General features: G+C 71.8%; 49 protein-coding genes, 4 tRNA genes and 1 pseudogene (2 of these 54 running past the window's edge). 24 read left to right on the top strand and 30 right to left on the bottom strand.

The features are described from left to right. From IPK37_18640 to IPK37_18625, 4 genes are all read right to left on the bottom strand, one after another. Nucleotides 1-2,028, bottom strand: the 5' portion of a protein-coding gene (locus IPK37_18640; protein ID QQS00770.1) for an enoyl-CoA hydratase/isomerase family protein. Its footprint begins 102 nt before the window's first position; the window shows 2,028 of its 2,130 coding nt (coding positions 1-2,028); it begins with the start codon at nt 2,026-2,028; its stop codon lies beyond the left edge, outside the window. Further along, the gene (locus tag IPK37_18635) at nt 2,025-3,320 is read right to left on the bottom strand and encodes an acetyl-CoA C-acyltransferase (protein QQS00769.1); all 1,296 of its coding nucleotides are present in this window, start codon (nt 3,318-3,320) and stop codon (nt 2,025-2,027) included. The genes IPK37_18640 and IPK37_18635 overlap by 4 nt, the downstream gene beginning before the upstream one ends. Nucleotides 3,321-3,459: 139 nt before the next feature. Beyond that, a complete protein-coding gene (locus IPK37_18630; GenBank protein ID QQS00768.1) occupies nt 3,460-4,884 on the bottom strand; it encodes a ribonuclease D in 1,425 nt (474 codons plus the stop codon). 27 nt (nt 4,885-4,911) lie between these two features. Further along, nucleotides 4,912-5,493, bottom strand: a complete 582-nt coding sequence (locus IPK37_18625) for a DUF3000 domain-containing protein (GenBank protein ID QQS00767.1) — start codon at nt 5,491-5,493, stop codon at nt 4,912-4,914. A 99-nt stretch (nt 5,494-5,592) separates the two neighbouring features. On the opposite strand from IPK37_18625, the gene hemE reads away from it, so the two are divergent. The 3 genes from hemE to IPK37_18610 all read left to right on the top strand — a co-directional run bounded on the left by hemE (nt 5,593) and on the right by IPK37_18610 (nt 8,840). Continuing rightward, a complete protein-coding gene (gene hemE / locus IPK37_18620; protein QQS00766.1) occupies nt 5,593-6,720 on the top strand; it encodes a uroporphyrinogen decarboxylase in 1,128 nt (375 codons plus the stop codon). 31 nt (nt 6,721-6,751) lie between these two features. Next, on the top strand, nt 6,752-8,062 hold the full coding sequence (locus IPK37_18615) for a cation:proton antiporter (protein ID QQS00765.1): 1,311 nt from the start codon (nt 6,752-6,754) through the stop codon (nt 8,060-8,062). 73 nt (nt 8,063-8,135) lie between these two features. Continuing rightward, the gene (locus IPK37_18610) at nt 8,136-8,840 is read left to right on the top strand and encodes a chlorite dismutase family protein (GenBank protein ID QQS00764.1); all 705 of its coding nucleotides are present in this window, start codon (nt 8,136-8,138) and stop codon (nt 8,838-8,840) included. Nucleotides 8,841-8,849: 9 nt separating this feature from the next. On the opposite strand, the gene IPK37_18605 is transcribed toward IPK37_18610, so the two are convergent. Further along, entirely contained in the window at nt 8,850-9,131 is a 282-nt protein-coding gene (locus IPK37_18605; GenBank protein ID QQS00763.1) for a hypothetical protein, read from the bottom strand. 171 nt (nt 9,132-9,302) lie between these two features. Continuing rightward, entirely contained in the window at nt 9,303-9,719 is a 417-nt protein-coding gene (gene msrB / locus IPK37_18600) for a peptide-methionine (R)-S-oxide reductase MsrB (GenBank protein QQS00762.1), read from the bottom strand. 23 nt (nt 9,720-9,742) lie between these two features. Here msrB and IPK37_18595 point away from each other — a divergent pair, with 23 nt between their 5' ends. Beyond that, entirely contained in the window at nt 9,743-10,798 is a 1,056-nt protein-coding gene (locus tag IPK37_18595) for an ATP-dependent DNA ligase (GenBank protein ID QQS00761.1), read from the top strand. Here the strand turns inward: IPK37_18595 and IPK37_18590 are convergent. Further along, nucleotides 10,785-11,849, bottom strand: a complete 1,065-nt coding sequence (locus tag IPK37_18590; GenBank protein ID QQS00760.1) for an ATP-dependent DNA ligase — start codon at nt 11,847-11,849, stop codon at nt 10,785-10,787. The genes IPK37_18595 and IPK37_18590 overlap by 14 nt on opposite strands. A 117-nt stretch (nt 11,850-11,966) precedes the next feature. On the opposite strand from IPK37_18590, the gene IPK37_18585 reads away from it, so the two are divergent. Both IPK37_18585 and IPK37_18580 read left to right on the top strand, forming a co-directional pair. Further along, the gene (locus tag IPK37_18585; GenBank protein QQS03007.1) at nt 11,967-13,127 is read left to right on the top strand and encodes an alpha/beta fold hydrolase; all 1,161 of its coding nucleotides are present in this window, start codon (nt 11,967-11,969) and stop codon (nt 13,125-13,127) included. A 134-nt stretch (nt 13,128-13,261) separates the two neighbouring features. Further along, the gene (locus IPK37_18580; GenBank protein ID QQS00759.1) at nt 13,262-14,197 is read left to right on the top strand and encodes a polyphosphate kinase 2 family protein; all 936 of its coding nucleotides are present in this window, start codon (nt 13,262-13,264) and stop codon (nt 14,195-14,197) included. 10 nt (nt 14,198-14,207) lie between these two features. Here IPK37_18580 and glgX read toward each other — a convergent pair whose 3' ends face one another. Next, entirely contained in the window at nt 14,208-16,562 is a 2,355-nt protein-coding gene (glgX, locus tag IPK37_18575) for a glycogen debranching protein GlgX (GenBank protein QQS00758.1), read from the bottom strand. A 411-nt stretch (nt 16,563-16,973) separates the two neighbouring features. Here glgX and IPK37_18570 point away from each other — a divergent pair. The 4 genes from IPK37_18570 to IPK37_18555 all read left to right on the top strand — a co-directional run bounded on the left by IPK37_18570 (nt 16,974) and on the right by IPK37_18555 (nt 17,873). Further along, nucleotides 16,974-17,046, top strand: a tRNA-Gly gene (locus tag IPK37_18570). Nucleotides 17,047-17,083: 37 nt separating this feature from the next. Next, a tRNA-Cys gene (locus tag IPK37_18565) sits at nt 17,084-17,157 on the top strand. A gap of 7 nt (nt 17,158-17,164) precedes the next feature. Then, nucleotides 17,165-17,241 (top strand) — tRNA-Val (locus IPK37_18560). Nucleotides 17,242-17,654: 413 nt separating this feature from the next. Next, the gene (locus tag IPK37_18555; GenBank protein ID QQS03006.1) at nt 17,655-17,873 is read left to right on the top strand and encodes a ribbon-helix-helix protein, CopG family; all 219 of its coding nucleotides are present in this window, start codon (nt 17,655-17,657) and stop codon (nt 17,871-17,873) included. A gap of 230 nt (nt 17,874-18,103) precedes the next feature. On the opposite strand, the pseudogene IPK37_18550 reads toward IPK37_18555, so the two are convergent. After that, nucleotides 18,104-18,373, bottom strand: a pseudogene (locus IPK37_18550) (polysaccharide deacetylase family protein). After that, on the bottom strand, nt 18,366-19,136 hold the full coding sequence (locus IPK37_18545) for a hypothetical protein (protein QQS00757.1): 771 nt from the start codon (nt 19,134-19,136) through the stop codon (nt 18,366-18,368). Before IPK37_18545 ends, IPK37_18550 begins: the two are co-directional and overlap by 8 nt. A 109-nt stretch (nt 19,137-19,245) precedes the next feature. Here IPK37_18545 and IPK37_18540 point away from each other — a divergent pair, with 109 nt between their 5' ends. Together IPK37_18540 and IPK37_18535 are read left to right on the top strand one after the other, a co-directional pair. After that, nucleotides 19,246-19,695, top strand: a complete 450-nt coding sequence (locus IPK37_18540; protein ID QQS00756.1) for a TIGR02611 family protein — start codon at nt 19,246-19,248, stop codon at nt 19,693-19,695. Nucleotides 19,696-19,752: 57 nt separating this feature from the next. Beyond that, nucleotides 19,753-19,829, top strand: a tRNA-Val gene (locus IPK37_18535). A 52-nt stretch (nt 19,830-19,881) separates the two neighbouring features. On the opposite strand, the gene IPK37_18530 is transcribed toward IPK37_18535, so the two are convergent. The 3 genes from IPK37_18530 to IPK37_18520 form a co-directional block, all read right to left on the bottom strand. Then, a complete protein-coding gene (locus tag IPK37_18530; protein QQS00755.1) occupies nt 19,882-20,796 on the bottom strand; it encodes a mechanosensitive ion channel family protein in 915 nt (304 codons plus the stop codon). Then, on the bottom strand, nt 20,793-22,052 hold the full coding sequence (locus IPK37_18525) for a DUF2254 domain-containing protein (GenBank protein ID QQS00754.1): 1,260 nt from the start codon (nt 22,050-22,052) through the stop codon (nt 20,793-20,795). The genes IPK37_18530 and IPK37_18525 overlap by 4 nt, the downstream gene beginning before the upstream one ends. Nucleotides 22,053-22,113: 61 nt before the next feature. Further along, entirely contained in the window at nt 22,114-22,278 is a 165-nt protein-coding gene (locus IPK37_18520; protein ID QQS00753.1) for a hypothetical protein, read from the bottom strand. Nucleotides 22,279-22,501: 223 nt separating this feature from the next. Between IPK37_18520 and IPK37_18515 the strand changes: the two genes are divergently transcribed. Both IPK37_18515 and IPK37_18510 read left to right on the top strand, forming a co-directional pair. Then, complete coding sequence (locus IPK37_18515; GenBank protein ID QQS00752.1) at nt 22,502-22,945, top strand: DUF2087 domain-containing protein; 444 nt, start codon at nt 22,502-22,504, stop codon at nt 22,943-22,945. A gap of 10 nt (nt 22,946-22,955) precedes the next feature. Next, the gene (locus IPK37_18510) at nt 22,956-23,489 is read left to right on the top strand and encodes an NAD(P)H-dependent oxidoreductase (GenBank protein QQS00751.1); all 534 of its coding nucleotides are present in this window, start codon (nt 22,956-22,958) and stop codon (nt 23,487-23,489) included. 29 nt (nt 23,490-23,518) lie between these two features. Here IPK37_18510 and IPK37_18505 read toward each other — a convergent pair whose 3' ends face one another. The 3 genes from IPK37_18505 to IPK37_18495 form a co-directional block, all read right to left on the bottom strand. Then, on the bottom strand, nt 23,519-24,148 hold the full coding sequence (locus tag IPK37_18505; GenBank protein QQS00750.1) for a hypothetical protein: 630 nt from the start codon (nt 24,146-24,148) through the stop codon (nt 23,519-23,521). Nucleotides 24,149-24,445: 297 nt separating this feature from the next. Then, complete coding sequence (locus IPK37_18500; GenBank protein QQS00749.1) at nt 24,446-25,057, bottom strand: hypothetical protein; 612 nt, start codon at nt 25,055-25,057, stop codon at nt 24,446-24,448. A 138-nt stretch (nt 25,058-25,195) separates the two neighbouring features. After that, nucleotides 25,196-26,653 (bottom strand): GuaB1 family IMP dehydrogenase-related protein, encoded by a 1,458-nt coding sequence (locus IPK37_18495; protein ID QQS00748.1) that lies wholly within the window; start codon nt 26,651-26,653, stop codon nt 25,196-25,198. Nucleotides 26,654-26,835: 182 nt separating this feature from the next. Here IPK37_18495 and IPK37_18490 point away from each other — a divergent pair, with 182 nt between their 5' ends. Continuing rightward, the gene (locus IPK37_18490; GenBank protein ID QQS00747.1) at nt 26,836-27,489 is read left to right on the top strand and encodes an MBL fold metallo-hydrolase; all 654 of its coding nucleotides are present in this window, start codon (nt 26,836-26,838) and stop codon (nt 27,487-27,489) included. A gap of 87 nt (nt 27,490-27,576) precedes the next feature. Here the strand turns inward: IPK37_18490 and IPK37_18485 are convergent, their stop codons facing one another. Both IPK37_18485 and map read right to left on the bottom strand, forming a co-directional pair. Next, on the bottom strand, nt 27,577-28,566 hold the full coding sequence (locus IPK37_18485) for an ROK family protein (GenBank protein ID QQS00746.1): 990 nt from the start codon (nt 28,564-28,566) through the stop codon (nt 27,577-27,579). A 22-nt stretch (nt 28,567-28,588) separates the two neighbouring features. Then, a complete protein-coding gene (gene map / locus IPK37_18480) occupies nt 28,589-29,491 on the bottom strand; it encodes a type I methionyl aminopeptidase (protein ID QQS00745.1) in 903 nt (300 codons plus the stop codon). Between the two features lie 260 nt (nt 29,492-29,751). Between map and IPK37_18475 the strand changes: the two genes are divergently transcribed. Next, nucleotides 29,752-29,940 carry a hypothetical protein gene (locus tag IPK37_18475; GenBank protein QQS00744.1) on the top strand — a complete coding sequence of 63 codons (189 nt, stop codon included), beginning with the start codon at nt 29,752-29,754 and terminating at the stop codon, nt 29,938-29,940. Between the two features lie 99 nt (nt 29,941-30,039). Here the strand turns inward: IPK37_18475 and IPK37_18470 are convergent, their stop codons facing one another. Continuing rightward, the gene (locus tag IPK37_18470) at nt 30,040-30,447 is read right to left on the bottom strand and encodes an SRPBCC domain-containing protein (GenBank protein QQS00743.1); all 408 of its coding nucleotides are present in this window, start codon (nt 30,445-30,447) and stop codon (nt 30,040-30,042) included. Nucleotides 30,448-30,644: 197 nt separating this feature from the next. Here IPK37_18470 and IPK37_18465 point away from each other — a divergent pair, with 197 nt between their 5' ends. The 5 genes from IPK37_18465 to IPK37_18445 all read left to right on the top strand — a co-directional run bounded on the left by IPK37_18465 (nt 30,645) and on the right by IPK37_18445 (nt 38,202). Continuing rightward, a complete protein-coding gene (locus tag IPK37_18465) occupies nt 30,645-31,982 on the top strand; it encodes a glutamine synthetase (protein ID QQS00742.1) in 1,338 nt (445 codons plus the stop codon). 18 nt (nt 31,983-32,000) lie between these two features. Beyond that, complete coding sequence (locus IPK37_18460) at nt 32,001-35,066, top strand: bifunctional [glutamine synthetase] adenylyltransferase/[glutamine synthetase]-adenylyl-L-tyrosine phosphorylase (GenBank protein QQS00741.1); 3,066 nt, start codon at nt 32,001-32,003, stop codon at nt 35,064-35,066. 116 nt (nt 35,067-35,182) lie between these two features. Then, complete coding sequence (locus IPK37_18455; GenBank protein ID QQS00740.1) at nt 35,183-35,833, top strand: response regulator transcription factor; 651 nt, start codon at nt 35,183-35,185, stop codon at nt 35,831-35,833. A 111-nt stretch (nt 35,834-35,944) separates the two neighbouring features. Beyond that, complete coding sequence (locus tag IPK37_18450) at nt 35,945-36,397, top strand: universal stress protein (protein QQS00739.1); 453 nt, start codon at nt 35,945-35,947, stop codon at nt 36,395-36,397. Between the two features lie 62 nt (nt 36,398-36,459). After that, nucleotides 36,460-38,202 (top strand): GAF domain-containing protein, encoded by a 1,743-nt coding sequence (locus IPK37_18445; GenBank protein QQS03005.1) that lies wholly within the window; start codon nt 36,460-36,462, stop codon nt 38,200-38,202. A gap of 47 nt (nt 38,203-38,249) precedes the next feature. Here the strand turns inward: IPK37_18445 and IPK37_18440 are convergent, their stop codons facing one another. After that, entirely contained in the window at nt 38,250-39,227 is a 978-nt protein-coding gene (locus tag IPK37_18440; GenBank protein ID QQS00738.1) for a beta-ketoacyl-ACP synthase 3, read from the bottom strand. A 226-nt stretch (nt 39,228-39,453) separates the two neighbouring features. Here IPK37_18440 and IPK37_18435 point away from each other — a divergent pair, with 226 nt between their 5' ends. Then, on the top strand, nt 39,454-40,752 hold the full coding sequence (locus IPK37_18435) for a hypothetical protein (GenBank protein ID QQS00737.1): 1,299 nt from the start codon (nt 39,454-39,456) through the stop codon (nt 40,750-40,752). Nucleotides 40,753-41,091: 339 nt separating this feature from the next. Here IPK37_18435 and glnA read toward each other — a convergent pair whose 3' ends face one another. Further along, nucleotides 41,092-42,516, bottom strand: a complete 1,425-nt coding sequence (gene glnA / locus IPK37_18430; GenBank protein ID QQS00736.1) for a type I glutamate--ammonia ligase — start codon at nt 42,514-42,516, stop codon at nt 41,092-41,094. A 169-nt stretch (nt 42,517-42,685) separates the two neighbouring features. Here glnA and IPK37_18425 point away from each other — a divergent pair, with 169 nt between their 5' ends. Beyond that, on the top strand, nt 42,686-43,150 hold the full coding sequence (locus IPK37_18425) for an RDD family protein (protein QQS00735.1): 465 nt from the start codon (nt 42,686-42,688) through the stop codon (nt 43,148-43,150). On the opposite strand, the gene IPK37_18420 is transcribed toward IPK37_18425, so the two are convergent. The 5 genes from IPK37_18420 to lipB all read right to left on the bottom strand — a co-directional run bounded on the left by IPK37_18420 (nt 43,151) and on the right by lipB (nt 47,968). Then, a complete protein-coding gene (locus IPK37_18420; GenBank protein QQS00734.1) occupies nt 43,151-43,882 on the bottom strand; it encodes a DUF4191 domain-containing protein in 732 nt (243 codons plus the stop codon). Nucleotides 43,883-43,990: 108 nt separating this feature from the next. Next, a complete protein-coding gene (locus IPK37_18415) occupies nt 43,991-45,019 on the bottom strand; it encodes a lipoyl synthase (GenBank protein ID QQS00733.1) in 1,029 nt (342 codons plus the stop codon). A 168-nt stretch (nt 45,020-45,187) separates the two neighbouring features. Next, the gene (locus tag IPK37_18410; GenBank protein ID QQS00732.1) at nt 45,188-46,171 is read right to left on the bottom strand and encodes an ABC transporter permease subunit; all 984 of its coding nucleotides are present in this window, start codon (nt 46,169-46,171) and stop codon (nt 45,188-45,190) included. Beyond that, a complete protein-coding gene (locus IPK37_18405; GenBank protein ID QQS00731.1) occupies nt 46,168-47,133 on the bottom strand; it encodes an ABC transporter ATP-binding protein in 966 nt (321 codons plus the stop codon). Before IPK37_18405 ends, IPK37_18410 begins: the two co-directional genes overlap by 4 nt. A gap of 184 nt (nt 47,134-47,317) precedes the next feature. Next, nucleotides 47,318-47,968 carry a lipoyl(octanoyl) transferase LipB gene (lipB, locus tag IPK37_18400; GenBank protein ID QQS00730.1) on the bottom strand — a complete coding sequence of 217 codons (651 nt, stop codon included), beginning with the start codon at nt 47,966-47,968 and terminating at the stop codon, nt 47,318-47,320. Between the two features lie 186 nt (nt 47,969-48,154). Here lipB and IPK37_18395 point away from each other — a divergent pair, with 186 nt between their 5' ends. Further along, complete coding sequence (locus tag IPK37_18395) at nt 48,155-50,029, top strand: protein kinase (protein QQS00729.1); 1,875 nt, start codon at nt 48,155-48,157, stop codon at nt 50,027-50,029. 143 nt (nt 50,030-50,172) lie between these two features. Here IPK37_18395 and sucB read toward each other — a convergent pair whose 3' ends face one another. From sucB to IPK37_18375, 4 genes are all read right to left on the bottom strand, one after another. Beyond that, nucleotides 50,173-52,047, bottom strand: a complete 1,875-nt coding sequence (sucB, locus tag IPK37_18390; protein ID QQS00728.1) for a 2-oxoglutarate dehydrogenase, E2 component, dihydrolipoamide succinyltransferase — start codon at nt 52,045-52,047, stop codon at nt 50,173-50,175. A gap of 60 nt (nt 52,048-52,107) precedes the next feature. Further along, nucleotides 52,108-53,499 carry a dihydrolipoyl dehydrogenase gene (gene lpdA / locus IPK37_18385; protein ID QQS00727.1) on the bottom strand — a complete coding sequence of 464 codons (1,392 nt, stop codon included), beginning with the start codon at nt 53,497-53,499 and terminating at the stop codon, nt 52,108-52,110. Between the two features lie 137 nt (nt 53,500-53,636). Beyond that, entirely contained in the window at nt 53,637-55,721 is a 2,085-nt protein-coding gene (locus IPK37_18380; protein ID QQS03004.1) for an acyltransferase, read from the bottom strand. Nucleotides 55,722-55,783: 62 nt separating this feature from the next. Then, nucleotides 55,784-56,719, bottom strand: the 3' portion of a protein-coding gene (locus tag IPK37_18375; protein ID QQS00726.1) for a leucyl aminopeptidase. 576 nt of this gene lie beyond the right edge of the window; the window shows 936 of its 1,512 coding nt (coding positions 577-1,512); its start codon lies off the right edge, out of view — the gene reads right to left on this strand; its stop codon occupies nt 55,784-55,786.

The raw sequence follows: 56,719 nt of genomic DNA, 5'->3' as shown, positions 1-56,719 counted from the left end.
GAACTGGAATCCGGCGCCGGTGATCATGGCCAGGTCGAGATCCTCGGGGGCGATGACCACGCCCTCGTCGAGCATGATCCGGGCCTCCTGCGCCAGGCCGGCGAGCACCTTCTCGCGCACCTGCTCGGTCGTGAGCGCCACGGGGTTCGCGGGCAGCTCCATCAGCTTGACGACGTCCGGGTTGGGCACCATGGCACCGCTCGCGTCCATCGTGTAGTAGCCCGGCATCTTGTGCTCGATGGCGATGCGCCGGAAGTTCTCGCTGATGTAGAACCGGTCCGGGAACGCCTTGCCCAGGGTCTCGCCGTTGTGGAACGCGACGGCCGGGCCCACCATGCCGAGCAGCACGAACGGCGGCATGGGAGCCACCCCCGCGAAGCCCTTGTCGGCCACGTCGACCGGCGTGCCCTCGTCGACGATCTTGACCATGTCCGACATGAACCGGCCCAGCAGGCGGTTCACGATGAACGACGGGCTGTCGTTGACCAGGATCGTGGTCTTGCCCAGGCCCTTGCCGGCCGCGAAGGCGGTGGCCAGCGCGGCGTCGTCGGTCTTGGCGCCCTTGATGATCTCCAACAGGGGCATGACCGCGACCGGGTTGAAGAAGTGGAACCCGACGACCCGCTCGGGGTGCTGCAGGTCGGCCGCCATCTCGGTGATCGAGAGCGAGGAGGTGTTGGTCGCGAGGATGCACTCCGGGCTGACGACCTCCTCGACCTCCTTCCAGACCTGCTTCTTGACGCCCATCTCCTCGAAGACGGCCTCGATGACGAAGTCCGCGTCGGCGAAGCCGGACTTCTCGGTGGAGCCGGTGACGAGGGCCTTGAAGCGGTTGGCCTTGTCGCTGCTCAGCCGGCCCTTCTTGACCAGCTTGTCCAGCTCGCCGTGCACATAGGCGACGCCCTTGTCGACGCGGTCCTGGTCGAGGTCGGTCATGACGACCGGCACCTTGAGGCGGCGCACGAACAGCAGCACCAGCTGGCTGGCCATCAGACCCGCGCCCACGATGCCGACCTTGGTGATCTTGCGGGCCAGCGACTTGTCCGGCGCGCCGGCGGGGCGCTTGGCGCGCTTCTGCACGAGATCGAACGCGTAGAGCCCGGAGCGGAGCTCCTCACTCATCATGAGGTCTTCGAGGGCCTTGGTCTCGCCCTCGAAGCCCTCCTCGCGGGAGCAGGTGCGTGCCTTCCCCATGAGCTCGATGGCGCGGTACGGCGCGGGGGCGTAGCCGCCCGTCTTGAGGTCCGCGAAGTCGCGGGCCTTCTTGATCGCGGCGGCCCAGCTGGCCTCGTCGCGGTCGATCTCCTTGCGCTCCACCGTGATCTCGCCGGTCAGCACCTTGGCCGCCCAGCCGATCGACTGCGCGAGGAAGTCGGCCGGCTCGAAGAGCGCGTCGGCCAGGCCCATCTGGTAGACCTCGGCGCCCTTGAGCATCTTGTTCATCGACAGCGGGTTCTCGATGACGAGCTTGACCGCGCCCTCGATGCCGATGAGGTTGGGCACCAGCCAGGTGCCGCCCCAGCCGGGGATCAGCCCGAGGAAGCACTCGGGCAGCGCGAACGCGGGAATGCCCGCCGAGGCCGTGCGGTAGGTGCAGTAGAGGTTGACCTCGACGCCGCCGCCGAGGGCCAGCCCGTTGATGAACGAGAACGTCGGCACGCCCATGTCGGTGAGCTTGCTGAACGCGTCGTGGCCGAGGTCGGCGATGGCGCGGGCTTGCGCCTTGTCGGTCACCTTCGCGACGCCGGACAGGTCGGCGCCGGCGGCGAGGATGAACGGCTTACCGGTGATGGCCACCGTCGCCAGCTCGCCGCGGTCCACGCGGGCCTTGACGCCGTCGAGCACCTCGGAGAGGTGGATGAGGGTCTGCGGCCCGAAGGTGTTCGGGCGAGTGTGGTCCTTGCCGTTGTCCAGGGTGATGAGCGCCATGACGCCGGCGCCGCCGGGCAGCTCGATGTCGCGGACCTTGGCGTCGGTGACGACCTCGTCGGGGAAGATGGTCTGGAAGTCGATCGTGGGCGCGCTCATCGGGCCGCCGCCTCCTTGGTCTCGGTGCTTGCGCCGCTGACGTAGTCGGCGTGGTGGGCGTTCTCCCAGATCACCGTGGCGCCCATGCCCATGCCGATGCACATGCTGGTGATGCCGTAGCGGACCGAGGGGTTCTCCTCGAACTGCCGGGCCAGCTGGATCATCAGCCGCACGCCGGAGCTGGCGAGGGGGTGGCCGCACGCGATCGCCCCGCCGTACTGGTTCACCCGCGGATCGTCGTCGGCGATCCCGTAGTGCTCCAGGAAGCTCAGCACCTGCACGGCGAACGCCTCGTTGAGCTCGAACAGGCCGATGTCGTCGATCGACAGGCCGGCGTTGGCCAGCGCTTTCTCGGTCGCGGGCACCGGGCCGTAACCCATGACCTCGGGCTCGAGGCCGGCGTACGCGAACGAGACCAGCCGCATCTTCGGCGCCATGCCCAGCTCGGCGGCGGCCTCCTCGGAGGCGAGGATGCACGCGGTCGCGCCGTCGTTGAGGCCCGCCGCGTTGCCCGCCGTCACCCGACCGTGCGGGCGGAACGGCGTCTTGAGGCCCTGCAGGGCCTCCATCGTCACGCCGGGGCGCGGCGGCTCGTCCTTGGTGGCCAGGCCCCAGCCCAGCTCGGCGTGCCGGGTCGCCACGGGCACGAGGTCCGGCTGGATCTTGTTGGCGCCGTAGGCCTTCTCCATCTTGTTCTGGGAGGCGACGGCGTACCGGTCCGAGCGCTCCTTGGTGAGCTGGGGGAACCGGTCGTGCAGGTTCTCCGCCGTGTTGCCCATGTTGAGCGCCTCGACGTCGACGAGCTTCTCCGCGACGAACCGCGGGTTGGGGTCGACGCCCTGGCCCATCGGGTGGCGGCCCATGTGCTCGACACCGCCGGCGACGGCGACGTCGTACGCGCCGAAGGCGATGCTCGCGGCGGCGGTCGTGGTGGCGGTCATGGCGCCGGCGCACATGCGGTCGATCGCGTAGCCCGGGACCGTGTTGGGCAGGCCGGCCAGCAGCGCGGCCGTGCGGCCGATCGTCAGGCCCTGGTCGCCCATCTGGGTGGTCGCCGCGATGGCGACGTCGCCGACCCGCTCGGGGGGCAGCTCGGGGTGGCGGCGCAGCAGCTCGCGGATGCAGGCGACGACCAGGTCGTCGGCGCGGGTCTGGGCATAGATGCCCTTGTCGCCGGCCTTGCCGAAGGGCGTACGAACGCCGTCGACGAAGACGACCTCGTGACGTGGTGTGGACACAAACTCTCCCTGGGTCGAGAGGACATGGGGATCACGACAAGCGTGGAAACGCATCGCTTCCCGCTATTCTTACCAGTCGGTAACGGATGTGCCATGGCTAGCGGGGTGGCGTTCGTCTCAGCCCCGCGCTGGGGCCATGACCTCGGACGTCGTACGTCGTACGTCGTGGGCCGTGCGTCGTCGTAGGTCGTGGTCAGCTGTGCTCGGCCAGGGCGGCCACGATCGCGGGGGCCGCCACGTCGATCTGCCACGGCCGGGCCCCCCGCTCGGCCAGCGCGGCCCGCACGGCGTCCTCGGTGCCGGGCGGCGGCGTCCACAGGACGCGCCGCAGGGTGTCCGGGGACAGGACGTTCTCGACGGGCACCCGGTGCTCTGCGGAGAAGGCCTGCAGGTGGGCCCGCACGGCGGTCAGGCGGGCGGCGGCCACGGGATCGCGATCCGCCCAGGCCCGCTGGGGTGGCGGCGCGTCGGAGGGCAGGCTCGCCGGCGGAAGCTGGTCGTCGGGTAACCCCAGCGCCGTGGTCACGGCGGCCAGCCAGGCCGAGGCGTAGCGCCGCGCGGCCCGGTTGGGGGTCGCGGTGCCGACGGCGCCCAGCGAGTTCGGTGCGGCCTGCGCGATCTCCAGGAGCGCGGCGTCGGGGATGACCCGACCCGGGGAGACATCGCGGGTCCTGGCGACGTCGTCGCGGGCGTACCAGAGCTCTCGCGCCACGGCCAGCACGCGCCGGCCCCGCAGCCGGTGCAGACCCGAGAGGCGCCGCCACGGGTCGATCCGCGGTGGCGGACCGGTGAACGAGGTCAGGGCCGCGAACTCCTGCCGGGCCCACTCCAGCTTGCCCTGCTGCTCCAGGTCGGCCTCGATGGCGTCGCGCAGCTCGATGAGCACCTCGACGTCGAGCGCGGCGTAGCGCAGCCACGGCTCGGGCAGCGGGCGGGTCGACCAGTCGACGGCGGAGTGCTCCTTGGCGAGCGTGACCCCGAGGTAGTGCTCGAGCACCGCCGCAAGGCCCACCCGCGGCTGGCCGGCCAACCGGGCCCCCAGCTCGGTGTCGAAGAGCGCGGTGGGGGACAGGCCCACTTCGGCCAGGCACGGCAGGTCCTGGGAGGCGGCGTGCACGACCCACTCCACGTCGGTGATCGCCCGCGCCACCGGGGCGAGGTCGGGGCAGGCCACGGGGTCGATGAGCACGGTCGAGGCACCCTCGCGACGAAGCTGCACAAGATAGGCGCGTTGCCCGTAGCGGTAGCCCGAGGCGCGCTCGGCGTCGACCGCGACGGGTCCGGTGCCGGCGGCCAGGGCGGCCGCCGCCTCCGCCAGCGGCCCCTCGTCCTCGATGACGTCGGGGATCCCGTCCGCGGGGAACTCGATCAGCCGCGGCATCCCCAGATCCTCGGGGGTGGCATCGACCGGGATGGGGTCGGACGCCGGCTCGGGAGCGTCCTGCGGCGGTGGCGTGTCGCGCTCGGCGCGGCGCCGGGCCAGTTCCTCGCGCACCCCAGCCCGGCTCGCTCGGGTGCGCCGACGCGACGACGTACCCGCCTGCCGCGGCGCCCGGCCGTCGGCGAGCTGCGCATCGGCCTCGCTCGGCGACGGGGCCGGATCGTCAAGGTGGCTCATACCGCCTACCAGGATGTCATGCGCCGCTCACCGGCGGATACCCGGCAGCGGCACGACGCCCTCCGGCAGGGGCGGCAGCCCCGCGATCGTGCACAACAGCTCGGTCCACAGCTCCAGGTGCGCGCGCAGATCCGTGCCCTCCACCGTCCAGGAGGCCCGCACCTCGAGCTCCGCGCTGCCCTCGCGCTCGGCGAGGCTGCCGAAGCTCTCCGAGACCACGCGGGTGACGGTGCCGCCCAGCGAGCGGTAGGGCGCCTCGGCCTCGTCCAACGCGTCCCGCAGCCAGGACCAGCCGACCTCCGAGAGCAGCGGGTCGGCGCCCATCTCCGGGTCCAGTTGGCACGTGGCGTAGGTGACCAGGCGCCACGCGCCGTCCCAGGCCTCGGGCTCGTCCGGGTCGTGGAGAACGATGAATCGCCCGGTGGCGATGGGGTCGTCGTCGCCTGGCAGCGTCACGTCGGCGGACAGGGCCGTGCTGTACGGCGCGATGCGCTGCGGCGCGGGGATCTCCAGGAGGGCGACCTCGGGCCGGGCACGCACCCCCGCCAGCGCCTCGACGCAGCGGTCGAACCGCTCGGGGACCCCACGGCGGGCCTGACGACTGGTCACGTGGAGCACCTTACGGCCGGGCACCGACGACGCCGAGGCACCACGCCGACGGGCCGCCCCCGCGGGCCCGCGGGGTGTTCGACCCTCCCGCGTGGGACGATGCGCTGCGTGACCGATTCGTCCCTTCCCTCGACCGTCGCGGGGCAGCCCACTCAGCCCACCCAGTCACCCCAGGCCGGCCACTCGCCGGCGGCCAACAGTCTCCTCCTGGCCGCTGCCCGGCGGCGCCCCGGCGCCCGACCGCCGGTCTGGTTCATGCGTCAGGCCGGTCGTTCGTTGCCGGAGTATCGCGCGATCCGCGAGGGGATCGCCATGTTGGAGTCCTGTCGGCGGCCCGAACTGGTCACCGAGATCACGCTGCAGCCGGTGCGGCGGCACGGCGTCGACGCGGCGATCTTCTTCAGCGACATCGTCGTTCCGCTGGCCGCGATCGGCGTCGACCTCGACATCGTGCCGGGCACCGGTCCGGTCGTGGCCGAGCCGGTGCGGTCCCGCCGAGACCTCGACCGGCTGGTGCCGTTGGAGCCTGGTCACGTCCCCGACATCACCGAGTCGGTGCGCCTCCTGGTGGCCGAACTCGGCACGACGCCGCTGATCGGCTTCGCGGGGGCGCCCTTCACGCTCGCGTCGTACCTGGTGGAGGGCGGCCCCAGCAAGAATCACGAGCGCACCAAGGCGCTGATGTACGGCGACCCCGAGCTCTGGCACGACCTGTGCGCACGGCTCGCCCAGATCTCCGGGGCCTTCCTCCGCGTGCAGGCCCAGGCCGGGGCGAGCGCCGTACAGCTCTTCGACTCCTGGGTGGGGGCGCTCCCGCTCGCCGATTACGAACGGTACGTCGCGTCCCACTCCGCAGCAGCCCTCGCCGCCGTCGCGGACCTCGGCGTTCCGCGCGTCCATTTCGGGGTGGGCACCGGTGAATTGCTCTCCGCCATGGGCGCGGCCGGCGCCGAGGTCGTGGGGGTCGACTTCCGGGTCCCGCTCGTCGAGGCGTCGCGTCGGATCGGCCCGACGTACGCCGTGCAGGGCAACCTCGACCCGGCGTACCTGTTCGCGCCCTGGGACGCGCTCGAGGAGCGGGTCCGAGCCATCGTGGCCGAGGGTCGGCGCACCCCCGGGCACATCTTCAACCTCGGCCACGGGGTGCTCCCGCACACCGATCCCGACGTGCTAACCCGCGTGGTCGAGCTGATTCGGTCGCTGGAGTCCGACGGCGGGGACGAGTGAGCGGCAACGGGCTCCCCGCAGCGGGGGCGCGATGAGCGTCGACCAGCTGTATCTGGTGGGCGGTCTCGCCCTGTTGTTGGCCGTCGTGCTGCCGATCCTGCTCAAGCGGGTCGCCCTCTCAGCCCCCATCGTCCTCGTCGTCGTGGGACTAGGCCTTGGCTCCCTCACGTTGCCGCAGGGATTCAACCTCGACCCGACCGCGAACCGGCCGGCGATCGAGCACCTGACCGAGCTCACCGTCATCGTGGCGCTGATGGGGGTCGGCCTGGCGCTGGACCGGCCGCTGTCGCTGAAGTCCTGGGCGTCGTTTCGGCGCTGGCACACCACCTGGCGGCTGCTGGCGATCGGCATGCCGCTGGCGATCCTTGGCACCTATCTGCTCGGCACGTGGGTGCTCGGACTGGGCGCCGCTTCGGCCCTGCTGTTGGGCGCGGCCCTGGCGCCCACCGACCCGGTCCTGGCGGCCGACGTCCAAGTCGAGGGGCCGACGACCGAGGAACTCGACGACATCGGGGAGCGCGACGAGGTGCGGTTCGCGTTGACCTCCGAGGCGGGGTTCAACGACGCGCTCGCCTTCCCGTTCGTCTACGCCGCGATCTTCCTCGCCGAACACCAACAGCTCGGCGACTTCGTGCTCCATTGGCTGTCCTGGGAACTCGTGGGCAAGACCGTGCTGGGGGCGGCCGTCGGGGTGGCCTGTGGGTGGGGACTGGGGCGGTTGGCCTTCCACGGCCACGACACGCTGCGCCTGGCCGAAAAGGGGGAGCCGTTGCTCGCCCTGGCGGCCACCTTCGTCGCCTACGGCCTCGCCGAGGTCGTCGGGGGGTGGGGGTTCCTCGCCGTCTTCGCGTGCGCCCTGTCCATCCGGGGCATGGAGCGGGGCCACGACTACCACGCCGAGATGCACGATCTTGTCGAGCAGATCGAACTCCTGCTCACGCTGCTCGTCCTGCTGCTGCTCGGGGTGTCCTTCGCGGATGGTCTCCTCGCCCACCTCGACTGGCCCGGTTTCCTGGTCGCGCTTCTGGTGTTGTTCGTGATCCGCCCGCTGACCGCCGGGCTCGCGCTGGTGGGCAGCGACCGGCACGCGCACCGCGAGGGGGAGGTGGGACTGGGCCCCCGCGAGCGGGTCGTCGCGGCGTTCTTCGGCGTGCGGGGCATCGGGTCGATCTACTACCTGTCCTACGCCTTTGGAGCGGCAACCTTCCCCGAGAAGTCCTACCTGTGGTCGGTGGTCGGCGCGACGATCCTGCTGTCCGTCCTCGTGCACGGCGTCCTCGCCACGCCCGCCATGCGCTGGGTGGAGGCCAAACGCGCGGAGCAGCACAGCGACACGGTGTGACCGGTGACGGCGTGGCACCGTCACGCCGTGGGCGACGTGAGCCGTCGCCAGGTGACCTGACAGGATGGCGGGCATGACCGAGACCCGTCCCTCCGCAGGTGAGCTGCGCGCCCTCAACGACACGATCCGCTACGCCATGTGGTCGGTGTTCGCCGCGACGGTTCCGCTGGGCGACGACCGGGGCCCCATCGAGGCGGAACTGACGGACTTCATCGCCGGGGTCGAGGCCGACGGCGTGGTGGTCCGCGGGCTGTACGACGTCGCCGGGCTGCGCGCCGACGCCGACCTCATGATCTGGTGGCACGCCGAGACGATCGAGCAGGTCCAGGCCGCCTACCAGGCCTTCCGCCGGACCCGGCTCGGTCGCCACCTCGAGCCGGTCTGGTCGGTCGCGGCGCTGCACCGGCCCGCGGAGTTCAACAAGGGCCACGTCCCGGCGTTCATGAAGGGCGAGGAGGCGCGCGGCTACCTGTGCGTGTACCCGTTCGTGCGCAGCTACGACTGGTACGTCATCGGCGAGGACGAACGCCGCACCATGCTCTCGGAGCACGGGATGATGGCGCGCGACTACCCCGACGTGCGGGCCAACACGATCGCCTCGTTCGCCCTCAACGACTACGAGTGGGTGCTCGCCTTCGAGGCCGACGAGCTGCATCGGATCGTCGACCTCATGCGGCACCTGCGCGGCTCGAAGGCTCGGCTGCACGTGCGCGAGGAGACGCCCTTCTTCACCGGCCCCCGGCGCACGCCCGGCCAGATCGTCGCGTCCCTGCCGTAGCCGGCCGACTCAGAGCTGGCGCGCCATCAGGCGCAGCGCGTCCGCGGCGACGGACTTGCCGTCGTGGAATCCCATGTCCCACGGCGCGCCGGCGAACACCTGCTCGCTCGTCACGGGGCTGATGCGCTCGGCCGCGACACGCAGGATCTCCCGGCGGATGGCGTCGGCCTCGGACTCGAACAGGGACAGGCAACTGTCGACGACGTGGTTGGCGGCGTCGTGACCCAGTCCGGGTCCGCCGTCGTCGCCCGGCCGCTGGAGCACCTCCAACAGCAGGTCCCGCGTGATCATGCCCGTCCTCTTTCCTCGGGCCTCCCCGGCGGGGAGGCGTGCCAGGGCCGCAGCTGGCGCAGGGCCCCTGGCCCTATCGGCGAGGGAGCGGCGCAGGTGAGTCGGGCCGGCGAATCGGGGCGGGACGGAGGCCGATCGGCGGTCCGGCCCACGCCGGTGACTCACGACGGGTCAGGACTGGTCGGGGGCTAGGCGCAGACTGATGGAGTTGATGCAGTACCGCTGGTCGGTCGGGGTGTCGTAGCCCTCGCCCTCGAAGACGTGCCCCAGGTGACTGCCACATGCCGCGCAGCGGACCTCGACGCGGCGCATGCCGAGGGTGCGGTCCTCGACGTACTCCACTGCGTCCCCCGCGAGCGGCGCGTAGAACGAGGGCCAGCCGCAATGACTCGGGAACTTGGCATCGCTGCGGAACAACTCGGCGCCGCAGGCGCGGCAGGAGTAGACCCCCTCCGTCGTGGTATCGGTGTATTCGCCGACGCCGGGGGGTTCGGTGTCGGCCCGCCGCAGCACCTGGAACTCCTGCGGGGTGAGCAGCTCGGCCCACTCCGCGTCGCTGCGCCGGATCGGATAGGTGTGCTCCGTCATGGGGCTCACCGTACGCTGCGGCCATGGCAGATCCCGCGGTGACATTGGAGATCGAGGGCCCGGGCGACGCCGCACGGCGGGTCCGGCTGACCAACCCGGACCGGCCCGTGTGGCCGGACGAGGGGATCAGCAAGGCCGACCTCGCCGAGTACCTGCTGGCCGTGCGGGAGCCGTTCCTGCGGGCGGTGGGGGACCGACCCGTGACGTTGCAGCGCTATCGCGGGGGCGTGACGGGCGAGGAGTTCTATAGCAAGAACCCGCCGAAGGGTCTGCCGGATTGGGTGCGCACGGTGGAGTGCGTCTATCCCTCGGGTCGGCGCCACAGCCAACTGGTCATCGACGAGATCGCGGCGGCGGTCTGGGCGGTGCAGATGGGCACGGTCACCTTTCACCCCTGGCCCGTGCGCGGCGACGACAACGACCTGGTCGACGAGGTGCGGATCGACCTCGATCCGCAGCCCGGCACGGGCTATCCGGAGGCGGTGGAGGCCGCCGGGGCGCTGCGCGAGCTCATGGCCGAGCTGGGGCTGGTGGCGTGGGCCAAGACCAGCGGGAACCGCGGCGTGCACGCCTACAGCCGCATCGAGCGCACCCACGAGTTCCTCGACGTGCGGCACGCCGTGATCGGGATCGCCCGCGAATTGGAGCGCCGGCTGCCCGATCTCGTCACCACCGCGTGGTGGAAGGAGGAGCGCGGGGCGCGCCTCTTCGTCGACTACAACCAGGCCAACCGGGATCGCACGATCGCCTCCGCCTACAGCCCGCGGCCGCTGCCGGGCGCGCCCGTGTCGATGCCCCTGCCGTGGGGTCGGCTGGCCGACGTGGCGCCGCGCGACTTCACCGTGCGCACCGTGCCGGGCATCGTCGCGTCCGACGGGGACGCGTGGGCGGCCATTGCGGACGCCGGGAACGTGGGCCGGATCGACGCCGCCCTGGCGCTCTGGGACGCGGACGTCGAGCGGGGGCTGGGGGAGCTGAACTTCCCCCCGGACTTCCCGAAGATGCCGGGGGAGCCGCCGCGGGTGCAGCCCAGCAAGAAGAACGCCGCCAACTGGGAGGGCGACGTCAAGATTCGGTGAGGACCTCGCCGAGGTCGTACGCCGGGGCACGGTCGATCTGGTCCAGGGTGCAGGAGCGCGGCTCGCGGTCGGGGCGCCACCGCAGGAACTGTACGGCGTGCCGGAACCGCCAGCCCTCCAGCTGGTCGAAGGCCACCTCCACCACCCGCTCGGGGCGCAGCGGCACGAAGGAAACGTCCTTGTTGGCGGAGAACCGCGACCGGTCCGTGGCGGCCCTCGCGATGGCTCCGTCGGCGTCCCGCACGACCAGCGGCTCCAGTTCGTCGATGAGCTCCCGGCGCCGTTGGGTCGTGAACGCGGCGATGCCGCCGACGTTGAAGACGCGCCCGTCGTCGCCGTACAGCCCGAGCAGCAGCGACCCGACGCCCGTCCCGGAGGTGTGCACTCGGTAGCCGACCACGACGGCCTCGGCGGTGCGCTTGTGCTTGATCTTGAAGAGGGTGCGCTTGCCGGGTGCGTACGGGGCGTCGAGGGGCTTGGCCAGCAGCCCGTCGAGTCCGGCGCCCTCGAAGCGGGCGAACCAGTCCCGGGCGCGGTCGACGTCGCGCGTCACGCGGGTCAGGTGCAGGCCGTGACCGCGCGGGACGTCCGCGAAGAGCGCCTCCAAACGGCGCCGCCGATCCTCGAATCGCGCGGCCATCAGCGATTCGTCGCCCACCGACAGCAGGTCGAACGCGACCACCTCCGCCGGCGTCTCCACGGCGAGCTTCGCGATCCGCGACGCCGCCGGGTGGATCCGCTGGGCCAGCCGCTCCCAGTCCAGCCGTTGGGCGCCCGGCTCGCCCTGCCGTACGACGATCTCCGCGTCGAGCGCGCACCGGGCGGGCAAGGCCTTCCGGGCGCGCTCGACCACCTCGGGGAAGTACCGGGTGAGCGGCTTCTTGCCGCGGCTGGCGAGTTCGACGTCGGCGCCGTCCTTCAGCACCAGGCAGCGAAATCCGTCCCACTTGGGCTCGTAGAGCAGCCCGCCGGGCACCGCGTCGGGCTCCGGTACCTGCGCGACGGCCTTGGCGAGCATGGGCTCCAGCGGGAGCGCGAAGGGGACGTCCATAGCCGCCATTGTGCGCGGCGCGACGCCGCCGCCGCGTTCGGTCCCGCGTCGGGCGGCTGAGAGGATGGGCGCGTGAAGGAGCGCAACCTCGTGCCCACCGTCGGCGGGCGTCGCTCGATGGCCGCGGCAGCCGGCCTGACCGGCGGCGTGATGGCCGGCTCGGCGGCGGCACTGACGCTGGCCTCGTACGTGCTTCGGCGTCTGGTCACCCCGGAGCGGGACCGCTCGGACAACGTGGAGATCCTGGCCGTGTCGCTGGACGAGACGGGCGACACCGTCGCGCTCGGCCGCACCGAGGAGACCGTGGCGCCGGGGCGGTACGGCATGTGGCTGCACGGCGGCCGCGGCCACGTGCGGCTCGGCGACATCGTGGCGGAGGACCTGGAGGCGGACGCCGTCACCCGCGTCGTCGAGAAGGTCGACGCCGGCTCGCTGCGGCCGGGCCCAGCGCGCTGGAACGGCTACTACTACGGCGGCGACCCGCGCCAATCCCTCGGCCTCGACTTCAGCGACGTGCTCATCCCGGGCCCGCTGGGAGACATGCCGGCCTGGCTCATCCCCGGCGCCGCAGAGGCGTCCGGGACCGGGGCGCGGTGGGCCGTGCTCGTGCACGGCCGCGGCGCCCTGCGCGGCGAATGCCTGCGGGCCGTGCCGGTGCTGCACCGGCTCGGCATCACCTGCCTGGTCGTCGGCTACCGCAACGACGAGGACGCGCCGTCCAGCGGCGACCGCCGCTACGCCCTGGGCCTGGCCGAGTGGGCTGACGTGGACGCGGCCCTGCGGTGGGCGCAGGACCGGGGCGCCCGGCGGGTGACCTTGTTCGGGTGGTCCATGGGCGGGGCGATCGTGCTGCAGACGCTGAGCCGCTCGGCGGCGGCGCCCCAGCTGGTCGACCGGGTGGTCCTGGACGCGCCGGTGGTGGACTGGAACGACGTGATCCGGCACCACCTGCGCCTCGGCCGGATGCCCGTAGGAATGGCGAGCGTCGCGGTCCGCGTGCTGCGGTCGACCGGGGCCAGGCACCTCGTCGGTCTGGACACCCCCCTGGACGTGGCGGAGACCAACTGGACCGCGCGCGCCCGCGAGTTGAAACATCCCACGTTGCTCATCCACTCGGTGGACGACGAGTTCGTTCCCGTCGGGCCGTCCGTGGCGCTCGCGCGCTCGCGCGCCGGGCTCGTCCGCTACGTGCGGTGGACCGTGGCGCGGCACACGAAGGAATGGAATACCGATCCAGACCGGTGGGACCGCGTCGTCACCGAATTCCTCGAGGACTGAGGCGCCCACGGGGTCGGTTTCGCAGGGCGTCCCTCGCCAAGGCCTCGCCGGGGGGCGTGACCAGGGCTCGAGTTCGGCGCGCCACCCGCCCCCGTTCGCCGTACGTTTTCCCTGGTTCGGTGCCATGATGCCCCATGGCGAAAAACAAGAAGGGCTCCGACAAGAAGTCTCGTGGCGACCCCGACAAAGCCGCAAAGGCGGCCAAGAAGGCCGCCAAGGCGGGTCGCGACGACCTCGCCGAGCAGATCTGTTCGGCGCTGCGGGTGGGGCCGGGCTTCGATCTCGCCAAGGTCGCCACCGGCTCGACGCCGGGATTCACCGGGGACCAGGCCGAGGGGGACCAGGCGCTGGCCGCCTCCGCCGAGGAGGTCGCCACGCTGCAGGAACGCCTGTACGCCGAGTCCAAGGCCGGCGGGCAACGCAGCCTGCTGCTCATCATCCAGGGGCTCGACACCTCGGGAAAGGGCGGCATCATGCGCCATGTCGTGGGGCTGCTCGATCCGCAGGGCGTGCAGATCACGGCCTTCAAGGCGCCCACCCGTGAGGAGCGCAGCCACCCGTTCCTGTGGCGCATCCGACGGGCGCTGCCCACGCCCGGGATGATTGGGGTGTTCGACCGGTCGCAGTACGAGGACGTGCTGATCGTGCGCGTGCACAACCTCGTCCCCCCGTCGACGTGGTCGCGTCGGTATGCCCAGATCAACGCGTTCGAGAAGTCCGCCACCGACAAGGGCATCCGCATCGTCAAGGTGATGTTGCACATCGGCTCGCAAGAGCAGAAGGCACGCCTCGCCGAGCGGCTGGAGCGGCCCGACAAATACTGGAAGTTCAACCCGGGCGACATCGACGAGCGGATGCGGTGGAGCGATTACATGGCGGCCTACCAGGCCATCATGGACAAGACCGCGACGGACTACGCCCCGTGGTACGTCGTGCCGGCGGACCAGAAGTGGTACGCCCGGCTCGCCGTACAGAAGATCCTGCTCACCGAGCTGCGCGCCATGGATCCCCAGTGGCCGGCGGCCGACTTCGACATCGCCGAGCAGCAGAGCCGGCTCGCCGCGACCTGACGCCCCCGCGTCAGATCGTCGGCCGGGCCTGGCGCTTGCGGGGCGCGCCCGGCGGCGTCGCCTTCTTGGTCGGGGTGCTGGCGGGGCTCTTCATGGGGCTCTTGGCCGCACGCTTCCTCGGCTCCGGCCGCGGCGGGGTCTGCGGCTCGGGCTGCTTCTGCTCCTCGGGGGCGCCCGGCAGGGCGGAGGAGGTGGCCTGCGCGGTCGCGAGTTCCTCGACCTCGTCTGGCGCCGGCGGCAGCGGCGTGCTGTGCAGCACCAGCACCGACCGGCCGGCGACGGCCACGCTGTCGCCGGGCGCGATGAGGGCCGCCGTCGGGTCGGGCAGCCCCTTGGCCAGGGCCGTGTTGATGGCGACGCGCCAGCGCAGGTTTTCGTGCTCGAGGTGGCGCGGCACGGAGAACTCGACCGCGTCGCTGTGCGCGTTGAACATGAGGATGAAGTCGTCGTCGCGGACGCGCCGACCCAGGGCGTCGGGGGAGAGGATCCCGTCGCCGTTGAGGAAGACGGCCAGGGTGCGGGCGTAGCCGGTCTGCCAGTCCTCCTCGCGCATCTCCGAGCCGTCGACGGCCAGCCACACGATGTCGCGCAGTTCGGACTCGCCACCGTGGTCGGCGCTGCCCTTGAAGAAGCGCCGGCGCCGGAAGACCGGGTGCTCCATCCGCAGCTTGATGAGTGCGCGGGTGAACTCGAGGAGGTTCTCCTGGTCCCGCGACAGCTCCCAGTCGATCCAAGCGATGCTGTTGTCCTGGCAGTAGACGTTGTTGTTGCCGCCCTGGGTGCGGCCGAGTTCGTCGCCGTGCGCCAGCATGGGCACGCCCTGGCTGAGCATCAGGGTCGTGAGCATGTTGCGGATCTGCTGGCGGCGCAGCGCCTGGATCGAGGTGTCGTCGGTCGGCCCCTCGGCGCCGCAGTTCCAGGACCGGTTGTGGCTCTCGCCGTCGCAGTTGCCCTCGCCGTTGGCGGCGTTGCGCTTCTCGTTGTAGGAGACGAGGTCGCGCAGCGTGAACCCGTCGTGCGCGACGATGAAGTTGACCGAGGCGATGGGGCGCCGTCCGGAATGGGCGTAGAGGTCGCTGGATCCCGTGAGCCGCGAGGCGAATTCGGACAGCGCCGCGGCCTCCCCGCGCCAGTAGTCGCGCACGGTGTCGCGGTACTTGCCGTTCCATTCGGTCCACAGCGGCGGGAAGTTGCCGACCTGGTAGCCGCCGTCGCCGAGGTCCCAGGGTTCGGCGATGAGCTTGACCTGGCTGATCACCGGGTCCTGCTGGATGAGGTCGAAGAACGCCGACAGCTTGTCGACCTCGTGGAACTGCCGCGCCAGCGTGGCGGCGAGGTCGAACCGGAACCCGTCAACGTGCATCTCCGTGACCCAGTAGCGCAGGCTGTCCATGATGAGCTGCAACACGTGGGGGTGCCGCATGAGGAGGCTGTTCCCGGTGCCGGTCGTGTCGTAATAGTGCTCCTTGGCGTCGTCGACGAGCCGGTAGTACGCGGCGTTGTCGATCCCGCGGAAGCAGATCGTCGGGCCGAACTCGTTGCCCTCGGCGGTGTGGTTGTAGACCACGTCGAGGATGACTTCGATGCCGGCCTCGTGGAGCGCCTTGACCATGGACTTGAATTCGGTGACCTGCTGGCCGAGTTGGCCGGTGGCCGAGTATTCGTTGTGCGGCGCGAGGAAGCCGATCGTGTTGTAGCCCCAGTAGTTGCGTAGCCCTTTCTCCGCGAGGTGGGTGTCCTGCACGAACTGGTGCACCGGCAGCAGCTCAAGCGCCGTCACCCCCAGCTCCTTGAGGTAGGCGACGATCGCGGGGTGGGCGATCGCGGCGTACGTCCCGCGGATCTCCTCTGGCACCTCGGGGTGCGTCATCGTCAGGCCCTTGACGTGGGCCTCGTAGAACACCGTGTCGTGGTACTCGTGCCGCGGCGGCCGGTCGTGCCCCCAGTCGAAGAACGGGTTGATGACGACGGCCAACATCGTGTGGCCGAGCGAGTCGTCGTTGTTGTGCACCTCCGGTGCCGCGAACCGGTAGGCGAACAACGATTCGTCGCCGGTCAATTGGCCCGTGACGGCCTTCGCGTAAGGGTCCAGGAGCAGCTTGTTCGGATTGCAGCGGTGCCCGTTGGCGGGTTCGTACGGGCCGTGCACCCGGTAGCCGTAACGCTGGCCGGGCTGCAGGTTGGGCACGTAACCGTGCCAGACATACCCGTCGACCTCGGTCAGTTCCAGTCGTTCCTCGGCGCCCATCTCATCGATGAGGCACAGCTCGACGCGATGGGCGACCTCGGAGAAGAGTGCGAAGTTGACGCCCGAACCGTCGTACGTCGCGCCGAGGGGATACGCCCTGCCTGGCCAGATGTCCATGAACTCCCACTCCATCAATCCCGACCGGGCGCACCCGGCGGTCCCGTTCGTCAACGCGCCTGTCGCCGACCTGCGCTGGTCCGAGCAAGTCCTCGCTGCGGACCGCAGGCGGCGCCCACGGCGTGATGTCGAGACGGCGGACGGCGCTGTCACGGCCGCATCGGCGCGTCCAGTTTGACAGGCTCGCGGGGGGACCGAGGACAACCGCCACCGCGCACGGTGCCGTTTCCGGTCCTGCACCGCGCCTGAGCTGCCTCGACGGCAGGACGGTACGCCGTGTGCCGGCGCCGTCCGGTGGGGGTGCTTGGAGCGGGCGTTCACGGGTGCGAGAGAGGCGTGCCGGCGAGTTGGACGCGGGGCAGCGGATCGGTTAATGTCGGGGGGCACCCGCGGCCGCAGGTCGGGGGACATGCGGACATAGCTCAGTTGGTAGAGCACAACCTTGCCAAGGTTGGGGTCGCGAGTTCGAGTCTCGTTGTCCGCTCGGAGGCCACGGGCTCCCTGGGGGCACCGAGTTTCACGGTGGAGTGGCCGAGAGGCGAGGCAACGGCCTGCAAAGCCGTGTACACGGGTTCAAATCCCGTCTCCACCTCCACCCTCATGGGCGATTGGCGCAGGTGGCTAGCGCGCTTCCTTGACACGGAAGAGGTCACAGGTTCAAGTCCTGTATCGCCCACCAGCACGAAACGGCCCCTGGCCAGCGGAAACGCTAGCCGGGGGCCTTCCGTTTGAGGGCCTTCGTGTCGGATACGTGTCGGATCGACCTGGGCGTTTGTCGGCAGCCACGTCCCCCCGTGGAGCGTCGTGGCTTGGGCCCATGGCGCCTTCCGCTCCGTCCGTTGGGACGCTCGGGCTCGCGTGCCGTTGCTGCCCCCCGGTCGGCGTGGGGACAACGGTGGGGACACATCCGGGGACAACGTCGGGGACGAAGAGGCTCGCGGTTCGACTCCGGCGCGCGTGCAGGCGAAGCTCCCAACTCATCGCTCCGGCCCTTCGCCGTGCATCGGTGGCCCAGCTGAGGACGCTGGCCGTGCCGCGCCGTCAATTTTCGTTTACGATTCTGGTGTGCGCGAGGACGACGTCACTGACGAGATGATCGAAGGCTGGGCCGCCGAGGCCGAGGCCGGCTACGACGTGGACCAGCTCAAGCGTCGGGGACGCGGTCGGCCGGGGCGTGGCGCCGAACCGATGCAGGTGGTTGCCGTCCGACTGACGGCCGACGAACTGTTGGCGTTGGATGCGATGGCCGACCGGGAGCAGGTGTCGCGCTCGGAGGCAATTCGTCGAGCCCTCGCGGCGTACGCCGCGTGAAGGTCCACCCGAGCGCGCTGAAGCATGGGGTGTCGGTCGAGGACGCCACGCAGGCGGCGTACTGGTCGCAATGGATCGAACCGCTGGAGGACGAGGAATGGCCCCACCGGGAGCTTCGCCTCGGGTTCGACACGCAAGTTCACGGGTTGGCCCGAGAGCCGGCGCAGCAGAGCCGCCGTGGTGTCGATCTCCCAGCGCGCAGTGGCGGTGTCGAGCCGCGCGAGGTCCCGGTGATCCCAGGTGTGATTGGCCACCACCTGGCCGGTCTCGGCGGCCCGGCGCACCAGGTCGGGGTGGGCCTGCGCGTTCTGACCAAGCATGAACAGGGTCGCGGGCACCTTGGCGGCCGTCAGCTCGTCGAGCAGCTTGGCGGTGTAGGGCCCGGGCCCGTCGTCGTACGTCAGCGCCACGCACTTGCGACTCGCGCAGTCGACTGTGGCGTCGCCGCCAGGCGTGGCGGGACTGGACGCGGCCGGGTCGGACGCGCTGGGGCTAGTGATGGCCGGGGACGCCCCGCTGGTCGTGGGCGCGTCGGGCGCCGCGAAGCGGCCGGCGTACGGGCGTCCGGAGGTCAGTTCGGAGACGATCTCGCGGCCGCGGGCGGAGAGGTACGGCGCCAAGGTGGCCGCCGGCGGTGACGGTGAGATCCGTGAGGACCGTCTCCGCCTCGGGCGCCGGCATCGCCGTGCTGTCCGCGGGAAGCGAGGGCTTGGCGGCCGCGACGGCGGCGGCGGCGAGCTCGGACCGCTTGCCCGGCTCGATGAGGTCGGCGGAGGTGGCGGTCCAGGTCCCGCCCCCGTCGCCGTACCGCGTTTCGTGGTTGATCTGCCCCTTGGCCCCGGTCGGAACGAGATGGGTGAACCGGACCGCCGCGACGTTCCCGGCGGCGGCGACGATCTGCCCGTCGACGTGCAGTTCCGCGTCGCCGCGCGCCTCCGGCGGGTTGTCCTTGCGGTAGAGGGCGAGCTGGGCGCGGGCCGCCTTGGCCGCGGCCTCGTTGAGGGCTGTCGCGCCGGGTACGACGGGCCACCGCAGGAAGTAGAGGTGGTTGTCGGACTCCGAGGCCTCGTGGTCGAAGGTCACCCCGGGGAACACCAGCCCCGGGATGGTCGGGCCGGCCTGGAACGGTGTCGTCTCGGCGACGATTGTGATGCGCTCCCCAGACGAACTGGGCGGTGGCGCCCCGGCGTCTCCATTCGTCGAGCACGCCGCGAGCGACACGATCAGGGTGGCTGCGAGAACGGTACGGGACCAGCGATTCACGCAGGCAGCGTACGTGGGGGTCCGCGCCGCGCCTCGCAGCCCGCGCGGAGGTTCACGGCTTAGGGTTGCCCGGAACGCACGAGAGTGGCGTCCGAGGAGGAGCGTCGAGGTGGCGGGTCCTGACGAGCGACCGGACCTGCCGGGCCCGGACTGGGCCTGGCGGATCCGCCTGCACACGTGGCGCGAGCGGGTCCGGGCGACTCCGGCCACCCGCGCGGCGTACCGCTGGACCGTGGCCCTCGTCGGTCTCGTGATCGTGCTCGTGGGCGGGATCCTGATCCCCTTCCCGGGGCCGGGCTGGCTGATCGTGTTCCTGGGTGTCGGCGTGTGGGCCTCCGAATTCCATTGGGCGGGGAGACTGCTCGCGTTCGGGAGACGGCACCTGGATCGGTGGGTCGGGTGGCTGGCGCGGCAGGGGTGGGGCGTCCGGGGCCTCGTCGCGCTGGGCTGCTGGCTCGTGGTGATGGCGATGTTCTGGGTGCTGTTCCGCGTCACCGGCGTGCCCACCTGGTTGCCCGACGTGGCCGAGGACGCGCTCCGCCAGTACGCCTGGTTGTAGGGCGGGCTCGCGTTTGGACCGCCGCCCGGCGGGCCGCTAAGGTGGTCCAGCAGTCACGGACGTATAGCTCAGCTGGTTAGAGCGCTCGCTTCACACGCGAGAGGTCAGGGGTTCAAGTCCCTTTACGTCCACCATCCCCAAGCTGGCTTCGTGCCGAGAGCATGCCCGTTCATGACGTGGTGACCCTCACGGCAGGCGGCGAAGGTCTTCCTCGGCAGCATGATTGGCCGCTGGCGCGCCCTGAGCAGACGTCTTCTCGAAACGCCCGGTGAGGAGATCGAGGGCCTTCGGACCGGGATCGATGGTCTGTACGTCGGAGCCGGTGGGGATCCCCTCGCGGACGAGCGCGGCGAGGACCTCCCGGATCACGAGATGCTGAGCCTCGCGGGTCTCCAGCTGCCGAGCGCCGGACCAGAAGCGCAGCTCGACGCGGACCGTAGCCGTACCGATGCTGGTCAGGAGCGCCTGAGGCGGGGGATCGGGCAAGACTGACGGCACCGAGCGCATGGCCTCCTCGGCGACTTCGCACGCCGCCTGAAGATCGGCCCGGTCGTCGAGATCGATTTCCACGGTGGTCCGGACCGCCTCGTACCCGGTCTGCACCGTCACGACCTTGGAGTGCAGGATCGAGTTCGGGATGACGACCAGCCGGCCGTCGAAGGTGCGGATACTCGCCGAGGTCAAGCGCATCGCCGAGATGGTGCCCCGATAGCCCTCCACCGCGATCTGGTCGCCGACCCGGTACTTGTCTCGGCTGAGAATCACGAGGCCGGCGAACATGTTCCCCAGCACCGTCTGAAACGCGATGCCGGCCGCGATGGAGAGCACGCCGACCCCGCCGACGATGTCGACCGGTTTGACGCTGGGAAAGGTGATGGTCAAAGCCGCACCGATCCCCAGCCCGAGAACGACCCATGCGGCGATCCGGGCGAAGACCTCGGCGGCGCTATCGCTGCGGCCGCGATGGCGCAGGATCGGTTCCGTCACCCGGCGTACGAGCCAGGCCAGAGCTAAGCCGACCAGGAGAGCCGCCAGCCCCAGGGCCGCGCCCTGAGCGGTGACCGGCGGCAGATCCAGCGCGGATAGCGCCGTGGCACTCATGGACCTTCCCCCTCTGACGCAGCGCTTCCGGATTCGTCCTCGCCGGGCGGCAGTTCCTCCACCAGGGCGTCGATGGTCGAGCGATACCGATCGAGGGCGCAGGACCGCAGGTCGATCAGCATCGCGCGGAGGCGCGGTACCACGCGCACCGCGTCAGCGCCGTAGTGCGCGATCTCCCGGACCGGCATCTGCAGCAACCCCTCGATGGCCTGGGGACGGTGCACCACGCGCACGTTGCCCTGTTCGTCCGCGACGTAGGGGCTGGGCATCTCGCGGACCACGAGCTCGCGCAGGATGCGGTGGATCTCGTCGATGACCTGCAGTGCTGTCGTCGGATCGTTGATGCCGGGGGAGAGGGCGCGCTCAGCGATGTCGACGAGCTGGCGTAGCCCGAACCCAATCTCCTGGCGCAGCTGCCGCTCGCTGCCCACCCAGATCCGACGGCGGATCGCATCCGCGTCGGATTCGTCAATCTCGTCGCGACCCCAGACCCGGGCAATCTGCTGGCCGGCGGTGACGAACTGGCCTGCCTGGACGTCCACGGTGATGACGGCGTCGAGCCGGTCGGCCAGGGCCAGGAGGGCCTTGGCATCGATGTGCGTGACGCTCCCGTGCCGGTCCGTGAGCGTCACGACCACGCGCGACGTGCCGACTTCTGGGGACCAGGTGGCGCCTCGGTGCGGCAGGTCGACCCCGGGCTGAGCCGGATAGATCTGCTGCATGGCCTCGATCGTGTCTTCACCAACCCGGCTGATGACCTGGGACACCTGAATGGACGTGGTGATGTGGTGAATGAAGGCCAGGAAGCAGCCGACGCTCGCCAGGACGAGAACAAAGGCCAGCGAGACCGACAGCTGGGGGACGAACTGCCCGCCGTCGTTGTTCGAGCCCTGCACGTAGCGCAACACGCTCAGCGAGAAGACGAACGTCGCGGTGAAGACGCCGAGGGTGACCTGGGTGATCCGGCTCGACAGGAAGGTCCCGAGGACTCGAGGCGTGAACTGACTACTGGCCAGCTGCAGGACGACCATCGTGATCGAGAAGACCAGCCCGGTCACCGAAATCATCGCGCTGGCGATGGTCCCCAACACGCTTCGGGCGCCGTCGGGGCCGCCCTGGAAGACGTAAGGCGGTGTCGAGAACTGCTGCTCCAAGGGTGGCAGCATCAGGCCCGCGACGACGGCCAGGGCGCAAATCGACGCCGGCAGCGTCCAGAACGGCCGCCAGGTCCGCGTCCAGCGGGATTCGGCGGGCACGGCCAGGACGCGTAGGCGGGGACGCACACCGGACCGAGCTCCGTCCGAGGCGACGGACGCTTCAGGCACCCGCGTGATGGCCCGGACGCACCAGCTTGCACTGCGGGCAGTACAGCGTCGATGCGCCATCCGTGGTCCGAGCGCTGTCGGTCGAGGGCACGTGGTCGGGGCTCATGCGCACCAGCGCGGTGCCGCATTCCGGGCAGACAGTGGGCGATTCGGTCATTCCCCGATCGTGCCTCAAGCGGCCTCATCCCGAAACCTGGTTGGCCGCCGGGCCGTCGCCGTGGAATGCTGCGATCAGCGGCGTGACCGACGCCCAGCCTGCCGTGGGACCCCAGCTCCCGCGCCGCGGCGAAGGGGAGCAGATCCTCCGGCCAGCATCATCGTCACGATCGACCGGACCGACCGCGCCGGGCTGGGGCCGTGCGGGCGTGAGGTGAGATCGAATGACGAAGGATCGCGACACCAAGGCCCTGATCAGGACGCGGATGCGCGCCACGGGGCAGACCTACACCGCCGCGCGCCAGGAGCTGACGGAGGGGCCCCGCCGAGAGCAGGAGCGGCTCGTGGCCAGATGGTTCGAGGCCGGCCGACTGACCGCCATCCCGGCGAAACGGCGCACCCGGGCCGGCGTACTCCTCCAGCTCGTGACCCTCTTCGAGCCGCACCGGAGCTACCCCGAAAAGGAGGTCAACGACCTGCTGCGCACCGCCCACCCCGACGTCGCCTACCTACGCCGCGAACTCGTGAACTACGGCTACCTCACCCGGGCCGACGGGATCTACCGGCTTGCGTCGGCGGCGCCGCGCCGGGCACCGCACCAGGCGCAGGAGATCCCGACCTGGGAGGCCGTGTGGCTGCCGGGTTACCTCGCCGGCCGTACACCGTAGGGTGCCGATCATGGCCACCCTGCTCGTGGTGCACCACGCCCCGACCGCGTCGGTGCGGCGGTTGACCGAGGCCGCCCTTGAGGGCGCGCGGCATCCCGACATCGAGGGCGTGACCACGCGTGACGTACCGGCCCTCGCCTTCGCCCGCGACGAGGCCGACGCGGACGATCTACTCGCCGCGGACGGCTACCTGCTCATCACCCCTGCCAACTTCGGCTTCATGAGCGGGGCGCTCAAGCACATGTTCGACGCGACGTTCCTGCAGATCGGCGGCGCGCTGGACGACTCGGGTGGAGCCGCGGGTGGCGCCGGCGGCGGGGGTGGCGCCGCGGGGAAGGCCGGTACGGCGGGGCGGCCCTACGGCCTGCTCGTGCACGGGCGCTACGACACCACGGGAGCGGTACGGTCCGTCGAGTCGATCGTGACCGCCCTGAAGTGGCGTGCCGTCGCCGAACCCCTCGCGGTGCTGGGCGACGTGGACGAGGCGGGGGTCGAGGCGGCGTACGAACTCGGCGGCACCCTCGCCGCCCTGCTGTCGACGTGAGGTAGCCCGCGAGCCCGCGGGCCCGCGGGTCACTCCGGGCGCGTCGCGCTGGGGTCGAGCAGGCGGTTGCGGGCGGTGAGCACCGTGAGCGTGGGCAGCGTCGCGGCGCGCGTGGCGGTGCTGGCGATGCGCCGCGGCGGACCGCCGTCGATGCGGTAGCTCGCGGTCAGGACCGCGGTGATCGTGGGCGTGTACGTGCCCGCGCGCGGGTAGGCGTGCGTGATATCGCCGCCGGGGTAGGGCCCGCCGGGGGAGGAGGTGGGCCCGGAATCCGCGCCGTCGCCATAGCCATAGACGAAGTGGGCCAGCGTGATCGTCAGGTCGACGCGGTGGCCGAGCAGGGTGAGGGTGCGGGTCTGGCCGGGGCGATAGCCGGCGCCGGCGGTGTCGGCGTGCGGCCAGGTGGCGGTGAAGTAGACCGGCAGCGTGACCAGGGTGGTGTTGCCGGGCGGCTGCAGCGTGGCGCCCGGGGAGGCGAGCGGGGTCGCGGCGAACTCGCGCTCGATGTCGGCCAGGGTGGTGTCGCGGGCGGCCGGGCCTTCGACGGCGTCCGGGTCGCAGGTCTCCTCGGCGAGTTGCCAGGGCTCCGTGCTGCCGGCGGGGCGTTGGTAGATGCGGGTGAGTGCGCCGACGCCGGGCTTCCCGACGCACAAAGTCATCGCGTTCGCGCAAAGCTCGGTCCGAGGATCATCAATGCTGTTTCCCGCGCATGCGATCACTCGTCGAGACTCCATTGGAGGGGCAGACGGAAGCGCCGCAGCTTGCTGTGAATTTGGTGAGGCGCCTTGCGAGTCTGGTCGAGCCAGTGTGCCCTCAAGCACGATTTTATCGTCGTCGAGATGGCCGCTGATGTTCGGGCTATCGGGCGCTGGGGTGGCGGCCGCCACGGTAAGACACGGCATGACGGTCGCTACCATAAGCGCGAGCTTAGCCAACATCATCGCCATCCGACCTCATCAGGAGACTTTGACGGACTTGGCCGCCAGCCAGCGGTCGCCTCGCCAGACGAGCGTCAGGCGCAGGCCGATCAATTCGCGTGTAGTCCACTGATCTACGTCTTTGCCGGCACTGTCGAGCAGGCGAGTCGAGAGTTGTTGAAGGGCCATTGTCACCTGAATGGCCGTCAGCTCTGGGGTGTCGGCGATAGCAGCAGCATCAATAACGTCATGCTCTCTACCCGACGTGTGGTAGTTGTTGCTGGCTAACCAAGACGTATTCTTCTCGCGCGATGAGCACAGGGTGTAATCGGGTGTGCAGAGCTTCGATAGGGCGCCCGGGATCGGTCGCGTGTTCAGGGTGCTGGCCGTTTCAAAGAAATACCGGGCGAAGGCTTCCGCCCCCTTGACGGTGTGTTGCTTGGCCTCCGCGGGCATGGCCGCGAGCACGTCGATGGGCGGGGTTGTTGCCGGGGGAGTGCTCGTGGCGGCGACGGGCGTCGGGACCGCGACGACCGATTCGGCGCCCCCGGCGGCGCGGGTGGCCGGCTCCGGCGCGGAGCAGGAGGCTCCCGCAAGAACGGTGGCGAGCAGCACGAGGCCCACCCGCGCGCGGCTCTCGATGGCGGCCATGGGCCCATCCCACACCCGGGCCGACCTGCCGGTCTCGGCGCCGTCGAATCGCCCGACCGGGCAATGCAGCTCGCGGTCCACATCGCGGACGCGGCCGCTGTTCGCGGAGCGGTCGGCCGCGAGTGCGACGGACGGCCCCTACCAGGACGTGTGCCGCGGCCTGCCCTCGTCGTACCCGGCCGCCCCCTGCAGACCGACGATCACCCGCGCATGGAACTCGCCGATCGTCGTGGCGCCGGCGTAGGTGAACGCGGAGCGCACACCGGACACGATCGCGTCCAGCACGTCCTCGACGCCGGGACGGGCGGGCTCCAGGTACATGCGCGAGGACGAGATGCCCTCCTCGAACAACGCCGACCTGGCACGGGCGAACGCGCTCTGCTCGCGGGTCCGGTTGCGGACGGCCCGAGCGGAGGCCATCCCGAAGCTCTCCTTGTAGAGCCGGCCGTCGGCGTCGCGCATGAGGTCGCCGGGGGACTCGTACGTGCCCGCGAACCAGGACCCGATCATCACGCTGGCCGCCCCGGCCGCCAGGCCGAGCGCGACGTCGCGCGGGTACTTCACGCCGCCGTCGGCCCACACGCTGGCGCCGCACTCCTTCGCCGCGGCCGCGCATTCGAGGACAGCCGAGAACTGCGGCCGCCCCACCCCGGTCATCATGCGGGTGGTGCACATCGCGCCGGGCCCGACGCCCACCTTGACGATGTCCGCGCCGCCCGCGGCGAGGTCACGCGCGCCCTCGGCGGAGACGACATTCCCCGCCGCGATGGGGGCGCGACGGCCGCTCTCGGCGGCGTACCGGTCCCGCACGGTGCTTACTACAGCAAGCGCCTCGAGCATCCGGTCCTGGTGCCCGTGAGCGGTGTCGACGACCAGCACGTCGACACCGTGCGAGAGGAGGCGCTCGGTCTTGCCGGCGACGTCTCCGTTGATGCCGACCGCTGCCCCAATCATGAGCCGACCGGCGCCGTCGAGCGCGGGGCGGTAGATCGTCGACCGGAGGATGCCGGTCCGGGTCAGGACGCCCAGCAGCCGCTCGCCCTCGACCACGGGAGCCATCCCCAGGTGGTGGGCGTTGAGGGTGTCGAAGACGTCGGCCAGGTCCACGTCGGGCGTGACCGTCACGAGGTCCCGGCTCATCACCTCGCCCACCGTTGCGAACCGGTCGACCTCGGCGCAGTCGCCCTCGGTGATGATGCCGACCGGCCGGCCGTCCTCCACCGCGACCGCGGCCCGATGGGCGCGCTTGCCGATCAGCGCCAACACCTCGGCCACCGGGGCGGAGGGCCGCACGGTGATCGGCGACTCGTAGACCGGGTGGGCCGCCTTGACCCGCGACACCGTCTTCTCGACCGCGGCCGGCGCGATGTCCTGCGGGACGATGGCGATGGCCCCGCGCCGGGCGACCGTCTCCGCCATCCGACGTCCGGAGACGGCGGTCATGTTCGACACGACGACGGGCAACGACGTACCGACCCGGTCCGGCGTCGTGAGGTCCACGTCGAGCCGGGAGGCGACCGCCGACCGCGAGGGGACCATGAAGACGTCGCTGTAGGTCAGGTCGTACTCAGGGCGCTGCCCGTTGAGGAATTCCACCGGTGAATGGTACGTCGCCGGTGTGGACGCCCCCAGCGCAGGTGGAGCACGCGCGGACGCCGAAGCAACTCGGTTCGGTTCGGTCCGTTGCCGCCGCGGGCGATCCTCGACTCTGAGAGAGCGTCGATTCGGCGCAGCCGCCCGGTTGCGTGCGTTGTTCCGGCAGCAGCAGGCTGACACCCATGATCGTCACCCAGCTCGGCCATTCGTGCCTGCTCGTCGAGGTCGCGGACGTGCGGATTCTCATCGACCCGGGCGGCTTCACCCCCGCCTTTGAGGAGGTCCGCGACCTGGACGCCGTCTTCGTGACCCACCAGCATCCCGACCACTGCGACGTCGAGCGGCTGCCCGCGCTGCTGCGCGGCAACCCGCAGGCGCGCGTGCTGGTCGAGCCGCAGACCGCGGCCCAACTGGGCGAGCGGGGGATGGACGTCGACGACCTCGCCAGCGGTCGCGAGTTCACGATCGGCGGCCTCACGGTCGAGACCGTGGGCGAGATGCACGCCGTGATCCACGCCGACATCCCGCGGATCTGCAACGTCGGCGTGGTCCTGCGCGCCGACGGCGAACCGGTCCTGTTCCATCCCGGCGATGCCATCGATGCCGACCCGGGGCGCGTGGACGTGCTCGCCGTTCCGATCAACGCCCCGTGGTGCGCGATGAAGGAGACGATCGAGTTCGTACGCCGGGTGGGACCGGGCAGGTTCGTACCGATTCACGACGGGCTGCTCCAGCCACGCGGGCGGTCGGTCTACCTCGGCCAGATCGACAATCTCACCGGTCCCGACGTACGGCTGGTCGACCTCGCGGACGGGACACCCGCGGCGCTGACCTGACCCGGGCGCTGAGCTTACGCGCCGGGCTCGACCGCTCACGACCTGCGCTTTGGGTGCCGTGGCACCCAACGCGCAGGTCACGAACGGTCACTTGGTCGGGGTGCGCCTCGCGGTGGCTTTGGCGGCGGTGCGCTTCGCGGCGGTCTTGGTCGCCGCGGTCGCCTTCGTCGGGATCGCCTTCTTGGCAGTCGCCTTCGTGGCGGCCGCGCTCTTGGTCGCGGCGCTCTTCGTCGCCGCAGACCGGGCCGCGGTGCGCTTGGCGGTGGTCTTCGCCGGCGTCGCCTTGCGCGCGGGCGAACGCCGTACGGGGCGGGCCGCCTCGGCCGCCGCGGTGGCGAACCAGGCCGCGCCGACGATACCCGCCTGGTTGCGCAGGGTGGCCGGCACGATGGGGGCGGACAGGTTCAGCATCGGCAGGAACTTGTGGGCCTTGCGGCTGACGCCGCCGCCGATGACGATCAGGTCTGGCGAGAACAGCATCTCGATGTGGGCGAAGTAGCGCTGCAGCCGAGCCGCCCACTCCTCCCAGTCGAGCCGCTCCCGCTCGCGCGCCGAGGCCGCAGCCTTCGACTCTGCGTCGTGGCCGTCGAGCTCCAGGTGTCCGAGTTCGCAGTTGGGGACCAGCTTGCCGTCCACCAGCAGCGCTGTGCCGATGCCCGTCCCCAGCGTCGCGAGGAACACCGTCCCCGGCACGCCCTTGGCGGCGCCGTAGTGCATCTCCGCGACCCCGGCGGCGTCGGCGTCGTTGAGCACCGTCACCGGGCGGCCGAGCCGCTCGCTGAACAGCGTGTTGACGTCAGTCCCGATCCACGACTTGTCGATGTTCGCGGCCGAGTGCATGACCCCGTGCCGCACGATTCCCGGGATGGTGATGCCCACCGGAGAATCGCCGGTCTGGTCCGCGAAGTGCGTGGCGATCTGCGCGACGACGCCAGCGACCGCGTCGGGCGTCGCGGGCTTGGGGGTGTCGATCCGCAGCCGATCGGTGGCGAGGTCCCCCTTCGTCAGGTCGACGGGAGCGCCCTTGACGCCGCTGCCGCCGATGTCGATGCCGAGGGGGTGCGTACGCGTGACCATCAGGGTCCTTTCCGGGTGCCAGTCAGGCCAGGGTGAGGATCTCGGCACCGGCCGCGGTCACGAGGATCGTGTGCTCGAACTGAGCGGATCGCCGCCGGTCGGCGGTCACCACGGTCCAGTCGTCGTCCCACATCGTCCAGTCGGGGGTGCCGAGATTGAGCATGGGTTCGATCGTAAAGGTCATGCCCTCCTCGATGGGGGTGGAGTAGTCGGGGGCCGCGTCGTAGTGCGGCACGATCAGCCCGGAATGGAACGCCGTCCCGATCCCGTGCCCCGTGTAGTCCCGGACCACGCCCATCCCGAACCGCTTGGCGTAGCTCCCGATGACCCGCCCGATGACGTTGAGCTCGCGACCCGGCCGGACCGCGTTGATGCCGCGCCGCAGGGCCTCGCGGGTCACGTCGATGAGCTGCTGGGACTCGGCGTCGATCTCGCCGACGGCGAAGGTGGCATTGGTGTCGCCGTGGACGCCGTCGAGGTAGCAGGTCACGTCGAGGTTGACGATGTCACCCTCGGCCAGCGACCGGTCGTCGGGGATCCCGTGGCAGATGACCTCGTTGACGCTGGTGCACAGCGACTTGGGGAATCCCCGGTACTCCAGCGGCGAGGGGTACGCGCCGTGGTCGCACAGGAACTCGTGCACCACCCAGTCCAGCTCGTCGGTGGTGACGCCCGGCGCGACGGCGGCCCCGCCCGCCGCCAACGCCTGGGCGGCCAGGCGGCCGGCCACGCGCATCTTCTCGATGGTCTCGGCGTCCTTGACCTCAGGGCCGGTGTAGGGGGCCGGCTCGGCGCGACCCACGTACTCCGGTCGCACGATCCCGGACGGCACCGGACGACGGGGGCCGACCCGCCCGGGGGACAGGGGGGTCGAGGTCGGTGACGTGGCGATGGTCGTCGTGGTCCGGGGGAGGCTGCGGGGCATGGGTTCGATTGTGGCAGGCCGTCGAGTGTGCCCCTCGACGTCGTACGGCGGGTGCCGTGCGACGCCGTACGGCGGGTGCGCCGCGACGCCGTACAGCGGGTGCCGTGCGATGCCGCACGGCGAATGCCGCGCGCATCCGCTCCGTGCGCGCGGTGGTGAGCGGGGGGTGTGGGTGGCAGGCTGGCGGGTACGGCGAGGCGGCGCGAGCCACCCCCCGTCATGCCGAGAACACGCGTGCAGCGACAGCGCCAGGAGGCGAGATGAAGTATTGGTTCAACATCGGCACCGGCCAGGTCGAGGAGGACAGCGAGACCGCCCGCAAGGACGATCTGCTCGGTCCGTTCGCGACGCGCGAGGAGGCCGCGAAGGCGCTCGACCACGCCCGCGAGAACACCGAGCGCTGGGACGAGGAAGACCGCCGCGAGCGCGAGGAGCAGTGGAAGGACTGAGTTCTCGGGTGGGCACCCCACCCGACGTACGAACGAGGCGCCGGTCCCCGAGGGAACCGGCGCCTTCGTCGTCCGCGACCCGTGTCGCGAGCGGTTTTCTTAGATCTGGGTCAGGCGGTGCATCGCCGCGTCCCAGCGCTGGACGAGCGCGTCGCGGTCCATGTCTTCGGTGAGGTGCTCGTGCCGCAGGGTGAGGAGGGTGCCGTCGCCCTCGGGCTCCATCTGGAGATCGACCATGGTCTTCGGGGCGTCGCCGTCCGCGTGCCAGCTGACGCGGACCTGCTGCTCGGGGTGGTAGCTGCGGGTGACGCCGTACGTGCCGTCCGCTGCATGCCACGAGTCGCCCTTGCCGCCCAGCATGGCGCCCTCGCCGAGGAAGGCCTCGATGCCCTCCCGCTCCGTGAGTCGTCGCCAGACCTCGGCGATCGGGCGGGGTACGTGCTGGACGACCTCGATGGCGTCAGCCGGCTTGGCGTCGGCCTCGGAGATCTCGTTCGGAAGAGTCATGCCGTCTCCTCGGATCCTCTACCGGCGGGCGGGCCGCACGCCGGGAACTGCGGGTGAGTTCACCTCATCACTTTCTCAGCATCGATACAACGGGTTCGGGGTTGTCCGCGCTCCGGGCGGGACGTGGCGATCACCACGCCCGCTGATCCGAGGCCGCGCGAAACACCCGCGTCACATTGGTGGGGCAGGATCGGGACATGGATCGTCAGGAGGAATTCGTCCTGCGCACCCTTGAGGAGCGCGACATCCGCTTCGTTCGGCTGTGGTTCACGGACGTGCTGGGCACGTTGAAGTCCGTGGCCGTGGCGCCGGCGGAGGTGGAGGGGGCCTTCGAAGAGGGCCTGGGCTTCGACGGCAGCGCGATCCAGGGGTTCGCCCGGGTCACCGAGTCCGACATGCTCGTCAAGCCCGACCCCGGCACGTTCCAGGTGCTGCCCTGGCGGGACAGCCCGCCCGGGACGGCGCGAATGTTCTGCGACGTGCTGCTGCCCGACGGGTCCCCGAGCCTGGCGGACTGCCGCTACGTGCTGCGGCGCACCCTGGCCAAGGCCGCCGACATGGGGTTCAGCTTCTACACCCACCCCGAGATCGAGTTCTTCCTGTTCGAGCAGGGCTGGACCCCCGGGACGGCGCCGACGCCGATCGACTCGGCCGGCTACTTCGACCACTCCGCCCATGCGGCCGGCCAGGACTTCCGGCGCCGCGCGATCACCATGCTCGAGTCGATGAGCATCTCGGTCGAGTTCAGCCACCACGAGGGCGCCCCCGGCCAGCAGGAGATCGACCTGCGCTATGCCGATGCCCTGTCCACGGCGGACAACATCATGACGTTCCGGACCGTCATCAAGGAGGTGGCCCTGGAACAGGGCGTCTTCGCCTCGTTCATGCCCAAGCCGCTGCAGGACTGCCCCGGCTCGGGCATGCACACCCACCTGTCGCTCTTCGAGGGCGACAAGAACGTCTTCTACGAGGCCGGCTCGCGCTACCAGCTCAGCAAGGTCGCCCGGCAGTTCATCGCCGGCATCCTGCGGCACGGCGCCGAGATCACGGCCGTCACCAACCAATGGGTCAACAGCTACAAGCGGCTGTGGTCGGGCGACGAGGCCCCGGCGTACGTCTGCTGGGGGCACAACAACGGCTCCGCCATGGTGCGCGTCCCCATGTACAAGCCGCTCAAGGGCAACAGCACCCGCGTCGAGGTCCGCTCGCTGGACCCCGCCTGCAACCCCTACCTGGCGTACGCCGTGCTCCTGGCGGCCGGTCTGCAGGGCATCGAGCAGGGCTACGAGCTCGGCGACGAGACCGAGGACGACGTCTGGAGCCTCACGCCGGCCGAGCGCGCCGCCCTGGGGATCGAGCCGCTGCCCAGTTCGCTCCACTCCGCCATCACCGTGATGGCGCGCAGCGAGCTGGTCGCCGAGACCCTCGGCGAGCAGATCTTCGACGTCTTCCTGCGCAACAAGCAGGCGGAATGGGACGAATACCGGGCTCAGGTGACCCCGCTGGAGCTGCGCCGCCTGCTGCCCAACCTCTGACCCGGGAGCACGCCCGCCATGGTCGACCGCCACGAGTCCCCCACGACCCTGCTGGCCCGGGTGGGGTTCCACGATTCGTGCAGGGTGGCCCGCCTGCTCGAGTCGCCCGTCCTCGCCGGCCTGGTCATCCTGCCCGGCGACGACACCGGGCTGCTGCGCGCCCTGGGCCACACCGCCGACCCCGACGCCGCGGCGCTCGGCCTGGTCAAGCTCCTCGAGGCGGCCGCCGGGGAGGGCCACCACGGCCGCGCCGCCCACCGCGAACCCGACCTGCGCGCCCTCCTCGGCAGCCACAGCGACCGCCGCGACCGGCTGCTCGCGGTGCTCGGCGCCTCCACCGCCCTGGCCGATCACCTCGCGGCGCACCCGGGGCATTGGGTGGCGGCCGCGGACGCCGTACCGCTGTCCGCCGCGGACCGGGCGGCCCGGCTCGTCGCAGCCGTGGGGCCGCAGGCCCGCGGAGACCGCCCCGCGTACGACGCCCTGCGCGTCGGCTACCGCGAGCAGATGCTCGGCATCACGGCCCTGGACCTGGTCGCTGTGGACCCGCGGGAGTCGTTCGCCGCCACGGCCGCCGCGCTGGCCGACGTCGCCTCGGCCGCGCTCGAAGCCGCCCTGACCATCGCCCGCGAGGAGCACCCGGACGCCCACATCGCCCGCCTCGCCGTCATCGGCATGGGCAAGTGCGGTGGCCGGGAACTCAACTACGTCTCCGACGTCGACGTCATCTTCGTCGCCGAGCCGAACCTCGCGCCCGAGGCACCCACGGACGGCCCGCTGGACCCGGACCCCGAACCCGTCACCGAGGACGCGGCCCTGGCGGCGGCGACCCAGCTCGCCAGCACCCTGATGCGGGCCTGCTCGGCCGCGACCGCCGAGGGCACCCTGTGGCAGGTCGACCCGGCGCTGCGCCCCGAGGGCAAGCAGGGCCCCCTGGTCCGCACCGTCGCCAGCCACCGCCAGTACTACCAGCGCTGGGCCAAGACCTGGGAGTTCCAGGCGCTGCTGAAGGCCCGGCACGTGGCTGGCGACGCGGAGCTGGGTCGGGCCTATCTCGACGCCGTCCAGCCCATGGTGTGGCAGGCCGCGAGCCGCGATCACTTCGTGGAGGACGTGCAGGCGATGCGCCGCCGTGTCGAGGCGCACGTCCCCGCCGCCGAGGCCAAACGCCAGCTCAAGCTGGGGCCGGGTGGGCTGCGGGACATTGAGTTCTCGGTGCAGCTGCTGCAGCTCGTGCACGGCCGCACCGATGAGTCGCTGCGCTCCGGCACCACCCTGGAGGGGTTGGCCGCGCTGTCGCGCGGGGGGTACGTCGGGAGGGCCGACGCCGCGCGCCTCGATGCGGCGTACCGCTTCCTGCGCAGCCTCGAACACCGGATCCAGCTGCACAAGATGCGCCGCACCCACCTGATGCCGACCAGCGACGCGGACCTTCGCCGGCTCGGCCGGGCCATGCAGCTGCGCGCCGACCCGGCGCGGGAGGTCACCGCCGCCTGGCAGGACGAGGCGCGCGAGGTGCGCCGGATCCACGAGAAGCTGTTCTATCGCCCGCTGCTCGCGGCCGCCGCGAAGCTGTCCAGCGACGACGTCCAGCTCACCCCCGAGGCGGCGAGGGAGCGGCTCAAGGCCCTCGGCTTCCGCGACCCCGCGGGCGCGATGCGGCACCTGGAGACCCTGACGACCGGGGTGAGCCGCACTGCGGCGATCCACCGCCAGCTCTTGCCGGTGATGCTCGGCTGGTTCGCCGACGAGGCGGACCCGGATGCCGGACTGCTCGCCTATCGGAAGGTGAGCGAGACGCTCGGCGGTACGCCGTGGTACGCCAAGATGCTGCGCGATTCCGGCGAGGCCGCAGAACGGCTCGCGCACGTCCTGGCCCGGAGCCGGTTCGCGGGGGACCTGTTGATCCGCATGCCCGACGCGGTGCAGCTCTTCGGCGAGCCCGACGGGCTTGCGCCCCGCGCCCGCGACCGGCTGGTCACCACGATGCGCTCGGCCATCGCCCGCAAGGAGCAGGCCGACGAGGCGGTCGAGGCCGCGCGGGTGATCCGCCGGCTGGAGCTGTTCCGCATCGCCGTCGCCGACCTGGTCGGCCTCATCGACGTCCACGAGGTGGGCTACGCCCTCACGGACCTCAACGAGGCCCTGATCGAGGCGTGCCTGTACGTCGCGACCAAACGGGTCGGGATCGAGCGCGGCGCGCCGGTCCCCGCAGACCTGGCGATCATCGGGATGGGCCGCTTCGGGGGGCGCGAACTCGGCTACGCCTCCGACGCCGACGTCCTGTTCGTGCACCGGCCCCACCCGGGCGCCGACGAGGCCGAGGCCACGGAGGCGGCGAGCGCCGTCGTCATCGAGCTGCGCCGCGAACTCGGGCTCGCCGGGCCGGACCCCCAGCTCGACCTCGACGCGGACCTGCGTCCCGAGGGCAAGGCCGGACCGCTGTCCCGGACCCTGGACGGTTACCGGGGCTACTACGAGCGGTGGGCCCAGACCTGGGAGTTCCACGCGCTGCTGCGGGCCCGGCCCGTGGCGGGGGACGTGGGCCTGGGGGCCGACTTCATCGCGATGATCGACCCCTGGCGGTACCCGGCCGAGGGCATCACCTCCGCCCAGGAGCGCGACATCCGGCGCCTGAAGGCCCGCATGGAGGCGGAGCGGTTGCCGCGGGGCGCCGACCCGAAGTCGCACGTCAAGCTCGGACCGGGCGGCCTCTCCGACGTCGAGTGGACGATTCAGCTGGTCCAGCTCCAGCACGCGCACGACGTACCGGGGTTGCGTACGCAGAGCACCCTCGCGGCGCTGGCGGCGGCCCGGTCGGCGGACCTGGTCGACGCCGACGACGCCGCCATCCTCGAGGAGGCGTGGACCTTCTCCTCGCGGCTGCGCGACGCCGCGATGCTGTGGCGGGGCCGGATCGCCGACGTGGTGCCCACCGACTCCCGCGACCGGGAGGGGATCGCGCGGATCCTGGGGCTCGACGCCCACCACGGGTACGAGCTGGGGGAGGACTACCAACGCCGGGCCCGCCGCGCCCGAGCGGTCATGGACCGGCTCTTCTACGGCAAGTCCCAGCAACCCTGACGGGACCCCGTGGCGCCCGACGGCCTGACGGGCCCGGCGGGGGATAGGTACGCTGGGGCGCCCACATAGGCTGGTGACTCGGCGCGCCGACCCACGCCGCCAGGACGGAGGCACCCATGACCCTGCGTGTGTACCTGCTCGACGACCACGAGATCGTCCGCCGCGGCCTGCGCGAACTGTTGGAGCTCGAGGACGACATCGAGATCGTCGGCGAGTCCGGGTCCGCGGAGGAGGCCGAGCGCCGCATCCCGGCGCTGCGCCCCGACGTGGCCATCCTCGACGCCCGGCTGCCGGACGGCTCCGGGATCGAGGTGTGCCGGCACGTGCGCGCCGTCGACCCCTCGATCGCCGGCCTCATCCTGACCTCGTTCGACGACGACCGGGCCCTCGCGACGGCGGTGCTGGCCGGCGCGGCCGGCTACCTCCTCAAGGACATCCACGGCGACGACCTGGTCGAGGCCATCCGGTCGGTCGCGGCTGGGAAGCGGCTGCTCAGCGACGCCGACATCGCGGGCTTCCAGGAGTCCGTCGCGCTCGGGACGACCTCGGACCCGCGGCTGCGCAGCCTCACGCCGCAGGAGCGCCGGATCCTGCTGCACGTGGCGCAGGGCCAGACCAACCGCCAGATCGGGCAGGAGCTGTTCCTCGCCGAGAAGACCGTGAAGAACTACATCACCGCCGTGCTGGCCAAGCTCGGCATGGAGCGGCGGACCCAGGCGGCCGTGTTCGCGGCGACGCACGCCGACGAACTCCAGGACCGCTCCTGAGACTCCCGCGAGCAGACGCGCCGCACAGGCGCGCCCGCGCCGGGTGAGCCGCCCGCCCCCGCAGGACCTTGGGCCCTGCCCCACCCCCAGACCGGACCCAATCATGGTCCCATGACGACGACCCGGTGGCCGAGCCACCCGGCCAGGCGTGCCCCCGTGGGGGACGTCGTCGCTGGACTCTCCGGGGACGGAGCTGCGCCCTCGGTCGCCCGGGCGGCCGTGCGGGAGGCCGTGGCGCGGGGCGCCAGGGTCCGGTTCCTGCAGGTCCTGCGGTGCGGCCTGACCCCCGACGAGCGGGCGGCCTCCGACGAGGCGACCTTCACCGCCGCGCTGCGTGCGCTGCGGGAGGCCCCGCGCCTCGCGGTCACGTTCGAGGTCGTCGACGGGGACCCGGGGGAGACGTTCGTACGCCGCAGCGAGGGCGCCAGCGTCCTCGTCGTCGCGCAGGACTGCCGCCAGGAGTGCCAGGAGGACAGCAGCGTCGCCGGCTACTGCCTGAGCCACGCGAACTGCGATGTGTTGACCGTGCACCCGGAGTCCGCCGCGCCCCTCGCCACCGCGTGAGGCCTGCGCGCCGCCCGCGCCCCCCGCGTAGGGTGGCGGGCCGCTTGGCGCGGTCGTCTACCATCGAGCCTGTGGACGGCGAGGCGGCGAGACCGGCGCAGGCGCTGGCCCGTGGCGCGACGCTGGACCTGGACGATCTGCTGGGGCAGATCCGGGTCCGAGCCGACGGCGCCCAACAGTCCCGGGAACGCCTCGCGGGCCTTCTCGACGCCGTCGTGGCGGTCAGTTCGAATCTCGACCTGCCCACCGTGCTGGCGCAGATCGTCGAGTCGGCGTGTGTGCTGGTGGACGCGACGTACGGCGCGCTCGGCGTCGTCGACGAGACGGGCCAGCACCTGCAGGAGTTCCTCACGTACGGCGTACCGGACGGCACCGTCCAGGGCGAACTGCCCACCGGCCACGGCGTACTCGGGCTCCTCCTCACCGAACCCGGCCCGCGCCGCATCGCCGACGTGGCCCGCCACCCGGACTCGGTGGGGCAGCTGCCGCCGGGTCACCCGCCGGTCGGCTCGTTCGTGGGCGCACCGATCCGGGTCCGCGAGGAGATCTTCGGCAACCTCTACCTCACCCAGAAGCGCGGCGCCGCCGAGTTCTCCGCCGAGGACGAGCAGCTCATCGTCGCGCTCGCGGCGGCGGCCGGGATCGCCATCGACAACGCCCAGCTCTACCGGCGGGCGGCCCGAAACCGGGACTGGGCCCGCGCCGTCGGCGAACTGACCCAGACCCTGCTGGAGGGCCGCAACGAACGCGCCGCCCTGCAGCGGATGGTGAAACGCGCCCGGGACCTGTGCGACGCGCAGCTGGCGGTCTTCGCCACGGTGGAGGACGACAGCGGCCAGGTCGTGCTGCAAGCCGTGGACGGGGCGCGGGAGGGGTCGGCCGCGATGGTGGGCGCGGCGCTGACGAGCCAGCGCTGGCGCATGGTGCTGGCCAACCGGACGCCACTGCTGCTGATGATCGACCCCGACGACGCCCACGTGGGGGAGATGTCGCAGGACCTGCGCTCCACCGCGGGGCTGGCTACGGACGGTGCCACCGCGATCATGCCGGTCACCGTCGGCGACGTGGAGATCGGGCTCATCGCGCTGTGTTGGTCCGGGGACGACCTGCGCGACGCGCTCGACACGATGGACGCGCTGACGAGCTTCGGCGAGCAGATGGGCCTGGCGCTGGAGGCGGCCCGGGCGCAGCGGGCGCGGTCTCGCACCACGCTCCTGGAGGACCGGGACCGGATCGCCCGCGACATGCACGACCACGTGATCCAGCGGCTGTACGCGACCGGGTTGTCCCTGCGGATCGCGAGTCGGCAGACCGACGGTGCGCTGCGGGAGAAGTTGGTCGGCGCCCTCGACGGCCTCGACGCGGCGGTCAAGGACATCCGCCATGCCATCTTCGAGCTGCACCACCGGCTGCCCGAGGGCGGCCTCGGCCCGGAGCTGGAGAGCATCGTCGAGGGGGCCGCCGAGGGCTTCGGGTTCGTGCCCGACGTGTCGTTCGAGGCGCTGGGGAACATCCCGTTCGAATACGAGGCGGACGTCGTCGCGGTGGTGCGCGAGGCGCTGTCGAACATCCTGCGCCATGCGCACGCCACCGACGCGCACGTGCTGGTCAGCGCCATCGACGAGGTCATCGTGATCGTGCGGGACAACGGCATCGGCATCCCCGCCGGGGCGGCGCGCTCCGGCCTGGTGAACCTGCGCGAGCGCGCCGAGGCCCGCGGGGGATCCTGCTTCGCCGTCGACCTGGAGCCGCGGGGCACCGAGCTGCAATGGCGCGTGCCGCTGCCCGGACCGGCGACCCGGTGAGCCATCCGGCTACCCGTGAGCCGCCCGAATACCCGTGAGCCGTCCGGCTACCAGGTGAGCAGGGCCAGACCCGCGGCCATGCCGCCGCCGAATCCGGCCAAGAACACCCGCTCGCCGCTCTTGAGCTCGCCGCTGCGGGCGGCCTGATCCAGCGTGATCCCCACCGATGCCGCCCCGGTGTTGCCGTAGATCTCCAGGGTGCGGTGCACCTTGGCGTTGACCAGGCCGAGCGCCGGCACCAGATCGTTGAGCATCATGCCGTTGGCCTGGTGGGGGATGAAGTGGTCGACGGTCGCCGGGTCCACGTCGGCCTCGGCGAAGAACGACGCCACCAGCGGGGGGAGCTCCTCCAGGACGAAGTCCTTGACGGCGCGGCCCTCCATCGTGAAGTAGGCCAGCCCGGTCTCGTAGTGGATGTCCTGCGCGGGGATCCGGCTGCCGCCCGCGGGCACCATGATCTTGTCGTTGAGCGCGCCGAACGTGTGCAGGCTGGTGGCCGTCACGCCGTGGTCGTGGCCCTCGCTGGGGCCGAGGACGACGGCTCCCGCGCCGTCGCCGAACAGGATGACCGTGCGCTTGTCCTCGGGGTTGAGGATCCGGCTGTAGACGTCCGCACCGACGACCAGGCCGTAGCCGCCGGTCGCCTGCAGCAGCCGCGAGACGGTCGACATGGCGAAGACGAACCCGCTGCACACCGCGTTCATGTCGAAGCCGGCCGCGTTGTGGGCCTGAAGGTTGTGCTGGACGTACGCCGCGGTCGGGGGCTGCGGGTGGTCCGGCGTGGAGGTCGCCACGATGATGTAGCGCAGGTCGTCGGGGGTCAGGCCCGCGGATTCCAGGGCACGCACGGCCGCGCGCGTGGCCAGGTCGGAGGTCGCCTCGTCGTCGGCGACCCAACGCCGCTCACGGATGGCGGTCTTGCGCTGGATCCACTCGTCGTCGACGCCGGCCGGGCCGCCGACCTCGGCGTTCGTGACGACCCGCTCGGGGACGAATGCCCCCGTGCCCCACACTGCGACACCCATGGTGACCTCCTGTCGATCCTGCGTCCTACTCTGACACCCGAGGCCCAGGTCAGCCCGGGCGATCGGGTGCGGTGGTGGTCACAATCGCGCTCGTCGCGCGGGTGATCTGTCGGGTTCGAAGGTGGCGCGCGAGCCGGCCGGGGGCGGGAGAATGGGCCCCAGGCCCAGCAGCCCACGGCACCCGCCGTACGGCCTCTGACCGGAACCTGATCGGAACGGACTGACGATGAGCACACCCCACCGGCCCCGGCGCCGGCCCCAGCGACCGGCCGGCGCCTCCCGACTCGTGGACGGCGCCCGACCGCTGGTCGACCCGCTGCTCGGGACGGCGCGGCCCGTGGTCGACGCCGTCCTCGGGGAGGGGCGCCGCCGCGATCTCGTCGAGGGCGCCCTCTCGCGGCTGCCCATCGGGCCGTGGCGCGCGGCGCCGGTCGACCTCGCGGGGTTCGCGGCGGCGGAATACCTGGCCTACCGCGCTCAGTCCGACGCCACCCTCGAACCGCCGCGCCGCGCCGGGCACGCCACCGCCGCCCTCATCAACCGGCTCTCCGCGGTGCTCCCCCCCGAGACCGTGCCGGTGGCGCGCTCCATCACGGACGCCGCCCCCGCCGCGCAGGAGCGCGTCAACCCGGCCCTGCGCGATGTGCTGGAGCGCTACCTGCCCGAGACGCTGCGGGCGTTCAACGCCGACGGGCCCCGCGAGCTTCGCGGCCGCGCCGAGCACCTGCTGGCCTCCCAGCTCGACCTGCTCCGGGAGGCGACGACGAGCCTGCTACGCGCCCAGGCGGAGAACAACGACCGGGACCTGCGGATCCAGGAGGCATTCCTGCGGGATCGCTTCGCCGAGCTCAACCCCAGCACGCTCGACCTCACGACACCGCACCGCAGCGGTCCCGTGCCCGGGTTCGGCCCGACGGCGGCCTCCGGCGGCCCGTTCGGGCACCGCCCTCCGGAGCCCGTCCGGCACCCGTCGCTGTCGCTGCGTCCCATCCGCGGTCGGGTGCACGTGCGGCCCGAGGCGGACCCGGTGGTGCTGTTCGGGATGAACTCCGCCCACGACGCCCGCCTCGCGCTGCGGCTCGGCCTGCCGAAGGGGCTGGTCGCCACCCTCGGGGTGGTCTACGAGACCACCCGCGGCGTCGTCGGGTTCGACCACGCGTCGAATCGCAAGTTCCTCGCGCTGCGCCGGCCCACCGGGTTCCGCTCGGCCCAGGTCGACGTCAACCTGCGCCTCAACGCCGCGGGGCTGCGCCGGTTCCTGGTGTACGCCTCCTCCGCCCCCCGCGAGGAGCCCACCGCCACGGTGCTGTTCGTCCGCAGCGGGCAGCAGGCCCAGGCCGACCTGCCGACGCTGCTCACCCACGACGTACGGGTTCCGATCACGCTCGTCGCCAGCGGGTTCGCCTGCCGCGACGGGATGCTGGTCCGCAACGAGTCCCTCGTCTATCCGGACCTGCGCAGCGCGTGTACGGCGTTCGGGTACGAGCGCATCGAGTGGCTGGACGACCACACCCCGATCGTCTAGCGGCGGGTTCGGGGCCTGAGCTGGTCGGGGCGGGACGGCCCGCGCGGAGTGAGCTGCCCGCCGCGAAGTGAGCTGGCTCGCCGCCGTGACGGACGTCGCGTCGGGATATGCGTCGGGGACGGTCACCTGCGCGGTAACCGTCCCCAGACATCAGTAGACCCCGGCTCGAATGGTTGTCCGGGGTCCACCTCTGAGTAGATTGTGCCCTGCATCACAAGGTTTGCGCTAGGGCCCTTCGCCTCTACATCTTCCTAATAAACCTTCTACGGACGGTAAGGCCGGCCGTTCAGGCGGCGGTGCGGCTCGCTGCGCTCGCCGTACCGCCGCCTTCGGGCTTGCTCAGATGTCGTAGTACATCTCGAACTCGTGCGGGTGCGGCCGGAAGCGGATCGGGTCGACCTCGTTGAGGGTCTTCCACTCGATCCACGTCTGGATCAGGTCCTCGGTGAAGACGTCGCCCTCGAGCAGGTACTCGTGGTCGTCCCGCAGCGCCTGCAGCACCTCGGGCAGCGAGCCGGGCACCTGGGCGATCTGCTGGTGCTCCTCCGGGGGCAGCTCGTACAGGTCCTTGTCGATCGGCTCCGGCGGCTCGATCCGGTTGCGGATCCCGTCCAGGCCGGCCATCAACTGGGCCGCGAACGCGAGGTACGGGTTCGCCGACGGGTCAGGGATCCGGAACTCGATGCGCTTCGCCTTCGGCGACGTGCCGGCGATCGGGATCCGGATGCACGCCGACCGGTTGCGGGCCGAGTAGACGAGGTTGACCGGCGCCTCGTAGCCCGGCACCAGGCGGTGGTAGCTGTTGACCGTCGGGTTCGTGAACGCCAACAGGCTGGGGGCGTGCTCCAGCAAGCCGCCGATGTACCAGCGGGCGAGGTCGGACAGGCCGCCGTACCCCTGCTGGTCGAAGAACAGCGGCTTGCCGTCCTTCCACAGCGACTGGTGGGTGTGCATGCCCGAGCCGTTGTCTCCGAAGATCGGCTTCGGCATGAACGTGGCGGACTTGCCCGCCGACCAGGCGACGTTCTTGATGACGTACTTGAACTTCATCATGTCGTCGCCGCTGTGCAGCAGCGTGTTGAACCGGTAGTTGATCTCCTGCTGGCCGGCGCTGCCCACCTCGTGGTGCGCCCGCTCCACCGACAGGCCGACCTGGTCCAAGACCGAGCACATCGCGTCGCGGATGTCGGCGAAGTGGTCCACCGGCGGCACCGGGAAGTAGCCGCCCTTGACCCGGGTCTTGTAGCCCTGGTTGCCGTCCGGGTACTCCCGGCCCGAGTTCCACGCCGCCTCGATCGCGTCGATGTAGTAGAAGCTCGCGTTGGCGCTCGTCTGGAAGCGGATGTCGTCGAAGACGAAGAACTCGGCCTCCGCACCGAAGTACGCCGTGTCGGCGATGCCGGTGCTCTTCAGGTAGGCCTCCGCCTTGGCGGCGATGTTGCGCGGGTCCCGGCTGTAGGGCTCGTCCGTGAACGGGTCGACGATCGAGAAGTTCATGATCAGCGTCTTCTGCGCCCGGAACGGGTCGAGGTAGGCCGTCTTGACGTCCGGCAGCAGCTTCATGTCGGACTCGTGGATGGCCTGGAAGCCCCGGATCGAGCTGCCGTCGAAGGCCTGCCCGACGGTGAAGAAGTCCTCGTCGAGGGTCTGCGCCGGCACATTGAAGTGCTGCATCACGCCGGGCAGGTCGCAGAACCGGATGTCGACGAACTTGACGTCCTCGCTCTTGATGTACTCCAGGACTTCCTGGGGGGTGTTGAACACACCGTCCTCCTCACTCGGATCGGGGCCGGCGATGGCTGCCGGCCCCGTGTTGCTCGGCGGATACGCTACGGATCCCGCGTTTCCCGGCCGTGACCCTCATGTTTCCCGCGTGTTACGGGGCGAGCACCGACCGTCCGCGGACCGAACGGCCGGCCGATAGGCTGGCGGCGTGGTGGATCGCAAGGACATCGGCGCCTGGCTGGGCGGACCGCAGGTGGAGGCTCCGCAGGACGAATACGTCGGCCAGCGCCTCGGCCTGCCCCGGGAGGGCCCCGGCTCGCTCGCCCGGATGGGCCGGCGCATCGTCGCCCTGTTCATCGACTGGGGCCTGAGCATGCTGGTGGCCTCGGCGTTCCTCGGCTATCGGCTCGCCGGCGGGCATGACTCCAACTCGTTCGGCCCGCTGCTCGTCTTCTTCGTCGAGAACCTGCTGCTCGTCGGCACCGTCGGGTACACGGTCGGGCATCGGTTGATGGGACTGCGCGTGATGGGGGCGGACGGCGGGTACGCCGGGCCGCTGCGGGCGCTGGAGCGCAGCCTGCTGCTCTGCCTGTTCATCCCGGCGGCCGTCTGGGACCGCGACAACCGCGGCATGCACGACCGGCTCGCCGGCACGGTCATCGTCCGCGCCTGATCAGCGCGGGCGCGTCTTGCCGCGCATCCGCGTCGGGTCGATGCCCTGCGGGATCGGGGGCCGGACCCCGCCGATGGACCGCAGCCGCTTGTCGATCTGTGGCACCTCGTGCTTGGTGATCACCTTGTCGAGGGAGTTCATCCGCTTGACGAGCTGATGGGTGGCCACCACGTCGGGCCCCTGCCCCGCACCGACCCGCAGCGCGTGCACCGGGACGTTGGGGATGAGCCGGCTGGTCCGCTTCCGCTCCAACGCGAGCAGCTTCGTCGCGCGGCCCGCCGGGCCCTCGGCGATGAGCACCACGCCCGGCCGGCCCACGGCCCGGTAGACCATCGCCATCTGCCGCGGATCCCGCGACCCGCCGGCGTCCATCGCCACCGGCTCCTGCTGGAAGCTCCACCCGCGCCGGATGCTGCCCAGGGCCGCGCCGACCTCGCCGGGCTGACCCTCGATCTGCCGGTATGCGCCCCGCTCCGCCTTCCGCGCCACCAGCAGCAGCACGGGGAACGCGGAGAGCAGCAGGAACAGGAAGGCGACGTAGACCGGGTGCCCCACCGCAGCGCCGATCAGTGCGCCCACGATGACGAAGGCGAGCACGATGCCCCCGACGTACAGCGGCAGTCGGGGGTCGGCCGCCTTGGCCAGGCCGAAGACCTGACCGAGCTGACCGAACCGGGTCTTCGTCCGCTCGAGGATGCCTGGCCGGTTGGGGTCCTTCGCTGCGCGGGCCATGGTGTGCGGTCGTCCCCTTCGTCGGGCTGAGGTGGAGATGGGTGGAAGCTGGGCTGTGCTGGTGCGGCAGGTGGTGCGGTACGTCGACCGGGGCGGGGGCCGCCGTCGTCAGCCCGCGGTCGACACGGCGGCCCTGTCGACGAGGCTGGCGGCCTCCTGTCGGGCCGGGGCGTGCTCGCGGGCCGCGAGGTGGGCCAGATGCTCCGGCACGGGGCGACCCGCCTGGCGCATGGCCTGGGCCCACAGCCGACCGGCCCGGTACGACGAGCGGACGAGCGGCCCGGCCATGACGCCGGCGAAGCCGCGCTCCTGCGCGACGGTCGACCAGTGCACGAACTCCTCCGGCTTCACCCAGCGGGCGATGGGGTGATGCGTGGGGGAGGGCCGCAGGTATTGGGTGATGGTCAGGATGGCGCAGCCCGCCTCGGCGAGGTCGCCGATGGCCGCCTCCACCTCGTGCGCCTCCTCGCCCATCCCGAGGATGAGATTGGACTTCGTGACCAGGCCCGCGTCCCGGGCCATGCTGATGACGCGCAGGGAGGTCTCGTAGCCGAACGCGGGCCGGATCCGCTTGAAGATCCGCGGGACGGTCTCCAGGTTGTGCGCGAAGACCTCCGGGCGGGCGTCGAAGACCTGGCCCACCAGCTCGGGTCGGGCCCCGAAATCGGGCGGCAGGATCTCCACGCCCGTGGTCGGGTTCGCCTCGTGGATGGCCCGGATGGTCGCGGCGTACAGGCCCGCGGCCCCGTCCGGCTGATCGTCCCGGGCGACCCCGGTGACGGTCGCGTAGCGCAGCCCGAGCTGCCGCACGGACTCGGCGACGCGACGCGGCTCGTCCGCGTCCAACGCGGCCGGCTTGCCGGTCGCGATGTCGCAGAAGTCGCACCGCCGGGTGCACACGTCCCCGCCGATGAGGAAGGTCGCCTCGCGGTCCTCCCAGCACTCGAAGATGTTGGGGCAGCCGGCCTCCTGGCACACGGTGTGCAGCCCGCCGTCCTTGACGAGCGAACTCATCGCCGAGTATTCGGGGCCCATCTTCGCGGTGGTGCGGATCCACGAGGGCTTGCGCTCGATGGGTGTCTCGGCGTTGCGCGCCTCGACGCGCATCAGCCGGCGGCCCTCGGGTGCGACGCTCACTCGATCGATCCTCCCTGGTCAACGGACGACAGCTCCGGGGGGCGGGCTCGCCGCGCCGGCCCGGGCACAGGTCACCAGGGTAGCGTGCGGCGCCCTGCGGCCGTACGGCGAGTCGTCGGACGCGATCGGGACGCGGTCAGGTCCTGATCAGGCCCTGATCAGGACCCGTCAGACCACGTCGCGGCGCCGGAACTGCCACCAAGCCAGGGCTAGCCCCGCCACGACGAGGCCGCCGAGCACGGCCGCCGCCTGCGCGAACCAGACGGTCCCGCTGCCGGAGGCGCAGTTGTAGACCCCCATGGAGTCCTGTGCGCAGTTCGGATAGTGATACTGCCAGCGGCCGGTCACGAACCCCAGGACGTTGGTGAACAGCGACCAGCGGGCCTTGTCCCCAAGCTGCGAGGCCGCCCACTGGTCGACGACCACCGCGCCGACGGCGATGCCGGTGACGGCCGCCGTGTGTCGCGCGATGAACGCCAGGGCCGCGCCGCCGAGTCCCGTGAGGATCGGGAAGGCCACCATGCGCCCCGCCGCCAGCGCCACGTCCACCCAGGCGTCGCGCCCCAGGGCCAACGGGACGTCGAACGCGCGGGTCATCACCGCCACGCCCGCCAGCAGGACGGCCGTGGCCACGGCGGCCCCGAGGGCGATCGCGATGGCGACGGCGAGAACCTTGGCGGCGAAAACGGCGGTACGACGTGGCTCGTAGGTGAGCCACGTGGCCATCGACCCGGTCGTGAACTCGGCGGCCACCCAGCTCCCGCCGAGCAGGAGGGCGAGGAAGCCCAGGAAGATGGCCGCGGGTTCCTGGATCGACCAGAGCCGCTCGAAGGTCGGGGCCGGCTTGCCGAAGTGCTCGCGCTGGGGCTCCATCCGGTCGCAGCCGAAGTCGACGTCCGGGGCGCGCTCCCGTTCCTTGGCCTGGGCGTCGAGGCACTCCTGGCGCATCTCCCGGCCGCGCGCCTCGTAGTCGGCGCGGGCCCGCTGATACATCTGCTCGGCCTGTTGTTGTTCCGCCGATGTGAGCGGGGCGTGGGTCGTGGCCGTGCCGTAGAGCAGCAGGCCCCACAGCGCCACCACGATCAACGCGATGATCCACGTCATGCGTCGCGACCGGATCCGGCCGAGCTCGGCCCGCAGAAGGCCCGTCACGGCTGCTCCTCCTCGGCGGTGAGCTGCAGGAACACGGACTCCAGGTCGGGTCTGACCTGCGTCAGCTCGGAGAGGTAGAGCCCGCGGTCGGCGAGGCGGCGGGTGAGGTCGGCGGGATCGGGGACGCCGTCGACGTACAGCGCGGTCCCGTCGTTCGCGACGGCCAGGCCGCCCTCTTCCAGCACGGCCTGGGCCCGGGGTAGGTCCCCGACGACCACCCGTGCCCGAGCAGACGACGTGCCGAGGATGTCCCGCACCGGGCCCTGCGCCAGCAATCGGCCGTGGCCGATGATCGAGACGGTGTCGGCGACCTGCTCGACCTCGGACAGGATGTGGCTGCTGACCAGCACGGTCTTGCCTCGTGCCCCGAGGTCGCGCATCGTCTGGCGGATCTCTCGGATCCCGGCCGGGTCCAGCCCGTTGGTGGGCTCGTCGAAGATGAGCAGGTCCGGGTCCTTCAGCAGGGTCGCCGCGATGGCGAGGCGCTGCTTCATGCCCAAGGAGTAGCCGCGGTACGCGTCCTTGCCCCGGTCCGCCAGCCCCACCTCGGCCAGGACCGCACCCACCCGGGCCCGCGGCGTGCCGATGGCGTCCGCGAGGAGCTCCAGGTTGCGCCGGCCCGAGAACGTCGGAAAGAGCTTCGGGGACTCGACGATCGCCCCGACGCGGCCGATGACGGCGGGCAGGCGGGACGGTACGTCGTGGCCGAAGATCTCCATCGACCCCGCGTCCGGGCGGGCCAGACCGATCAGCATCCGCAGCGAGGTGGTCTTCCCGGAGCCGTTCGGTCCGAGGAATCCGTGGACGCCGCCCGAGGGCACGTCCATGTCGAGTCCCGCGACCGCGACCTGGGGGCCGCCCCGGGATCGATAGGTCTTCCGTAGGCCCCGCGTCCGCACGGCCCACCCAGGGTCGGCGGGTGCGGGTGGCGTCGGGCCGGTGCTGGTCGTGGTGGCGGACATGTGACCCCCGAGGTCGGTTCCCGGGAGCCCGGGATGGGCCCAGCCTAACGACGGGTAGCGGTCAGAGCCGTTGCGCCACACCGCGACCCCGCGAGCCCTGCGACCAGCGCCCCGACGTGCACGCGAGCAGAGCCGCGACGAGGAGGCGACCTCGATGCGCGGTTACCCGGCGGCCGGGTGCGGGTCAGGCCGGGACGACCGCCACCGGGTCGAGCACCGCGGCCAGGTGGCGTTCGGCCAGCGGCAGGATCTCGCTCAACGGCACGTCGCGGCCCAGCTCCAGCGACAGGTTGGTCACCCCGGCGTCGACGATCCCGCACGGGACGATGACCTGACCCCAGGACAGGTCGCAGTTCGCATTGAGGGCGAGGCCGTGCATCGTGACGTCCTGGCTGACCCGGATCCCGATCTGGCCGATCTTGCGTTCCGGCTTGGTGGCCGTCGCCTCCAGCCACACCCCGCTGCGACCGGCGACCCGGCCGGTAGCCACGCCGAGGTCCGCGCAGACCGCGATCATGGCCTCCTCCAGGCGACGGACGTGCGCGACCACGTCGACCGGGCTGCGCAGCCGCACGATCGGGTAGGCCACGAGCTGACCGGGTCCGTGCCACGTGATCTTGCCGCCACGGTCGACGTCCACGACCGGGGTGCCGTCCAGGGGCCGCTCGAAGGGCTCGGTGCGCTTGCCGGCCGTGTAGACCGCCGCGTGCTCCAGCAGCAGGACGGTGTCGGGCAGGTCACCCGCGACGACCTGGGCGTGCACCTGGCGCTGGTAGTCCCAGGTGGCCCGGTAGTCGGCGTAATCGGGGGCGAAGCCCACGTGCTCGAAGCGCATGGGGGCCAGGGTACGCGGTGTGTCGCGGCGCCGCCTGCGGCTTGGCTCCGCGGGCATCCCCGGGGTCGCCCCGCCCAATCCACAGGCCCGCCGTTCCTTGGTCCTCGGGTGGCTGCCTGTGGATAACGAGAAACCCGGCTCTCGGCGTACGGCCATAGTGACGGGGGGACGAGCAGGAGGCGAGCCATGCACCCAACCGGCCCGGAGACCTCCGGCGCACCCTTCCCGCCAGGGCATTCCGAGTTGCCCGGGATGACCCTGCTGCGGCTGCGCGGTCGGGGCGCGGACAGCGACGTGTACGCCGCCCGCCGGGACCTCGACGGCTGGTCCTGCGCGGTCAAGATCATGCGGTCGACGGCCGACCGGGAGCGGGTGCGCCGGGAGATCGACGTCTTGATCGCCGCCACCGCCCCCGGACTCGTCCGACTCCATGATGTGCTGGCGACGAACGACGGACGTCTTGCCCTCGTCCTCGACCTGGTGGACGGCGGGGTGCTGCGCGAGGTGATCGCGGATCGAGGGCACCTGGTCCCGCGCGAGGTGACGGGCGTCCTGCGCGTACTTCTGCAAGCACTCGACGGGCTGCATCGCCGCGGGATCACGCACGGCGACCTCTCGGCGGGGAACGTCCTCATCACGCGCGACGGGCGCGCCGTCCTGGGTGACCTGGGCAGCGCCCGGCTGGTGGGGGAGCGATGCCGGGAGGTGTGGGCGACGCGCGGGTTCCTCGCCCCCGAGGTCGAGTCGGGGGGCGCGCCCAGCCCGGCGTCCGACGTGTACGGCGTGGGTGCCCTCGCCTGGCTGATGCTGACGGGGGAGGTGCCGGGCCGGGCGTACGGGCGCACGCCGGCCCACGAGGCGCTCCCGGACTGTCCGGCGGCGCTGGTCGAGCTGGTCGCGGCCTGCCTGGCCAGCGACCCGCAGGCCCGCCCCACGGCGGCGGTCGCGCTCGACCGGTGCGCCGATCTGGGTCCCGAGGAACCCTTGGCGCTGCCCGCGGGCCCGGACCTCGGCGAGCGCCTTACGGCACGGGTGCGCTGGCACAGCGAAGCGGTGTCCGGCGACGACTGGGCCGCGCGGGTCGTCGGCCCCGACGATCCCCTGCGCGCGCTCGGGCTCGACGAGAAGGGCCGGTGGCGCGGTCGGCCGCTGCGACAGGACGCCGACGCGGCGGACAACCGACCCGGTCGGCATCGGGGGGCCGAGCCGGGGCGGCTGGGGCGCGTCGCTTCCGCGGGTCTGCGAGTCGCCACGGGACCGGGTGCGCGCACGGCCTCGGCCGCCGTCGCCGGCATGGCCCTGGGGCTGGCCGCCTGCGTCGGGATCGCGGGCTGGCGGGACGCCCCGCTCCCGCTGGTCGGCCGAGTGTCGCTGCCCTTCGCGCGGGCCTCCTCCGGTACGCCGACCGAGGGCGCCAACCCTGGCGCGACCGGCCCGACTGATCCCGGCGGTTCCTCCGGGGAGGCCACGGGGACCAGCGGGGCCGCAGGCGCGTCGACCCATTCCGGTCCCGCGGTGCGGGTGACGCCGCCGCCCGGTCTGCCGCCCGCCGCGTCGTCATCGGCGTCATCGCCGTCGTCATCGGCGTCATCGCCGTCGTCATCGCCGTCGCCGTCGACGTCGCCGTCATCGCGGACGTCCCCGTCGACCGGGGCGGCAGGGCCAGCTAGGAACGACCAAGCCGTCGACCCGGCCGCCGCACCCCGGGCCCTGCCCACGCTGCTCGCTGAGCGGGCCCGCGCCTACGCGACGGCGAATCCGGGCCCCCTGGACCGGTGCTACGCGCCGGGGGCCGCGGGGCTGGGTTCGGCCCGCGCCGACGTACGGCGCCTCGCGAGCCTGGGCACGCGGTACGACGGTCTGGCCTACCCCGTCCACGAGGCGCGGCTGCTCTCGACCCAGGATCGCGACGGCGTCCGGGAGGCGCGCGTCGCCGCACGGGTGGAGACGGTGTCGGCGCGGGGCGGATGGGATCCCGCGGGGGAGAGCCCGCTGGTCTTCGTCCTGCGGTGGACCGAGGCCGGGTGGCGGCTCTGGGCCACCGAGACCGCCCCGGCGTGAGGCGTGGGGCGGCCCAATCACGACCTGGCTAGCGCGGCCGGACCGAGCGTGCGCACGGCGAAGGGCCCGCCCGTGTGGCGGGCCCTTCGGTGCCGGGCAAGCGGCGAGATGCCGCGCCGTGCGCCCGGGAGCTGTCGAGACGATCAGGCCTCGAAGGCGCCCTCCTCGAGCCGCGCCTTCAGCGCGGTCAGGAAGCGCCCGGCGTCGGCCCCGTCGACGACCCGGTGGTCGTAGGTGAGGCAGAGGTACATCATCGAGCGGATCGCGATCGACTCGTTGCCGAACTCGTCCTTGACGACGACCGGGCGCTTGGTGATCGCGCCGGTGCCCAGGATCGCGACCTGCGGCTGGTTGATGATGGGCGTGTCGAGCAGCGAGCCGTTGCTGCCGATGTTGCTGATCGTGAACGTCCCACCGGACAGTTCGTCCGGGCCGATCTTGTTGGTGCGGGTGCGATCGGCGACGTCCGCGATCTTGCGGGCCATGCCGGCGATGTTGAGGTCGCCCGCCTCCTTGATGACGGGGACGACCAGGCCCTTCTCGGTGTCCACGGCCACCGCGAGGTTCTCGCTGCCGTGGTAGACGATCTCCTCGCCCTCGATGCCGGCGTTGAGCGAGGGGTGCTGCTTGAGCGTGTCCACCGTCGCCACGCAGATGAACGGCAGGTAGGACAGCTTGACGCCCTCGCGCTTCTCGAAGTCCGACTTGGCCTTCGCTCGCACGGCGGCGACGCGGGTCATGTCGACCTCGACGACCGCCGTGAGCTGGGCGGAGGTCTGCAGCGACTCGACCATGCGCTGGGCGATGATCTTGCGCAGCCGGGTCATCTTCTCCCGGGTGCCGCGCTTGGCCGACACCTCGGCGCTCGCCGGCGCGCCGGCCTGAGCGGCGGGCGCCGGTGCTGCGGCCGGGGCGGCCGGTGCGGGGGCGGGCTCGGCGGCCTTCTTGGCGGCGGCCGCGGCGTCGAGGACGTCCTGCTTGCGGATGCGCCCACCCACGCCGGTGCCCTTCAGGGCGGACAGGTCCACGCCGTTGTCCGCCGCGAGCTTGCGCACGAGCGGGGTGACGTACGCCGACGGGTCGCCGTCGCCCTCCTGGCTGGAGTCCTGGCCCTGCGGCTGCACCTGGGCGGGGGCCTCGGCGGCCGGCTGCTGCGCCGCGGACTGCGGAGCAGGCTCCGGCGCAGGCGCGGCGGGTGCGCTCTGCTGGGCCTGGTCCTGCGCGGCGTCGGCCTCCTGCTGCGCCGGTGCCGCCTCGCTCGATGCCTGCTGCTGAGGTGCTTGCTGAGGTGCTTGCTGCTGCGGTGCGGCCTGCTGGGGAGCCTCCTGGGCGGCCGCCTCACCACCGACGATCGCGAGGTCGGCGCCCACGGGCACGGTCTCGTCCTCCTGGACGAGGATCTTCGTCAGCGTGCCGGCGACGGGCGAGGGGATCTCGGTGTCGACCTTGTCCGTGGAGACCTCGAGCAGCGGCTCGTCGACCGCGACCTCGTCGCCCTCCTTCTTCAGCCACCGCGTCACCGTGCCCTCGGTGACCGACTCACCCAGCGCGGGCATCGTCACCTTCTCACCACCGGTGACGCCGCCACCGCCGCCACCCGATTGCTGCGGCGCGGCCGCCGGCTGCTCCTGCTGCTGGCCGCCCCCCGCCTCCGGCTCGGAGGTCTGCGCCTGCACGGGCGCCTCGGTCGAGGGAGCCTCCGGCGCGGCCGCCGCCTCCGCGCCGCCCTGCTGCTCTTGCTGCTCCGTGGGGGCGTCGGCTCCGGAGGCCTGCGGAGCGGCCCCGTCGCCGATGACGGCGAGGTCGGCGCCGACGGGCACCGTCTCGTCCTCCTGCACGAGGATTTCCTGCAGCGTCCCCGCCACGGGAGAGGGGATCTCAGTGTCGACCTTGTCGGTCGAGACCTCCAGCAGGGGCTCGTCCACCTGGACGGCGTCGCCGACGCTCTTCAGCCATCGGGTCACGGTCCCTTCGGTGACGGATTCGCCCAGGGCCGGCATGGTCACGCGCTCGGACATTGACAAGCCTCTCCTCATCGTGCGGTGGTGTCGCTCAGTCTAGGGGTGAACGGAAGTCCGTCACCCGTGGGCATGGAGTGGCTTCCCGGCCAGGGCCAGGTGCGCCTCACCAAGGGCCTCGTTCTGCGTGGGGTGCGCGTGGATGAACGCCGCCACCTCCTGCGGCAGAGCCTCCCATCCCACGATCAACATCGCCTCCCCAACCTGCTCGCCCATGCGAGCACCGACCATGTGGACCCCCACGACGGGTCCGTCGACGCGGCGCACGACCTTGACGAATCCGCTGGTGCCGAGGATCTGGCTCTTGCCGTTTCCGCCGAGGTTGTAGTCGTACGTCGCCACCTGGTCCGCGCCGTACTGCTCCCGGGCGGCGGCCTCGGTCAGCCCCACCGAGGCGATCTCGGGGTCGCAGTAGGTGACCCGCGGGATGCCGCTCTCCACGATCGGCGTCGGGTCCAACCCCGCGATGTGCTCGGCGACGAGGATGCCCTGGGCGAAGCCGCGGTGCGCGAGCTGCAGCCCGGGCACGATGTCGCCGACGGCGTAGACGCCGGGCACGCTTGTGCGGCAGTACTCGTCCGCCAGCACGTAACCCCGCTCCATCGCGACCCCGGCCTCCTCGTACCCCAGACCGGCCGTCACGGGCCCTCGGCCCACCGCGACGAGCAGCAGGTCCGCCTCGATCTGCTCGCCGCCCGCCAGCCTCACGCGCACCCCGGTCTTGTCCTGCGTGACGGACTCGAACGGTGCCCCGGTGCGGACCGCGATCTTGCGCTTGCGGAAGGCCCGCTCCAGTTGTGCGGAGACGGCCTCGTCCTCGGCGGCGACCAGCCGGGGCAACGCCTCGACGACGGTCACCTCCGCGCCGAAACTGCGGAACACCGAGGCGAACTCGACCCCGATGACGCCACCGCCCAGGACCACCACGCGCTCCGGGACCTCCTCGAGCCGCAGGGCCTGGTCGCTGGTGAGCACCCGGCCGCCGATCTCGAGACCGGGCAGGGTCTTCGCGTAGGACCCGGTGGCCAGCACCACCGCCGCACCGACGAGCCGGCGGCCGTCGACCTCGACGGCGTCCGGCGCGACAAGTCGACCCTCCCCGGCCACGAACTCGACCTTGGCGGTCGTCACCAGCCCCTGCAGCCCCTTGTAGAGGCGGCCGATGATGCCGTCCTTGTACGCGTGCACGCCGGCCATGTCGACGCCGTCGAGGCCCGCGCGCACGCCGTACCGTTGCGACTCCCGCACCGCGTCCGCGACCTCGGCCGCGTGGAGGAGCGCCTTGGTCGGCACGCACCCGCGGTGGAGGCAGGTGCCCCCGAGCTCGGCCTTCTCGACGAGCGCCACCCGCTGGCCGAGCTGGGCGGCCCGCAGCGCGCAGGCATAGCCGCCGCTACCGCCGCCGAGGATGACGATGTCGAACCGGTCCGGGGCGGCGCTGGCGGCGGTCATGGCTCTCCTCATGAGTGGGCGCTGGGGTCGGCGTGGGGTCAGCGTGGCGCGGTGCGCGGGTGGCGTCGGCCGGGTCGCGGCGGGATCGCTGCGGGCATCCTCTCAGAGGGGCGGCGGCGCCGATGCGAGATCCGCGATCAGCGCGACGGCGACCCGGCCGCGGCCAGGGCCCGGCGCAGCACCTCGCCGGCCATCCGGTCGCGGATCTCGGCGGCGAAGTGGGACCCGTCGGGCCGCGCGTAGTCCGGGGTCGGCGGCCCGAACCGGCCGTCCTCGGCGATCGGGAGGCGGTCGTCGCACGGGTTGGCCTGATTGCGGCAGAACAGGTCGTCGACGCGCACGAGCTTGAGCCGTTTGTCGGTCGCGGCCTTCTCGCGCAGGACGTCGATCCACTGCAGGCGCACCTGGTTGTCGAACCGCAGCCGAACGAGGAACGCGCCGCACTCGCCGGCGGCCTCGCTGCGCCGGTCCGCGGTGCACCGGTCGGCGGTCTTCATGCCGGTCGGTTCCGGCTGGACCACGACGACCGTGGCCCCCCCGGCGGAGAGCCGATCGACGGCGGCGTCCAGCAGGTTGCGCTGCATCGCCCGGTAGTTGGGGTCCGCCGCGCGCACGGGTTTGCCGCCGGGGCCGAGGAAGTCGCCGAGTTCGTAGCGGGACCACCACAGCACGACGGTCGGCCTGTCCTTCGCCACCCGGGCCTTCTGATCGCCGATGACGCCGGCGCAGATCGGTCCGTCCGGTGCGCCCGGCAGCCTGGGGATGACCGGGTCGTACGGCGTACCGTCCGGGTTCACCGTCACCACCCCGGAGGCCGCGCACCCGCCGTGGGCGTCGTTGATGATGACGACCCCGCTCCGCTCGCCGGCCTCGGCGAAGGCGCCGTACAGCTGCAGCGGCACGCTGTCGCCGACCAACATGACGCGCGGCTGGCGCGCCGCCCCGGACGCCTGACCCGACGGGCCCGGGTCGCTGTGGGCGATCCCCGCGTACCACGGGGCGCCCCCCAGCAGCACCGGGATCACGCTGACGACGGCGATCCCCACCACGCCGGTGCGCAGGATGCTGAGCGGGGGCACCAGCCGGAAGCGCCCGGTGCGCAGCGGGAGCTCCAGCAGGTGGTAGGACACCGACGCCGAGGCGACGGTCATCGCGGCGACGAACAGCGCGGCCGCGGCGTTGAACCGACCGTCGGGGAGCAGCCACACCGCCCAGGGCCAGTGCCACAGATAGACGCCGTAGGAGATGCGGCCCAGATAGGTGACGCCGTCGTTGGCCAGCAGTCGCCCCAGGCCGCCGTCGGTGGGGGCGTTGGCCGCCCCGGCGACGAGGGCGACGGTCGCAAGGCAGGTGAGCACGGCGCCGCCGAAGAAGTACGCCGGGTGGGGCCCGCTCGCCGAGCCCAGCAGGGCCACCGCCAGGATCAGGGCGCCGAGGCCGAAGACCATGAGCTCCTGGGCGTAGCGCCGGACCAGCTCCCCGACCCGGGGACGCAGCGTCGCTGCCGCGAACACCGCCCCCAGAAGCGGCTCGAAGACCTTGGCGTCGGTGCCCATGTAGGCCCGATCGGGCCCGGCCGCGACGTACAGCTGGGCCATCAGCACCGCCGACACGACCGCCAGGACGCCACCCGTGATCATGACGGCGGTCGTGCTGCGATTGCGGGCGCCCACGCGATCGTCGCGGGCGTGCCGCCCCGCGCTCATTCCCGCAAGCAGCAGCGCGACGGCCTGCAGCACCAGCGGCCAGATGAGGTAGAACTGCTCCTCGACGCCGAGCGACCACAGGTGCAGCAGTGGCGAGGTGGTCCCGTCGAAGGCGAAGTAGCTGCTGGTCGAGATGAAGCGCCAGTTGCCAACGTAGAGCAGACACCACAGCAGGTCAGCGCCGAGGCCGGCCCGGCGGAACACCGGGGCCGCGGCCAGGGCCCACACGCCGATGACGAGGAAGACCAGCAGCGCGGCCGGCATGAGGCGGGCCATCCGGCGGGCCCAGAAGCGGGTGAGGTCGATCCGGCCGTTCGCCACGATGTCGCGCAGCAGCAGGGTGGTGATGAGGAAGCCGGACAGAACGAAGAAGACGTCGACGCCGAGGAAGCCGCCCGCCATCCCCGGGACCCCGAGGTGGAAGAGGACGACCAGCGACACCGCGAGGGCCCGGATGCCGTCCAGGGCGTCGACGCGTTCCGCCGGCTCCGCCGCCGAGTCGTCGGCGCCTCGCAGGAACCCCGTGGGGTCGCGAGGGTCGCTCGCGGCGCCCTTTCCGGCGGGCGCCGGCGTGAACGTCACGAACGGAATTCTGCCAGGGCCACCAGCGTCCTCGTGCCGAACCCCGTGCCGCCCTTGCCGGTGTAGCCGTGCGCGCCCTTCTCGTTGTACGCGGGTCCGGCGATGTCGAGGTGCCCCCAGGGGATGGCTCGGGAGTCCGCGCCCGGCCCGACGTACTCCCGCAGGAAGGCGGCCGCGAACAGGGCGCCCCCCTGCCGTTCGGCCGAGTGCTTGCGGTCCGCGACGTCCGACTTCAGGCTCTTCATGAGCTCGGCGGGGATCGGCATGGGCCACACCGACTCCCCTGCGGCGGTCGCGGCCGCCGTCAGCTCCGCCTGCAGCTCGTCGTCGTTCGCCAGCACGGCGGCCGTCCGGTGGCCCAGCGCGACGACGGCCGACCCGGTGAGGGTGGCGATGTCGACGAGGGCGTCCGGCTGTTCGCGGGAGGCGAGCACCAGGCCGTCGGCGAGGACCAACCGGCCCTCCGCGTCGGTGTTGATGATCTCGCAGGTGGTGCCGTCCGCCATGGTCACGACGTCGCCCGGTCGCTGGGCCCGCCCGTCGGGCATGTTCTCGGCGAGGCACAGCCAGCCGTCGACGGCGACGGGCAGGCCGAGCCGGGCGATGGTCAGCACCGCCGCGGCGACCGCGGCCGCCCCCCCCATGTCGCCCTTCATCGTGATCATCCCCGTGGGCGTCTTCAGCGACAGCCCACCGGAGTCGAACGTGATGCCCTTGCCGACATAGGCCAGGCGGGACGTCGCGCCCTTGGGCGCGTAGCTCATCCGCACGATGACCGGCGGGTGCACGCTGCCCTGCCCGACGCCGAGGATGCCGCCGCAGCCCAGCTCGGCCAGGGCCGCGGCGTCGTACGTGTGGACGGCCACCGACTTCGGCGCCCGGTCGCGGACTCGCTCCGCAAAGCTTTCCGGGAAGAGCACGTTCGGGGCGGT

This window comes from Austwickia sp. (assembly GCA_016699675.1).
Classification (GTDB): Bacteria; Actinomycetota; Actinomycetes; order Actinomycetales; family Dermatophilaceae; genus Austwickia.
Note: the sequence above shows the minus strand (reverse complement) of the source record. Positions and strands in the feature narration are given on the sequence as shown.

What these genes read in the sequence shown, in the direction of transcription:
- IPK37_18500 (QQS00749.1), bottom strand. Translation starts at nt 25,057, where the DNA reads ATGGCCGCCATCGAGAGCCGCGCGCGGGTGGGCCTCGTGCTGCTCGCC.
- IPK37_18420 (QQS00734.1), bottom strand. Translation starts at nt 43,882, where the DNA reads ATGGCCCGCGCAGCGAAGGACCCCAACCGGCCAGGCATCCTCGAGCGG.
- IPK37_18475 (QQS00744.1), top strand. Translation starts at nt 29,752, where the DNA reads ATGAAGTATTGGTTCAACATCGGCACCGGCCAGGTCGAGGAGGACAGC.
- IPK37_18515 (QQS00752.1), top strand. Translation starts at nt 22,502, where the DNA reads ATGACGAAGGATCGCGACACCAAGGCCCTGATCAGGACGCGGATGCGC.
- IPK37_18470 (QQS00743.1), bottom strand. Translation starts at nt 30,447, where the DNA reads ATGACTCTTCCGAACGAGATCTCCGAGGCCGACGCCAAGCCGGCTGAC.
- IPK37_18530 (QQS00755.1), bottom strand. Translation starts at nt 20,796, where the DNA reads ATGAGTGCCACGGCGCTATCCGCGCTGGATCTGCCGCCGGTCACCGCT.
- IPK37_18490 (QQS00747.1), top strand. Translation starts at nt 26,836, where the DNA reads ATGATCGTCACCCAGCTCGGCCATTCGTGCCTGCTCGTCGAGGTCGCG.
- IPK37_18605 (QQS00763.1), bottom strand. Translation starts at nt 9,131, where the DNA reads ATGATCACGCGGGACCTGCTGTTGGAGGTGCTCCAGCGGCCGGGCGAC.
- lpdA (QQS00727.1), bottom strand. Translation starts at nt 53,499, where the DNA reads ATGACCGCCGCCAGCGCCGCCCCGGACCGGTTCGACATCGTCATCCTC.
- IPK37_18465 (QQS00742.1), top strand. Translation starts at nt 30,645, where the DNA reads ATGGATCGTCAGGAGGAATTCGTCCTGCGCACCCTTGAGGAGCGCGAC.
- IPK37_18440 (QQS00738.1), bottom strand. Translation starts at nt 39,227, where the DNA reads ATGGGTGTCGCAGTGTGGGGCACGGGGGCATTCGTCCCCGAGCGGGTC.
- IPK37_18585 (QQS03007.1), top strand. Translation starts at nt 11,967, where the DNA reads ATGGCCGCGGCAGCCGGCCTGACCGGCGGCGTGATGGCCGGCTCGGCG.
- IPK37_18590 (QQS00760.1), bottom strand. Translation starts at nt 11,849, where the DNA reads ATGGACGTCCCCTTCGCGCTCCCGCTGGAGCCCATGCTCGCCAAGGCC.
- IPK37_18555 (QQS03006.1), top strand. Translation starts at nt 17,655, where the DNA reads ATGATCGAAGGCTGGGCCGCCGAGGCCGAGGCCGGCTACGACGTGGAC.
- IPK37_18615 (QQS00765.1), top strand. Translation starts at nt 6,752, where the DNA reads ATGAGCGTCGACCAGCTGTATCTGGTGGGCGGTCTCGCCCTGTTGTTG.
- IPK37_18485 (QQS00746.1), bottom strand. Translation starts at nt 28,566, where the DNA reads ATGGTCACGCGTACGCACCCCCTCGGCATCGACATCGGCGGCAGCGGC.
- IPK37_18435 (QQS00737.1), top strand. Translation starts at nt 39,454, where the DNA reads ATGAGCACACCCCACCGGCCCCGGCGCCGGCCCCAGCGACCGGCCGGC.
- IPK37_18510 (QQS00751.1), top strand. Translation starts at nt 22,956, where the DNA reads ATGGCCACCCTGCTCGTGGTGCACCACGCCCCGACCGCGTCGGTGCGG.
- lipB (QQS00730.1), bottom strand. Translation starts at nt 47,968, where the DNA reads ATGCGCTTCGAGCACGTGGGCTTCGCCCCCGATTACGCCGACTACCGG.
- sucB (QQS00728.1), bottom strand. Translation starts at nt 52,047, where the DNA reads ATGTCCGAGCGCGTGACCATGCCGGCCCTGGGCGAATCCGTCACCGAA.
- IPK37_18580 (QQS00759.1), top strand. Translation starts at nt 13,262, where the DNA reads ATGGCGAAAAACAAGAAGGGCTCCGACAAGAAGTCTCGTGGCGACCCC.
- IPK37_18450 (QQS00739.1), top strand. Translation starts at nt 35,945, where the DNA reads ATGACGACGACCCGGTGGCCGAGCCACCCGGCCAGGCGTGCCCCCGTG.
- IPK37_18595 (QQS00761.1), top strand. Translation starts at nt 9,743, where the DNA reads ATGGCAGATCCCGCGGTGACATTGGAGATCGAGGGCCCGGGCGACGCC.
- msrB (QQS00762.1), bottom strand. Translation starts at nt 9,719, where the DNA reads ATGACGGAGCACACCTATCCGATCCGGCGCAGCGACGCGGAGTGGGCC.
- IPK37_18505 (QQS00750.1), bottom strand. Translation starts at nt 24,148, where the DNA reads ATGACTTTGTGCGTCGGGAAGCCCGGCGTCGGCGCACTCACCCGCATC.
- IPK37_18630 (QQS00768.1), bottom strand. Translation starts at nt 4,884, where the DNA reads ATGAGCCACCTTGACGATCCGGCCCCGTCGCCGAGCGAGGCCGATGCG.
- IPK37_18520 (QQS00753.1), bottom strand. Translation starts at nt 22,278, where the DNA reads ATGACCGAATCGCCCACTGTCTGCCCGGAATGCGGCACCGCGCTGGTG.
- IPK37_18455 (QQS00740.1), top strand. Translation starts at nt 35,183, where the DNA reads ATGACCCTGCGTGTGTACCTGCTCGACGACCACGAGATCGTCCGCCGC.
- map (QQS00745.1), bottom strand. Translation starts at nt 29,491, where the DNA reads ATGCCCCGCAGCCTCCCCCGGACCACGACGACCATCGCCACGTCACCG.
- IPK37_18635 (QQS00769.1), bottom strand. Translation starts at nt 3,320, where the DNA reads ATGCGTTTCCACGCTTGTCGTGATCCCCATGTCCTCTCGACCCAGGGA.
- IPK37_18460 (QQS00741.1), top strand. Translation starts at nt 32,001, where the DNA reads ATGGTCGACCGCCACGAGTCCCCCACGACCCTGCTGGCCCGGGTGGGG.
- IPK37_18405 (QQS00731.1), bottom strand. Translation starts at nt 47,133, where the DNA reads ATGTCCGCCACCACGACCAGCACCGGCCCGACGCCACCCGCACCCGCC.
- IPK37_18395 (QQS00729.1), top strand. Translation starts at nt 48,155, where the DNA reads ATGCACCCAACCGGCCCGGAGACCTCCGGCGCACCCTTCCCGCCAGGG.
- hemE (QQS00766.1), top strand. Translation starts at nt 5,593, where the DNA reads ATGCGCTGCGTGACCGATTCGTCCCTTCCCTCGACCGTCGCGGGGCAG.
- glgX (QQS00758.1), bottom strand. Translation starts at nt 16,562, where the DNA reads ATGGACATCTGGCCAGGCAGGGCGTATCCCCTCGGCGCGACGTACGAC.
- IPK37_18610 (QQS00764.1), top strand. Translation starts at nt 8,136, where the DNA reads ATGACCGAGACCCGTCCCTCCGCAGGTGAGCTGCGCGCCCTCAACGAC.